The organism is Streptococcus pseudopneumoniae (assembly GCF_001074565.1).
In the GTDB taxonomy this organism is placed as follows: Bacteria; Bacillota; Bacilli; order Lactobacillales; family Streptococcaceae; genus Streptococcus; species Streptococcus pseudopneumoniae_J.
Genome location: NZ_JUQX01000051.1, coordinates 1 through 57,671, shown reverse-complemented (window position 1 = coordinate 57,671; position 57,671 = coordinate 1). Strand labels below are relative to the sequence as shown.

Below are 57,671 nucleotides of genomic sequence, written 5' to 3'. Positions count from 1 at the left end.
ATACATTTATAACTTTGCAAACGAAAAAAGATTGCCCATTCGGACAACCTCTTTTCTACTATTTAATACAAATCTAGATAATTATCAACTTCCCATTGCGACACAAAGGTTGCATAGCTAGCCCACTCGATACGTTTGGCTTCAAGGAAGCTCGTATAGATGTGCTCACCTAGGGCAGCCTTGACTACTTCGTCCTCAGTCAAAGCTTTCAAGGCGTTATGAAGCGTTGATGGAAGGTCTGTGATTCCAGCTTCCTTACGCTCTTCTGCTGTCATGATGTAGATATTTTCTTCGATAGGAGCTGGTGCTTCGATTTTATTTTCAATACCGTGCAAACCAACTTCCAAAAGAACCGCCATCGCGATGTATGGGTTTGCCATTGGGTCCACCGAACGCAACTCAAGACGAGTTCCCATACCGCGTGAAGCCGGTACGCGCACAAGTGGTGAACGGTTACGACCAGCCCAAGCAATATAAACAGGTGCTTCATAACCTGGAACCAAACGTTTGTAGGAGTTAACTGTTGGGTTCATGATAGCAGTATAGTTGTAAGCATGCTTGATCAAACCACCAAGGAAATGGTAGGCCGTTTCAGACAACTGCATTCCTTTTGGATCATTTGGATCAAAGAAGGCATTATTTCCTTCTGCATCAAACAAGGACATATTACAGTGCATACCTGATCCAGCGATACCAAATTTTGGTTTCGCCATAAAGGTTGCGTAAAGACCGTGTTTGCGAGCAATGGTTTTAACAACGAGTTTAAAGATTTGAATCTTGTCACAGGCACGGAGGACTTCATCATACTTGAAGTCAATTTCATGTTGTCCAACCGCAACCTCGTGGTGACTCGCTTCTACTTCAAATCCCATTTTGGTCAAGACATTCACGATTTCACGACGCGTATTGTCCGCAAGGTCAGTAGGCGCCAAATCAAAGTAGCCACCCTTGTCATTTACCTCAAGAGTTGGATCGCCATTTTCATCCAGCTTAAAGAGGAAGAATTCTGGCTCTGGTCCAAGGTTGAAGGATTTGAATCCTACCTCTTCCATATGGCGAAGAGCACGTTTCAAATTGCCACGAGGGTCACCTGCAAATGGTTTACCTTCTGTTGTATAGACATCACAGATCAAACCTGCAACACTTCCGTTTTCATCTCCCCAAGGGAAGACTGTCCATGTATCCAAGTCTGGGTACAAGTACATATCTGACTCATTGATACGTACAAAACCTTCGATAGAAGATCCATCAAACATAGCCTTGTTTGACAAGACTTTATCTAACTGTTCATCTGTAGCAGGAATTTCGACGTTTTTCATCGTTCCCAAAATATCTGAGAACATGAGACGAATAAAGGTAACATTTTTTTCCTTGACTTCACGACGAATATCTGCAGCTGTGATTGGCATGGTTTTTCTCCTTAATATATGACTACTTGCGGTTGCCTAACCGCGACCAAAAGGTGACCGTACTGAAGCAAAGCGACCTTGTTGGAGGAGTTCATTATGAAGTGCGCGACGCACCTCCGTCTGACTCACCACTTTCTTGGACTTCGCCTCACGTTCAGCATATTTTTTCTTAATGGCAGCGATATTGTAGCCTTCAGAGATATAATCTTTGATCTCAAGCAAACGATCCATGTCATTCAACGAATACATGCGACGGTTTCCTTCGTTTCGATCAGGTTTAATCAACTCTTGATCTTCATAATAACGAATCTGACGCGCTGATAGATCGGTCAACTTCATCACACTACCGATAGGAAAAACAGCCATATTTCGGCGAAATTCTCTTTCCTTCATTTACAATTTCCTTCTTTCTGTCTATTATAGTCTAAAAAAATACATACGTCAATCGATAATGTTATAAAATGTAACATTATTTTTCTTTTTTCTCTAAAAAGAGATGAATACGATCAATATCATAATTTACGAGAATTGCGACAAAAACTCCCATGAAAGTTTCCGATACACGCGCAAACACGTACAAAATTGTTTCACCGCTCGGTATTGAGAGGGTAATGATTAACATAGCTGCTACACCACCAATAACCCCCGATTTATTATTCATGGCCACATTTGTCATAATGGTTAACATAGTGCAGATTGGAACAACCACCAAGGTCACCCAAAAGGCTCCTTGAAATAAGGTATTTAAGAGAAAAAAGATAAGGGCGTAGAAACCACCGATACTATTTCCTAGAATACGTGAAGTCCCAAAATGAACACTCTTATCAAAACTCTCCCTCAGACTAAAAACCGCTGTCAGAGCGCCGATTTGAAGACCTTTCCAGCCAAAAAAGTCAAAAATCAAAAGAACTAGAAAAACGGCAATTCCCGTTTTAAAAGTCCGCATACCAAGTTTGAACTGTGACTTATCAAATTTATATTTTTTAAAATAACTCATAATCTCAACTTTCTACTACCATTTTAACATAAATTAGTTGATTTTATGAGCAATAGTTGAGAGGAAGCGTTTTTATTTTAAGCAAAAGAAAAGAGGAACCTTCATCCCTCTCTTCTTTGATTCATTTATGAAATCTTATTTTTCTGTGAGTGCAGCCAATCCTGGTAATACTTTACCTTCAAGGAGTTCCATTGATGCTCCACCACCAGTAGAGATCCATGAGAACTTGTCTGCGCGACCAAGGTTGATTGCTGCGGCAGCTGAGTCACCACCACCGATGATTGATTTCACACCTGGTTGTTTCACGATAGCATCCATGACACCGATTGTACCAGCTTGGAAGTCTGGGTTTTCAAACACACCCATAGGTCCGTTCCATACAACTGTTTTGGCACCAGTCAAAGCTTCGTCAAATTTAGCGATAGATTTTGGACCAATGTCCAAACCAAGGAAGCCTGGATCAACTGCTTCACCTTCAGTGTCTTTCACTTCAGTGTAGTCTGCAAATGCGTTTGCTTCTTTTGAGTCAACTGGCAAGATCAATTTGCCGTTTGCTTTTTCAAGAAGAGCTTTCGCAACATCCAATTTGTCTTCTTCTACAAGTGAGTTACCGATTTCGATACCTTGTGCTTTGTAGAATGTGTAAGTCATCCCACCACCGATAAGAACTTTATCAGCTTTTTCAAGCAAGTTTTCGATAACACCGATCTTGTCTGAAACTTTTGAACCACCAAGGATAGCCACGAATGGACGTTCTGGAGCTTCAACAGCTTCTTGGATGTAGGCAATTTCGTTTTCAAGAAGGAATCCAGCAACTGCTTTTTCAACGTTTGCTGAGATACCAACGTTAGATGCGTGTGCACGGTGAGCTGTACCGAATGCATCGTTTACGAAGATACCATCTCCAAGTGATGCCCAGTATTTACCAAGTTCAGGATCATTTTTAGATTCTTTCTTGCCGTCAACATCTTCGAAACGAGTGTTTTCAACCAAGAGAACTTGTCCATCTTCAAGAGCGTTAACAGCGGCTTCCAATTCAGCACCACGTGTAACACCTGGGATAAATTTAACTTCTTGTCCCAATTTAGCAGCCAAGTCAGCAGCTACAGGAGCAAGTGATTTACCTTCTTTGTCTGCTTCTTCTTTTACACGTCCAAGGTGAGAGAAGAGGATTGCACGTCCACCTTGTTCAAGGATATACTTGATAGTTGGAAGAGCTGCAGTGATACGGTTGTCATTGGTAATCACGCCATCTTTAACAGGTACGTTGAAGTCAACACGAACGAGAACTTTTTTCCCTTTCAAGTCAACGTCTTTAACAGTCAATTTTGCCATTAGATATGACTCCTTCTTTTTTTATACGTGTTAATTATATCACAAAATCAACAAAAGAGATAGAAAAACCCTAAACTTTTCTTGTTCTTTCTTATAATTAAAACTAGCATTTTTTAAAATCAAATCTAGAAAAAACTTATCAAATAAGTAATCAATGCGAGATAAAATAATCAAAACAAGGTTTGACTGCAGCCAAACCTTGTTTTTAGTTTTTATGAGGAAATCCAAGAATTCTAAATCGATTAGTCTTCTTTTTTCTTTCTAGCAAGCAAGCCATAGCCACTCATTGCTCCGAGAAGTCCCAGAGCTACTAGACTGGCATCTGTTTCAACACCAGTATTTGGAAGTTGATTTGTTGCTTTTTCTACTTTGACTGGTGTTTCCACCATTGAATTGTCTGTACTTGGTACTAGCTGTTCAACTTTTTCCTTGGTACCAATTTCAACAATTTCTGGGACAGCTTCCTTGAGAACTTCAGTCGAACGAAGGGTACGATTGCCTTGGGCATCTACTTCTACTAGACGACGAACTTGACCTTCCACACCTGCTTGAACTAGCTGGCGTTGTCCTTTGAGAAGAGCTGCATTTGGTCGTTCCTGATGTTCGAAGGAAACTGTTCCCTCTTCAACTTCCAGTTTCGGAGTTTCTAGAACTAAATCTTTCACACCCTCAGCCGGTTGGTTACTTGACAGAACTTTTGTTCCAACTTCTGTGATTTCTGGGATAGCTTCCTTGAGAACTTCAGTTGAACGAAGGGTGCGATTGCCTTGGGCATCTACTTCAACTAGACGACGAACTTGGCCTTCCGCTCCTGCTTGAACTAGCTGGCGTTGTCCTTTGAGAAGCTCGGCGTTTGGTCGCTCCTGACGTTCAAAGGCTGTTGTTTCAGTTTCAATAACTAGTTCAGGGAGAGCTTCAACCGTTGGAGCCACTTCATTTGGATCCATGCTTCCAACATGATGGCTTTCTTCTGCAGGTGCTAGTTTCTTATTCAACTTTTCTTTCATTTCCGCAAAAGCTTGTGGAGTTGGCATCTCTGAAGCCAACAAAGTTTCTGCTTGTTCAATCAACTCAGCTTTAGGATCTTTTTCACGGATAGATTCGAGCAAACCTTCTAATTCTTCTCTAGCTGTCTGATAACGCTGATTTCCATCCAAGTCTGTCCCTGCTTGTTTCAACTCATTCAAAGCCCGGTTGACTTCTTCTTGACTAGCATTGTGGTTTTCTGCTACAGCTTTCGCTGCATTGAGCTTCTCTACTAGTACTGCTTGTTTGTCCTCGCTAGAGAAGGTGTAGGCAAGGGTTGACTGACGGCCTTGGGCAGCAGTGATTTCTTGTTTGAGGTACTCATCGTTGACAGCTGCTTTTGGAGAAACCAAAACATCAAACTCAGCGGTGTGTCCCTTGTAATGCAAGGTCAAGGTCTGGCGTCCAGTCTTTTGAGAACCGTAGCCCGTAATTTCAACACCTTGATCAGTAAAGCTGTGAGTCTCTTCTGTCTCATCATCATAGAGAACTCCGAAGCGACCTTCAGAGAGATCCAGTTGATCCCCTACTAGATAGTCTGTTTTTGGTTTCTTCGTAATGTACAAACCTGCTACTTCCTTTGGTTTTCCTTCATCTTGACCAGTCACTTGTACCTTCAAGTCACCAGTAACTGGAAGTCCAAGGTAGCTGACTGTGAGCTTTTGTTCCCCTTTTTGATGAGCGTCGTAGCCAGATACTGTCACACCTGAGTGAGTAAGGTTGATCAGCTCATCGGCTTGCCCCCCTTCGTATTGAACACGGAGGGTTCCGCCTCTGAGGTCGAGATTTTCACCTTCTTTATAAACTGTCTTCTTAGGTCCTTTTTCAAGGCTAACTGCAGCAATTTTTCTTTCATCCTGCGGAATCGCTACTGCCAAGGTGTTACTGATTTCTTTGCCAGGTAGTTGGGTACGATAGTAGAGGAGAGTTGGTTGCTTGTCAAAGCCCAATGGTGCTGTTGCTAGGTCGCCACCATTTTCAGACCTCAAAGTTGCAATTGGTGTTTGTGAATCTGCCTTGTCGTAAATGGTGATGGTTGCGCCTGCTGGAACATCAGAGAAACCGAGTTGAACTTTATGATTTCCAAGTGAACGGGCAGCTACCTTAGCCATTGGAATATTTTGACTTTCTGTATCTAGCGTTTCGTACATCTTCCAGTTGTAGATACGAATGGCTTTCCAAGGTGTTCCGTTATCAGATGTGATAACTTTTAGACGCCAGTCTTGAGCGGTGATTGGTTTATCAAGGGTGATATCCGTCACGTGCGCTTTATTGCCACGAACTTCCTTAGCTAGCTTCCACTCACCATCTGTATCCTTGTAATAAAGATCAAAGTCCTTGGTGTTCATCAGACCATCGTTAACAGACTCACCACCAGCTCCCGCATGATCCATTACCCATCTGACAACACGACGTGGTTGAGTCAAACGAATATCGACACTACCGCTCAATTGTGCTGAAGACCACTTGTCTGACAGACTTGTAATCGTACCGTTCAACATGCCTTCGATGCCTTCCCCACCTTCAGTATTGGGGAAAGTGCTACCAATAACCGTTGCCCCTGGAACAATATTTTCAGCCAAAGGTCTTGGGAGAGTTGTATCCTGAACAGTCATGCCCCAGTTGAGGGATGCTGTCGCCGCTTCAGAACGAAGTCCATTTTTACCAACTGCAACAACTTTCAATTCCTGAGTCGTACCAGTCGCATTAGCAGAGCGGCTAACTTTCGGCAAGTAGATAGTGGAAGCAGATGATCCTGTTAACAAACGCCAGTTATCTCCATCTTTTTCGTAGACTTCATAGAAATCTGCATCTTGGTTACCCGAAAATTGAACCACTGCTTCAGCTTCTTGGGCATTCTTAAGAGATTGCTTCACCACAGAGAGACCTGTAGGCGCTTGCGGTGCTTGGTGACTGTCTGAAATTGTTAATTGTCCTAGGTTAAACTGATAATCTTTTACAGCTCCTTCATGCTCGAAGAAGAGTTTGACTGCATAGATGGTTTTACCTGCTAGTGAGCTGAGGTCAAATTCTTCATTCTTCCAGTCATCAGAGAGAGTCAGTTCTTTCCATGCAGCTGCATCCTCAAATTTGTAGTCTGGAGTCGTAGAGAAGGCCATATAAACTTTAGAGCCTTTTCCTCCCTTGTGGGCAACACGAAGTTTGGTTTTCTCTGTTACTTCTAGTTTGGTAGAATACAAATTCACATCCTGGTCCGTCTTACCAACTACATCACCTGAGAATTTAAGAGAGTTCCCACCATTATAGGCATCTGTAAAATCATATTCTGCACGAAGTTTTTCACCTGTCGAAGTCTGCCACCAGCGCCATGTTGGCAAAACACCTGAAACAGAACGGTAGTTCCACTCAGAATCCTTAGAAACTTTACCGTCAACAAACCATTTTCTACCATGACCTGTATTAAAAGAGGTGGTGAAGGTACGTCCTACTGCTGGTGTACGGTCAGCAACTAAATTGGCAATTCCATACCACTCTTTATCTGCTGGTTTTTGAGCCGTTGGATCTCCTTGGTAACCTGTAAAGAAGATGTCTTCGTTCTTGTGGTAGTCTTCGCCTGTTTTTCCTAGACTGGTAATCGTATCTGGTGCAAAGAGTCCAAGTGACAGACGCAACTTGCCTTTTTCATCTAAGAGGGCATCCCATTTTACTTTGGTCTTATATGAACCACCTTGTTGCAATTCCAAGCCTGCAAAGACATCATATTGACTACGCTCTAGCCATTTGGCCATCTCTACGGAGTGGTCATTCTTTTCCTTATTCCAGTTGAAATTGGCAAAGAATTGATCCGCAGGGACTTTGTCACCTTCTTTTTGCATGAACTGGTAGTTGTAATCACCTAGACCATCTTCGTGGTAACGACCGTATTTGTAGGTCATGGCATCGTACCAAGCATACTTGATTGGGTGGTTGACTTTGGCTGCGTATTCTTTTGTATAGAGCATGAATTGGCGCATTTTTTCACCAAGAGGTGCTACCAATTCCCCCGTTGTTTCCTGATTGATGAAATAGCCATCAAATCCGTAATACTTAGCAAGATCGACAAGTTTGCGTGCGATAGGGAAGGTGCCATCTGCGTCTTGTTTCAAGGCAGCTGCAAATTTCTCTTGGTCGGCAATGCTATTTGACCAGTTGAAAAAGAGTGTTCCATAAACGGGAACTCCGTTGCGGTGGCCTGCATCAATGACATCTGGAGTTGGAACTAGACCTTCCCAGAAGACCATTGAATCCAAGTATTGCCAGTAGTCAAAAGCATAGGCCTTGAATTCTTCTCCACCAACAGAAGCGTGGTCTTTGGCCTTTGAGTTGGTGTTTGCTAGCGCCTGAACCTTGGCTCTTCTGCTTGCTTTTTCGTTAACCAACTGGCCTCTATGGCGCTTAGCGAGTTCAACTGATGAACGGTTAATGGGATCATCCTCACGCGCACCCGGTTCCCATTTCAACAAATCCTCCCATGTATCAAATTTGATTTCTTTTGGTCGGAGACTCTTTTCTTCATTTTTAGGAACGTCTGCTAGAGTCGGTTTGTCGGCTTTCTTCTCAGCCACTTGAGGAGCTTCCTCTGGTTTGACTTCTTCTTTTTCAGTTGGTTGAGCAGGTTTTTCAGTTTTATCTGTCGGAGCTGGCTTTGCCTCTTCTTTTTCATTGAGCAAATCAGCTATTGCTGGAGTCTTTTCTGAAATTGGTTGCTCAGCTACTTTGTTTTCAGTTTCCTCTAATTGTTTTTCGATGGCTGTAGTGTCTGGACTCGCTGTTTCACTAGCGCTTGTAGCTTGAGCGCTCGTATTTGCAACTGCCTCAGGAACAGAGATCTGTTCGGCAAGGGCTGGACTCGCAAATAGAGCTGAACCAATCATCAAGGAACAAGCTCCGATGGACAGCTTACGAATACTGTAACGGCAACGTTTTTCAAAAAATAGATTTTTCATCTTATCCTCCTAATAAAATAAAAAGTAAGTGCTTTACTTTTTAGATAAAAAGCAACTGTTCTTGGTGGACACTACCAGAACAGGATTATCTTCATTTTATCTTATATGAAAGCGATGTCAATCTATTTAATATAAAAACTATAACTAGGATAATAATCAGTAAAATTTGGACACAATCCTATAAATCATCTATCTCAAAGGGAATCTATCTCTCATTTTAAAAGAAAGTTCTTGTTTCTTATGAAAATTTCAGCTAAACACTTGTGAGATTTACTTTTATCCTTTAAAATAGAATAGGAGAAATTCCGCGATTATTTTTCGGAGGAAAAAGAAATGTCCATTAATTGGCAGGAAATTTTATTTCACTTTTTAGGTGGTCTGGGACTATTTTTATATAGTATCAAGACCATGGGAGACGGTTTGCAACAAGCTGCTGGAGATCGACTTCGTTTTTACATTGACAAATATACCAGCAATCCCTTCTTGGGTGTGCTGGTTGGTATCGGTATGACGGCGCTGATTCAATCAAGTTCTGGTGTTACAGTCATTACAGTAGGACTTGTCAGTGCAGGACTTTTGACCTTGCGTCAGGCTATCGGTATTGTCATGGGTGCCAATATTGGAACCACCGTTACATCCTTTATCATCGGTTTTAAGCTAGGAGATTATGCCTTACCTATGCTCTTTATCGGAGCGGTTTGTCTCTTCTTCACCAAGAATCGCCCCATCAATAATATCGGACGGATTATCTTTGGTGTAGGAGGTATCTTCTTCGCCCTCAATCTTATGAGCGGTGCAATGGAACCCCTAAAAGACCTGCAAGTCTTTAGAGACTACATGGTTGAACTAAGTAAGAGTCCTATTCTAGGTGTCTTTGTTGGAACTGGATTGACCCTACTCATTCAGGCTTCATCCGCAACTATCGGTATCTTACAGAATCTGTACGCAAGTGGTTTGATTGACCTACAAGGTGCCCTACCGGTCTTGTTTGGTGATAATATCGGAACGACCATTACAGCCATCATTGCTTCTCTTGGAGCCAATATCGCTGCCAAACGTGTTGCTGGTGCCCACGTTGCCTTTAACGTGATTGGTACGGTTATCTGTATTGTCCTCCTTGTTCCTTTCACTGGCTTGATTCAATGGTTTGAATCGGCGCTCAATCTAGCTCCAGAAATGACCATTGCCTTTGCTCACGGAACCTTTAATATTACAAATACCATTATCCAGTTCCCATTCATCGGTGCCTTGGCTTACCTTGTAACCAAGCTCATTCCTGGTGAAGATGAAGTTGTCAAATACGAGGCTCTCTACTTGGATGAACAACTCATCAAACAGGCTCCTTCTATCGCTCTAGGAAATGCCAAAAAAGAACTTCTTCACTTGGGTAACTATGCTGCAAAAGCTTTTGACCTTTCCTACGACTACATCGTCAATCTAGATGAAAAACTAGCTGAGAAAGGCCACAAGACTGAAGAAGCTATTAACACAATTGACGAAAAACTCACTCGTTACCTGATTAGCCTTTCAAGCGAATCATTGAGTCAAAAGGAAAGTGAAGTCCTAACCAACATCCTCGACTCGTCTCGTGATTTAGAACGGATTGGAGACCACGCAGAAGGGCTAATCAACCTGACAGACTATCTCCAACGCAAGAATGTTCAGTTCTCTGAGGCCGCTTTGGAAGAGCTAGCTCAGATTTATCACGCTACCACTGAGTTCATCAAAGATGCCCTTGATAGTGTTGAAAACAACGATACTGAGAAAGCTCAAAGTCTAATTGAACGCCATAAAGAAATCAACAATATGGAACGCATTCTCAGAAAGACCCATATCAAACGCCTTAACAAGGGTGAATGTTCAACCCAAGCCGGGGTCAACTTTATCGACATTATTTCCCATTACACTCGTGTATCTGACCACGCCATGAACCTTGCTGAAAAGGTCATCGCTGAACAAATTTAATTGGTAAGAGGCCACCTTAATTTAGGTGGTTTTTTTCGTCTCTTAATCAAGAATATTTTTTCTAACGTAAAAAAATGCTTTGATTCACAATGGAATCAAAGCATTTTAAATAGCTCTCCAAACATGATAGCAGAAACTGCAGTTCCTCTGTACTTGGCTTCTTCTCTTTTGATAAAGCGAGCCAAATTGATCAATTCAGGTGCTGGGTGTTTGGGATTGGTGAGCAATTCACGGGTGACCAGTCCTGAGAGACGGACTGCTAGTAATTGCTCATTTGTAGTAGGCAGTTTTTTAGCAGTCTCTAGGAGAGCAGCAACTAAATCTTCACTCAAGCCCTGACGGGCATGATTATAGAGATCTCTTATAAGGCTTTCTAGGTTTGGTTCTGCCATCCTGACCACCTCCCTTATGTTTAATAATTTTTAATCAAATCAACCGTTGAACGATCCAATTTTTTCACCAAGGCTTGCAAGAAAGCTTGAGCTTCTAGGAAGTCATCCATCGCGTAGAGAGTTTGGTGAGAATGGATATAACGAGCGCAGACACCGATAGTTGTAGATGGGACACCACCATTTTTCAGATGAGCTGCTCCAGCGTCCGTTCCGCCTTTTCCACAGTAGTATTGATACTTGATGCCCGCTTCTTCGGCCGTTGTCAAAAGGAAATCCTTCATGCCTGGGAGAAGCAAGTGACCTGGATCGTAGAAGCGAATCAAGGTGCCATCCCCAATCTTGCCTTGGCCACCGTAGACATCACCTGCTGGTGAGCAATCCACAGCAAGGAAAACTTCTGGATCAAACTTAGTTGTAGAAGTATGAGCCCCACGAAGACCAACTTCTTCTTGGACGTTAGAACCCAGATAGAGTTCATTGCCAAGTTTTTGACCTGACAAGGCTTCTGCAAGCTCGCTTACCATGAGAACACCGTAGCGGTTGTCCCAAGCTTTAGAGATGATATTTTTTTCATTGGCTGTCAAGATAGCAGAGCTATCAGGGACAATGGTGTCACCCGGACGGATACCAAAGCTTTCTGCCTCAGCCTTGTCCGCAAACCCACCATCAAAAATGATATCCGAAATAGCTGGCATGGTTGGTCCACCTGTTCCACGTGTCAAATGTGGAGGGACAGAACCTGAAATCACAGGAATTTCACGACCGTCACGAGTAAAGAGTTTGAAACGTTGGCTGCTGACCACCATTGGATTCCAGCCACCGATTTCAACGACACGGAAGGTACCATCTGGCTTAATCTCGCTGACCATAAAACCAACTTCGTCCATATGAGAAGCGACCAAAACACGGGACGCATCGGCAGCTTCTGAATGTTTAATACCAAAAATACCACCCAAGCCATCTGTCACCACTTCATCCACATGCGGAGTCAACTTTTCACGAAGATAAGTCCGTACAGGCGCTTCATGACCTGAGATCGCAACAAGCTCTGTTACTTCTTTGATTTTTGAAAATAATGTTGTCATATCAGTTCCTTCTTTCTGTCCTCCATTTTACCACTTTTTATAGGAGAAGGGTAGTGGAAATCTTAATCTTCCAACTTCCTTTCTAGAGTAAACAAAAAGAATCAGGCTGATTCTTTTTGTTTATGATTCCGTTTGAGTGAAAAGTGGTCTGGGACGGGGTCCTTCCCTGTTTTCGACCAGGGGTGGCAACGTAAAATCCGAGCCAAGCCCATCAAAACACCCTTGAAACCATGTTTTTCAATAGCCTGAATCATGTAGTTGGAACAAGTAGGCTCAAAGCGACAAGAGGGTGGAAAGGCTGGTGAGATAAAACGTTGGTAAAAGCGTACTGGCGCTATTAAAATTCGTTTCATTATTTCTTGGTTACCGCCATAGTGTGTAGTTGGCTGATTTCTTTTTTATTGAGGCGACGGGATTCTCCCGGACGAAGGCCTGTCAAGTCTAGGTGTCCAAAACGTGTCCGAGATAACTTATCTACTTGGAGACCGACAGCTTCAAACATCTTTTTAACCTGGTGGTTACGCCCTTCATGAATGGTCAACTGTACTACAGAGCGATTTTTGACTGGGTCTACTTTAAGAATCTCATAAACAGCTGGCTTGGTTTTCTTGCCATCAATCTCAAGTCCACGGGTCAAGGGACGGAGATTGTCCTTATTGGCTACGCCTTTAACACGCGCAACGTAGACCTTATCAATCTCATTACGTGGGTGAATCATCTCGTCTGTAAAGTCCCCATCATTGGTCAAAATCAAGACACCTGATGTATCCCAGTCCAAACGTCCCACAGGGTAGATGCGCTCTTTGACATTGGGCAAGAGGTCAACAACCGTCTTGCGGCCCTTGTCATCTGTCACACTGGAAATCACTCCACGTGGTTTGTTAAGCAGATAGTAAACCTTTTCTTCGTTGTAGATAGGTTGGCCTTCAACTTCAACCTTGTCGCCAGCCTTGATAGTGGTTGCGAGTTCACGTACTACCTGTCCGTTGACGGTTACCAAGCCTTGCTTGATCAGCTCTTCTGCTTTTCTCCTACTGGCCACACCTGCGTGGGCAATATATTTATTGATTCTCATCTTCTTCTATCCTTTCACCAAATAATTGGCTTTCTTGGGCCTGAATCTCAAGCTCATCAATCACTGGCAATTCTTCCAAATGATTTATCCCCATGTAATCTAGGAAATAATCCGTAGTCACATAGAGGTTGGGACGACCCAACACTTCTTTTTTCCCGTCTTCTCGTATCAAGTCAAAGGCCTGCAACTTTGCCAAAGCCCCACTCGAATTGACCCCACGGATAGCATCAATTTCTATCCGCGTAATCGGCTGCTTGTAGGCAATGATGGACAAGGTCTCAAGGGCCGCCCGAGATAAACTCTGATTGATGGGAGCTTTGGAGTATTCCTTCAAAATCGTTGCAAATTGAGGCTTGGTCACCAATCTGTATGCTCCACCAGTCTCAATCAGGGACAAGCTCGAATCCTGGTCTTTCTCATACTTTTGGGCTAATTTTTCTAAACTCTGCTGGATGCCTGTCGGGGGAAGAGACAGGAGTTCAGCCAACTGACGAACTCGAATCCCATCTTCACCCCCTACAAACAAGAGCGCTTCTATTTCTGCTAAAGTACTCATCTTTCCTCTCTATCAAGTCTAGCTTTGGGCAACTTGACTTTCTTCCTTCTTTTCCATGAGATAGATATCTCCGAAACTCTCCTCTTGAACGAGGATCAGTTCCTGGGTTTTGATTAACTCTAAGGTCGCCAAAAAGAGGGTAATGACCTCTTGGACATTCTGGGCTTCCTTGAACAAATCCTGCAAACGCAACTGGTCTCGTCCAGTCAAGGACTCTTTTACAATGCCCATCATGTCCTCAATCTTATACTCATCCCGCAAGATGGTCGTGTGATTCTGAGCGAACTCCTCTTTTTTCTTGGCTAGGATATTTGAAAAAGCCAAAAAGAGGTCAATGGTCGTCCTATCATGCACAAGCTCCGCATCTTCGTAGATCAACTCTGTCGGCGCTTTGGAATAGTACTGGGCCCGATCTTGGTGCTTAGCCTCCAAGCGCTCACCCAAGAGCTTGAACTTGCGGTATTCTTCGATTTGAGAGAGAAGATCCTGCTCTAGGTCATCCTCTAAGTCTGTCACTTCTGCTACCTTTGGCAAGAGCTTGCGACTCTTGATCAGCATCAACTGACTGGCCATGACCATGTACTCACCCGTCACTTCCAGACGCATGGCCTGCAGGGTTGAGACATAGGCTAGATACTGTTCGATGACTTCTGTGATGGGCACATCGTAAATATCCATCTGATACTTGGAGACTAGATGCAAGAGTAAGTCCAGGGGCCCTTCAAAATCTTTTAATTTAATATCCATTATCTATATTTTTCTAAGGTCAGGACTGTTTTTAATCCTAATTTTTTTGCAATTTCGTACAAATCGACCTTGTTTTCTATTTGTCTTAGAATAAACTGTTCCCGTAAGGCTTGAGCGGATAAGGTTGGGAAACCTTTCTCCTTAACAAAGGACTCCAGCTGACGAAAGGCCCACTGACGAGAATAGGCTTTTCCTCCCCTTTCAAAGAGATAGGTCTGCCCCATCAAGGGTTCCAATTCTGAAAGCAAGGTCCTAGGAATGGCTACAATCCTCTGTTGGGAAGCCTTGTTGATTCGCAGCACCTGAAAATCCAGATTGATATCTACAACCTTAAGGGATAAAATCTCGCTTGGCAAGAGTCCCATTTCTAGGATTAAGAGCGCTAGCAAGCGTCCCTCTGGATACTCACTTTCCTGCCAAAAAGAGTCTAAATCTAGAATCTCTGGTTTTTCAGTCTTCTTTTCAGCTTGTTTGGCTAATTTCAAACGATAAAAGCTGTCCACTTCTCCTTTTCGATAGAGAAAGTAGAGAAATTGGTTACAGGCTGAAAGTTTCCGTTTCTGGGCGCTCATTTTTAGATTGGCTAGTTGGGCTTGGTAAATCTTGAGACTAGTCTCAGAGATCCGCTCCCCTACCATATCTAAAAATTGCTCCAGATCATACTTATAGGACTGCTTGGAATTGGCAGACAAGCCCTGCTTTCCCTCTAAAAAGGCTGAAATGCTATCTCTCATTTGCATCGAATCTCATATTCCTTACTAAAGTCATGCAAGAGGGCATTAACTGCCTTGAGGATGGATTTGCGCGTGATGATTCCTTGAAAAATCCCTTCATCATCTACTACTGGCAAGAAGGGTTCATCGACCAGTTTATGGAGGACCTCTGTGATGTTATAGTCTGGAGCGACGACTGCCACATCTGTCTTGGTCATATTGACGATATCTGTCGTTGCCATCTGTTCATCCGTCAAACCTTGCTCCATTTGATATGCTAAAATATCTCTCAGACCAATGGTTCCGACAAAGCGTTTGTCAAAGGTCACAACAGGGATACGAGTATAGGTGATTTGGCTCAATACCAAAATCGCATGGTCAGAGTTATGGGTATCAATCAAAGCTGCTAGATTCTCAGCAGGGGTAAGAAAAGTCTCTTCCTGCTCCAATAAAAATGCTTCAAATTCCTTGGCAATCATCGAGCAAACTCCTTGGACAAGCCTGGATAAACCTCATGATCACGTGTCAAAAAGTCTACTTTGAAATAGCTGTCATCAATCTCCACACGGGCATAGAGGCATTCTCTGATGGTTCCTCGTGGTTGGCTGATGGAGCCTGGATTTAAAAAGAGTGTTTTGCCTTCCATCCAAGCATTTGGCACATGCAAATGACCATAGAGACAGATGTCTGCCCCTTCTTCCTGAGCCCAGTAGTCCAACTTTTGAAAGTTAAAATTGATATCAAATAAATGTCCGTGAGTCTGGATAATCTTGGTCGAACCAAGTTGAGTCACCAAACGTTCTGGGTAGCCAGCATAAAAGTCCATGTTACCTTTGACGACATGGATACCCTCCCAGAGCGGAGAATCGGGACGGAGTTCTGAGTCACCATCGTGAAAAATGGCATCGACTTTCCCCAGATAGCGGTCACGGATTTCTTCCACAATCAAGCTATCTCCGTGGGAATCACTCATTACAATGATGGTTTGCTTTGCCATGATGGAAATACCTCCAAAAGTTTCTTAACGGCTAAGGCACGGTGGGATTGGCTATTTTTTTCTTCAAGGGTTAATTCAGCTGCTGACTTGCCTGTCTCTCCCACAAGGAAAAGGGGATCATAGCCAAATCCATTTTCACCCTTGGGTTCAAAGTTGATATAACCTGGCCAGTCAGCTTCAACAACCAAGCTTTCCTTGTTTGGACTGGCTACAACCAAGGTCGTGTGGAACTGGGCTGAACGGTCCTTAAGGTCAAAGACCATGGCCAATTCGTGCAGGAGTTTAGCATTGTTTTCACGATCAGTAGCCCCCACACCTGCAAAACGCGCTGACCAGACACCTGGCAAGCCACCTAGGACATCGACTTTGAGACCTGAGTCATCTGCTAGAACCATCTTACCTGTTAATTGGGAAATAGTTTCTGCCTTGAGGCGGGCATTTTCTTCAAAGGTCATGCCTGTTTCAGCTACTTCAGGTAGATCTGGATAGTCATTGAGATTTTCCACATCATAGCCTAGTTTGTCAAAGATAGCACGAAATTCCTTGGTCTTGCCCTCGTTACGAGTCGCTATGAGCAAGGTTTCTCTGACCTTGCTAGTTTCAAAAAAGGCTGCTACATCAACACCTTCTTTAGGCAATTCTACATGCAGGAGTTGCCCATTTTCAACCAAGAGCAGGGCTCCCTGACGTTGGATGACTTCCAAGTTTCGTCCTGCTTCCGCATTTAAAATCTCAACGATAAAGGAGAGCAGACGGTAGTTAGAAGACCAGCGCATCACCGTTATCGTAATTGGAAAGCCATTTTCCTCATCACGAAAAATCCGCGCCAAATCCATAAAATCAAGATCAAGCGGATCTTTGATGAGACTGTAGATGCCTCCATAGACGTCCCAGACACCGACATACCAGTCCTGGTCGTCCTTGTATTCATAAATTTTATTTGTCATAATGTTACATGCTCCACATGAATCTCTTTTTCCAGCCATTCTGCTCCAATCTGGGCAAAACTTTGGCTACTGGCTGTTGTGTAAAAACGGTGCTGAAGCGGGCGAGCGTCTCGGCTACGATTGATTTCAAAATAGTTCAGCAAAACCGAGATATCCCGTACACACTCTGCCCCACTATCAATGAGTTGAACCTTTGGTCCCATGACATTTTGGATGATAGGGCGAAGGAGTGGGTAATGGGTACACCCCAAAATCAGGCTATCCACCTTGCCGACCAAGGGGCGCAGAGTTTCATAAACCACTTTCTTGGTGACACTGGTTGACAGGGCACCAGACTCCACCAAGGGGGCAAACTTGGGACAGGCCAAACTTTCCACCTGTAAGTCTGGATCCAAATCATGGATTTTCTGACGATAGATGTCTGATTGTACCGTCATGGGAGTTCCAATCACTCCGATTTTCCCGCCTTGACTGGACTTGATGGCTGCCGAAGCTCCAGGCAAAATCACGCCTAGGACAGGAATATCTAGTTGAGCCTTGATTTCTTCCCAGACGACCGCAGTCGCAGTATTACAAGCAATGACAATCATTTTGACATCCTTGGTCAAGAGAAAGTTGACCAACTGCCAAGTATATTCACGAATTTGCTCAGCAGGACGGGGACCATAGGGCGCCCGTGCCGAATCTCCAATATAGACGATTTCTTCATGGGGAAGCTGGCGCATGAGCTCACGAACAACAGTCAAGCCCCCGACACCTGAATCCAAAAAACCAATCGGTCGATTATCCATACAGTCTTCTTTCTAGTCTTTTTTCTGATTGATAGTTCATCATAATTACTCGTCCTAAATGAACGGATAGACAGCTTGATAGAATGGAAACTGCCTCTCTCTTAATCATAATCAAATATCAATAGAATGCAAGGAAAAAGTCTTATCCTTGAGAACTATTGAACATAGTGAGAAGTCTGGAACTTTCATCCCAGACTTTTCCTATTTATTTCTTTTTATTGTTAGCAAGGGCTGCTTTTTGTTGGCGGATGATTTGGTGGTAAACTTGTTGTACCTTGGCTTCGCTTGGTTTTTGACCATTTGCGCTCAAAAGAGCACGAACTGCCTCAGCGTTTAAACGTGGGTTGTCCGCAAATTCTTTTTCGATTTGCTTGCGAACCAAGTACATACCTCCAAGAGCTCCTCCTAGAAAAGCTAGAACAATCAAGATAATTGCTAAAAGTAAATCCATTCTTTTTCTCCTGTTTCTTTTTGAGTCTTCTATATTATACCATAAAGTGACTTTCCTGACTAGTTTGTTTTACGCTTTCAAGAGGGGGTTAAGCCAATTCTAAGCTAGTCTTACAATCAGATTGAACTATGAAATTACGAATAATTCCACCCTTTCCTCTCTTTCTTCTACTATTTTAAGAAAAAGCAATATCAAATATGTTTTTCACCAAAAAACTCTTGACAAATGCTAGATGACCAGTAGAATGGGAGGTAAATAGAAACAAAAATATAGGGATTTGTCTTACAAAATGTAAACGGTTCCAAATACTAAAGGAGATTTCTATGGATAAAAGATTTTGGGAGAAATCCTGTCGCTATAGCATCCGCAAACTAACGGTTGGGACTGCTTCTGTTTTGCTGGGAGCTGTTTTTCTATCTAGTCATACAGTCTCTGCTGATGGTATTGAAGTGCAGCAAAATGACCCAAGTATTGTCGAGACTACAACTAAACCTGATAGTGGATCAGAGCAGATTGAACCGACCGAGAGCACTAAACCAGCTCTAGCTGAGAAGTCCGATGTCGAAAGCAATCCTGCTGAAACTCCACAAGCTACAAATAGCCAAACTAGTTCTGATGCCATTGTTGAAACAAACGAAAACAAGGAGAATGAAAATACCGAGCTACCCGTGACAAAGCAAGAAAACTATCAACTCAACTACAATCAACCAACACCCCCTTCCTATGATGGATGGGAAAAACAAGCTCTCCCAGTCGGAAACGGAGAAATGGGAGCCAAGGTCTTTGGTCTAATTGGTGAAGAAAGAATTCAGTACAACGAAAAGACCCTCTGGTCTGGAGGTCCCCAACCCGATAGCACCGACTATAATGGAGGGAACTACAAGGATCGCTACAAGGTCTTGGCGGAGATTCGTAAAGCTCTCGAAGCTGGTGACCGCCAAAAAGCCAAACAACTAGCTGAACAAAATCTCGTTGGCCCTAATAATGCCCAATATGGTCGTTACCTAGCCTTTGGTGATATTTTTATGGTCTTCAATAACCAGAAAAAGGGTCTAGATACAGTAACAGATTATCACCGTGGTTTGGATATCACAGAGGCTACTACGACCACTTCTTACACCCAGGATGGGACGACCTTCAAACGCGAAACCTTCTCCAGCTATCCTGATGATGTCACCGTGACCCACTTGACTAAAAAAGGAAACAAGACGCTTGACTTTACCCTTTGGAACAGCTTGACAGAGGACTTGCTTGCTAATGGCAACTACTCTTGGGAATATTCCAACTACAAGAACGGTCATGTCACTACAGATGAACATGGAATCCTTCTAAAGGGAACTGTCAAAGATAACGGCCTCAAATTTGCATCCTATCTAGGAATTAAAACGGACGGAAAAGTCACTGTTCAGGACGAGACTCTAACCGTCACAGGCGCAAGCTATGCGACCCTCTATCTCAGCGCCAAGACTAACTTTGCTCAAAATCCAAAAACCAATTATCGAAAAGACATCGACCTCGAAAAAACAGTTAAGGGTATTGTAGAAGCCGCTAAGGCCAAAGACTACGAGACACTTAAAAAGGACCATATCAAGGATTATCAAAGTCTCTTTAACCGCGTTAAACTGAACCTAGGTGGAAACAAGACTGCTCAAACAACGAAAGAGGCCCTTCAAGGCTATAACCCAGAAAAAGGGCAAAAATTGGAAGAACTCTTCTTCCAATATGGCCGATATCTACTCATCAGTTCGTCTCGTGACCGGACAGATGCCCTTCCTGCCAACTTGCAAGGAGTCTGGAATGCTGTAGACAATCCACCTTGGAATGCTGACTACCACCTCAATGTCAATTTGCAAATGAACTATTGGCCAGCCTACATGAGCAACCTTGCTGAAACTGCCAAGCCAATGATCAATTACATTGATGACATGCGCTATTATGGTCGTATCGCTGCTAAGGAATACGCAGGTATCGAATCCAAAGACGGACAAGAAAATGGTTGGCTGGTCCACACTCAAGCAACTCCATTTGGCTGGACTACTCCTGGTTGGAATTACTATTGGGGTTGGTCGCCAGCTGCTAATGCTTGGATGATGCAGAACGTCTATGACTACTATAAATTCACCAAGGATGAGACTTATCTCAAAGAAAAGATCTATCCTATGTTGAAAGAGACTGCTAAGTTCTGGAACTCCTTCTTGCACTATGACCAGGCCAGTGACCGTTGGGTGTCTTCTCCATCCTACTCACCAGAACACGGTACCATCACCATCGGAAACACCTTTGACCAGTCGCTAGTCTGGCAGCTATTCCATGACTACATGGAAGTTGCCAACCATCTGAAAGTCGACCAAGACTTAGTCACAGAGGTCAAGGCTAAATTTGACAAACTAAAACCACTTCACATCAACAATGAGGGCCGTATCAAGGAATGGTACGAAGAAGACAGCCCACAATTCACCAACGAAGGGATTGAAAATCACCACCGCCACGTTTCCCATCTAGTTGGTCTCTTCCCAGGTACGCTCTTTAGCAAGGACCAAGCTGAATACCTAGAAGCTGCACGTGCTACCCTCAACCACCGTGGAGATGGTGGTACTGGTTGGTCTAAGGCCAATAAAATCAATCTCTGGGCTCGTCTCTTGGACGGTAACCGTGCCCATCGCTTACTCGCTGAACAGCTCAAATACTCAACCCTAGAAAACCTTTGGGACACCCACGCGCCTTTCCAAATCGACGGAAACTTTGGAGCAACTAGTGGGATGGCAGAAATGCTCCTCCAATCTCATACTGGCTATATTGCACCATTGCCAGCCCTTCCAGATGCTTGGAAAGACGGTCAGGTTTCTGGTTTGATTGCCCGTGGTAACTTTGAAGTCAGCATGAAGTGGAAAGATAAAAACCTTCAAAGTTTATCCTTCCTATCAAATGTCGGCGGAGACTTGGTTGTAGACTATCCAAATATAGAAGCCAGTCAGGTTAAGGTCAATGGCAAAGCAGTCAAGGCAACTGTCCTAAAAGATGGTCGCATCCAACTGGCAACACAAAAAGGTGATGTCATTACCTTTGAACATTTCCCTGGTCGTGTAACCAGTCTGACAGCAGTTCGACAAAATGGAGTCACTGCCGAACTCACCTTCAACCAAGTAGAAGGTGCTACCCACTATGTCATCCAAAGACAAGTAAAAGACGAATCTGGCCAAACCTCTGCAACTAGAGAATTTGTAACCAATCAAACCCACTTTGTCGACCGCTCACTAGATCCTCAACTCGCCTATACCTATACCGTCAAGGCTATGCTGGGAGAAGTTCCTACCCAAGTATCTGAACAGGTCACTGTAGAAACTCCTAGTGAATTGATGGATGATCGGGACGGTCGTATCCAATACGGAGCTGCCTTTGGAAACTGGGCAGACTCAGAATTATTTGGAGGAACAGAGAAATTTGCTGACCTTTCAAAAGGTGACTACACAGACGAAGATATCACTGCTACCATTCCTTTCACTGGTGTTGGTATCGAAATCTATGGACTAAAATCCTCTGAACTAGGTCTTGCTACTGCTAAAATTGATGGCAAAGAGGTCGGCGAACTTGATTTCCACACTGCCGGGGCAACTGAAAAAGGTAGTCTCATCGGTCGCTTCACAGGATTGTCAGACGGACCTCATACATTGACTCTTTCTGTTAAACGTGAGCACAAAGGACGTGGAAGTGAACGCTCGAAAATTTCCTTAGACTACTTCAAGATCCTATCTGGAAAAGGAAGTACGATTGAAAAAATGGATGACCGCGATTCGCGCATCCAGTATGGTTCCCAGTTTAAGGACTGGTCTGACCCTGAACTCTACGGAGGTACGGAAAAATACGCTGATATCAACAACAGCGACTCTAGTGCAGCTTCAGAAGCTCAGGCAACTATTTCCTTTACTGGTACAGGTATTCGTATCTATGGCTTGAAAACTACCGAGTTAGGTAAAGCGCTTGTGACACTGGATGGAAAAGAAATGCCTGCTTTGGATTTCTATACGTCAGGCGCAACTGAAAAAAGAGCCTTTATTGGCGAATTTACAAATCTCACTGACGGTCCGCACACCCTGACATTACGTGTTGACCCAGATTCACCAGAAGGTCGCAAGAAAATTTCTCTGGACTCTTTTGACATCATCAAAGCCCCAGCTGTTGGTATAGATAGTCCAAGTATCGCTCCTCTCAAGGAAAACGACAAAGAAATTTCCTTAACCCTACCGTCTGGAGACTGGGAAGCCATCGCTGTAACCTTCCCAGGTGTCAAAGATCCTCTAGTATTGCGCAAAGTGGACCAAACGCATCTGGTTACAAGTGGGGATCAGACCGTGCTATCAATCCAAGACAATCAAGTTCAAATCCCAATCCCTGAGGCTACTGATCGACAAACTGGAAAAGCGATTGAAGCTTATGCCATTCAAGGAACTACCACAAGTAGTCCTGTCGTAGCTGTCTTTACTAAAAAAGATGAGAAGAAGGTTGATGAGAAGAAGCCAACTACAAGCAAGGGAGACGAACCAGCTCCTACTGTTGAAATTCCGGAATATACTGATCCTATCGGAACGGCAGGGCAAGAGGAACCGCCTACAGTTGAAAAACCTGAATATACTGATCCTATCGGAACTCCGGGAGAACAAGAAGCTCCAACAGTAGAAATTCCTGAATACACCAACCCTATCGGGACTGCAGGGCAAGAGGAACCGCCTACAGTGACAATTCCTGAATACACCGAGCCTATCGGAACGGCAGGGCAAGAGGAAGCTCCTACTGTTGAAAAACCTGAGTACACCGAGCCTATCGGAACGGCAGGGCAAGAGGAAGCTCCTACTGTTGAAAAAACTGAGTACACTGACCCTATCGGAACTAGTGGGGATCAGGCTGCTCCAACCCTTACCCTTCCTGATTATCCAGTTCGAGTCTTAAAAGATAAAGAAACTGGAGTGGAAATTATTGGTGGAGTCACTGACTTAGAAAGAATTTCTCATATCTCTAGCCGACGTGTCCTAGCTCAGGAACTCTTTGGCAAGACCTATGATGCTTACGACCTACAACTGAAAAATCCAACCGATCATAGCTTGCAGTCAAAAGGCTCTGTCTTGGTTCGCTTGCCTATTTCAGCTAGCGTAGAAAAGGTCTATTATATTACTCCGTCCAAGGAGTTGCAAGCCCTTGATTTCAACGTTCGAGAAGGAAAGGCAGAATTCATAACTAGTCATTTCAGTACCTATGCTGTCGTCTATCAAGCTGCTGGAACAACCCCTAGTACAGATGAAAAACCAAGTGCTTCAGATACAGAAACCTTGGCACACGAGGCTGAACAACTTTCAGCTAGTCCAAGTCTTGCTAAAGCTGGAAATCATTCTCCTAAAGAAGAACTTCCAGCAACAGGAGAAACATCTAACCCACTCCTCTTCTTAGCAGGCCTTAGCCTAGCCCTTACAGCCACTTTTATGTTAAATGGAAGAAAGGATGAATCCAACTAACTTTTAACATCACAAAAACAGGATGAAGAACAACTTCATCCTGTTTTTATTTTTGAATCAAAGATTATTATTACAGCAGGTATAAAAAGGCTAGGGTCAAGAGACTGGCTAGAAGTCCAACTCCCCAAAAGAAGAAGTCAACCTTCCACTCGCTCCAAGGATTGCCCTTGCCTGAGAATCCTCCAAGTTCAAAATGGTGATGGACAGGCGTCATACGGAAAATACGCTTCCCACCACTAAATTTGAAGTAGGTAACCTGCATCATAACAGAGCTTGTCTCAAAGACATAGATAATCCCAATCAGCAAAAGGGTCCATTCTTGGTGGAGGGCCATAGAGATTGCTGCCAGCATCCCACCTAAAGCCAAACTACCCACATCTCCCATGAAAACCTTAGCAGGCTTGTGGTTAAAGACGAAGAAGCCTAGCAAACCACCAATCATAGCGAGAATCACAAGAAGGATATCCAGTTGATTTTGCATATAAGCAATCACACCGTAGGCCGATAAGCTAATCACCACGGAAATACTTGCTAAGCCGTCGATCCCGTCCGTCAGATTCACCGCATTTGAAAAGCCAACTAGCCAGAAAAGGGCAAAGAAAATATAGAAAATTCCCAGATGAACTTGGTAGCCAAAGACTGAAAGCATGTCGCCACCACGCTCATAAAAGAGGTAGAAAATCACTCCTCCAAGGAGCTGGAGAGCAAGTTTTTGCTTGGGATTTAAGCCTTCGTTGATCTTTCGAAAGACCTTGAGGAAATCATCCAAAAAACCTACCAAACCATACAAAACCAAGATAAACAAAATCATGCCAACATTGTTGGTCAATTGTTGGGTAAAGAGAGCGACAAGGAAGCTCACTACAACTGCAACGATCAGGAAGACAATACCTCCCATGGTTGGAGTCCCAGCTTTAGCTTGGTGTTGCTTGACATCCTCGTGCATCTGCTGACCCGTAATCTGTGCTTTTTGATAAAATCGGATAAAGGCTGGAATGCCAATCAAGGTCAATAGAAAGGCTAGAACTCCAGCACTAATGGAACTAATCATCTTAATCTCCTAAAGTTATTTTCATTTTTTTAAGGTCTTTGAGGGCTGTATTGGCACGGACACTTTGTTTCTTGACCGTTTTGCCACTACCTTCCCACTCGACTTCTATATTTAGCCATTTGGCAAATGTTTGCACATTTTCATCTGTCCAGCCATACATATCAGGCATTTCTTCGACCTTATCAGACAGGATCAAAATCTGCTGATTGGCTTCCAAATTATCTCCTTCAGAAACCGAGAGATCCTTGATCTTGATTCCTGTTCCGATAACGATTGGTTGGACAAGGTTACGACGCAATTCCTCTGCTAGGTCACCTGGGGTAAAGTCTTTGGTAGCTGGCATAGCATAGCTTGTTGTCTTGCTGACCTGATCCAAGCTCTTGGCAGTTGACTGAAGATTGAGGGATTCTTTCATGGCAGAAGCTCGCTCAAGGATTGGATTGGCAAACTCCCCAAGCTGAATACCTGAATAATGCTCTGGCTGTTGCACCGTCACATAGAGGATAAAGTCAGGATTTTCTGCAGGATGCATCGACACAACAGAGAAAATATAGTTGGTTTCACCTGTCAGGTAACCTCCATTTTTCTCATCGGCAATCTGAGCAGTCCCTGATTTCAGGGCGACATTCTGACCTGGAACATTGACAGTTGCTTTTCCTGTGCTATGGTTGTACATGATACCGTAGACAGGATCTGTTCCAACCATGACCATGTGGTCTCGAGTAGAGGATGCTGCCGCTTTTGACACAGGATTTCCGACGATTTCCTTTTGAGACTTACGGACAGACTGGTCATTTGGATCATATAGGGAACTGATAAATTTCGGCTCCAACATAACCCCATCATTGGCAATGGCTGTAAAAGCACGAAGCATCTGGGTCTGGGTAACAGAGATCCCTTGTCCAAATGAGCTCATGGCAATATCGACAATGTTATCAGCAGGTAATTGACCTGTGTACTCATCTGTCAAACCAAAACGGGTCGGTACCCCAAACTTAAAACGGTTGAGGTAGTCCAGCCAAGTTGCATCTCCCATCTTTTGCTCAAGCAAGGTCATTCCGATATTAGTTGAGTGGGCAAAACCTTGGGAGAAGGTCATGGTGCCACCACTAGTCAACCCTGCATTGACGTCCCAGTCTCGAATGGTCGCATCAGCTATTTTCAATTCACTACTGTTAAAGTATTCGCCACCAGGGAAGGTATTGTTATCAATGGCTGAGGCCAACATCATCACCTTCATGGTCGATCCTGGCTCATAGTTACTTTGATAGAGGATATCACGCCAGACAAAGTCTTTTGTGATGCCATCCTTGGTATCGGCATTGAAGGTTGGCCGTTGAGTTGTAGCCAGGATTTCCCCTGTCTTAGCGCTGACCAAGGTAGCCGTCATATACTTGCCTTTTACCTTTTCCTGAAAGACATCCATCTGGGTTTCCATAAAGGATTGTAAGGGACTAGAAAGGGTTGTGTAGACATCCTTTCCATCTACCGTTTGTTGAGAAGCTTGATCTGTACCCGGAACAATATTTCCCAGACGATCCTTCTCATAGGTAATGATCCCATCTGTACCTGCGAGAATGTTATTTAAAGAACTCTCCAATCCAGATGTCCCAATCAAACGTTTGGTGCCATCCTCATTTTCATGGAGTTGCGCTAAACCGATAAAGGAAGAAGCAAACTGTCCATTGGGATAACTGCGGTTAGGGCTAGTTGTAAAGTCAACTCCCTCAACACCAGCAGTTTTGAGGTCATTTTTAATAGCCATCATATTGGCATAGGTGATCCCATTTCCCTTGGTACCAAAAGATACCTGTTTCAGATCTGGTTGAGAAAGTTGTTCTTTGACATAGGACTCTTCCATATCCAGATACTTATGGAAAATTTCAGCTACCTTATTAAATTGAGAATCCTCTACATAGAGAATTTTGCCTGTTGCTGACTTGTAGGTCTTGTCAATAACGGCATAGATATTATACGAAGTCGCATCCTCAGCAATAGGCGTTCCATTACGATCGTAGATGGTTCCCCGTTTTGCAGGAATCGTCTTGGTTGTTTGATGGACCTTGTTTGCTTCTTGAACCAAGTCCTTACCAAATTTTTTACCCGTTCCGATAATGACCGCAAAGTTGACCAAAAAGACAGCGAAGAGTATGACAGCCAATAAACTCAGGCTTTTCCCTACTCTTCGACGATTTTCTTCTGGAGACTTACGGTTACGAACGGCATAACGGATGATTTTTTCTTTCCACTGTTTCATATCTTACTCCGCCGCTCGGATATTTTCATTATTCAGCTGCAAATCCTTGGAGTTTGCAATTTCTTTCAAACGTTCTGAACGAATCAATTCATTGACCTCTTGCTTGGCATCGTCGAGCTCTGTTTTCTTTTCCTCGATTTGAGCATTGACCTTAGTTAATTCATTCTGAACTTGTAATAGCTTGGTTTGCATAAACACAACGCTAATTGCCAGGATAATCATTGTTGCAGCAATCGAAACATAGAAGGCCTTTTCCACACGTGAAAAACCCTTAAACTTCGATTGCAATAACTGGCTTGTTTTTTCGATTCTTTCTGCCATGTTTTTCCTCTTACTTGTGAATTTTTCTAGCCACGCGCAACTTGGCTGAATGCGAACGGTTGTTGGCTTCTAGCTCTTCAGCACTTGGCAAGATTGGCTTACGGGATACCAATTCCATCTTAGGCTTAAGATCGTCTGGAATGAAGGGCAAGCCTTTGGGAACTTCCACTGTTGACGCTTCCTTAAACAACTGTTTGGTCAAGCGGTCTTCCAGCGAATGGAAGGTAATGACCGATATTCTACCATCCAGAGCCAGCATGTCCATGGCCTGCTGGATAGACTCATCAGCCGCCCCAAGCTCGTCATTGACTTCGATTCGGATAGCCTGGAAAATCTGCTTGGCAGGGTGCCCCTTTTTCTTGAGTTCCTTGGCAGGCTTGGCAGACTTGATAATCTCTGCCAACTCCGTCGTTGTCTCGATTGGTTTCACCTCACGCGCTTGCTCAATCTTACGGGCAATCTGTTTAGAAAACTTATCCTCACCATACTTGAAAAAGATACGGACCAAGTCATGATAGTCATAATGATTGACCACCTCATAGGCCGTCAGACTAGCATCCTGATTCATGCGCATATCCAGTGGGGCATCTTTTTTATAAGAAAAACCACGCTCACGCTGATCCAGCTGAGGACTGGACACTCCCAAGTCATAACAAATTCCATCAATTTCCTGGACACCAGCCTCCTGCAAACGTGCCTGCAAATGACGGAAGTTATCCTTGATAAAGGTTACCATCCCCTTTTCGATATAGGGTGCCAACCGTTTTTGCGCATTGTCAATGGCATTCTGGTCCTGGTCAAAGGCATAGAGATGCCCTTTTTCGCTCAATTTACTTAATAAATATTCGCTATGGCCTGCTCCACCCAAAGTCGCATCAACGTAGATACCGTCAGGTTTTACGTCAAGCATATCAATCGTTTCATGAAGCAAGACCGTTACATGATGAAATTCTTTTGTCATATCCTATCTATTTTACCACAAATCTGACCAGCTTGCACTTGTCAGACAAGGCTAAGTTTCTTCGAAAATAATTCTCAAAAATATGTCATATATACTTGATATCTTATCCCCAAAAGAATATAATGTAGTCAAATATATACGACATATCAGAAAGGAGACCCTATGAATCGTGTGAAAGAATTCCGTAAGGAACTGGGCATTTCCCAGCTCGAGCTCGCCAAAGATATCGGTGTCTCGAGACAGACCATCAACATGATTGAAAATGACAAGTACAATCCAACTCTGGAGCTCTGCCTCAATCTCGCCCGTAGCCTCCAAACTGATCTCAACAGTCTCTTTTGGGAAGACGATTTTTAGAAAAGGAGCAAACAAATGAAAAAAGAAACTCTCACTGAAAAACTGATCAAACGCACATACGGCATTTCTGGTCCCCTTGACGAACACAAACGTCGCGAGGCCGATCGTATCGGGAATCAAGTCTTTATCGTTCTCTTTTATCTGATGATATTTGGCAACCTCATCCCCTTTGTCCTTGCTTATAAATACCCGCAAATTGTCGCTATCGGTTATCCTCTCGTAGTGTTTGGTATTTCGATGATAGCTGCCCTCTATGTGGTCTCTCAAACCAAGAAAACGGGCATCACAGCTATTGACCCCGAAATGCTGAGCCATAAAGAAAGCAAACAGCTACATTTTCCGGGTCTAAAAGCGGGCCTGATCTATGGGCTAGGTATGTTCTTTGGAATACCATTTCTTAATACTCTCACAGATGATAGCAAGGATTATCTTGGTTCTCTTTTAAATACAGGGCATTTTGTATCAACTATCCTAGCTACCCTTTTCTTCGGATTTACCATACAAATTATCGTCTCTCTTCGCATTCGAAAAGCCAAGAAAGACCAAGAAGACGACTAGGAGGTGCCTTATGAAATCACTAGCTAGACTACTGATCAGTCATGTTTTTATCAGTATTTTCCTTTCCTTCGCCCTTGTTTCAGGAGCTATATCTCATACAGTTTTAATACTCTTACTCCTCTTTCTTCCTGCGCTCAATAAAGGACTGAAAAAAATCCAATCAAAACGGATACCTAGCCTCAACGCCGCCCTCTTCTTTCTCCTCATATCCTTGCCACAGCTTTTAACCAACCCCACCCAATGGAAATTACCAATATTCCTAGCCGTAACCATCATTTCAAGTTTGGTCTACTTCTATAACTTTTATCAAGTAGTGAAAGAAGTACATCAAAATCAGTTGATTTAGGAGATTACTCCCATGAAAAAAGAAGATTTCACCACTCGCTTACTCAAACTATTCTTTCACATACAAGGCCCCTTTGATGAATGCCGCCAAGAGATAATCTACAGGGCAGGTGCCCGTGCCTTGATCCAAATCGTTTACTCCTCTCTCCTACTCTTCCTGTTCTATCTCCTATTTGGACGCTTCATAGAGTTGGTGCGAGATGCCATGCCCTACCTCTATTTTGGACTTATCTTCGTCCTCTCATCTAGGGCGAGACTAGCAGTTCGCGACTTACATTTGGACAAGGATGACCCGTCCGAAATCCATCATAAAAGCTACAGCAAAAGCCAAATCAACCTTCGTAGTTGGGGTGTATTTTTCGGTATTCTAATTGGTTTATTTACTTTGCTATGTTTCCATAAACTCTATGTCCAACAAATTCCTCTTTCTATTTTTTTAGAAAAACTTTTTCAAACAGATATCCTCATCCCTTTACTGGTATTTGGTTTGAGTATTGCTGCTATCTTCGGAACTATGGTTAATGCATTTCTACCACTACAGGAGGAAAAAACTCCTAACAATCGCAATCCTAAGGAGAAAATAAATCAATGACCTCATTATACGATTTCTCAGTCTTGAACCAAGATGATCAAGAAACATCACTTAAAAGCTACCGAGGGAAGGTTCTCTTGATTGTCAACACTGCTACTGGATGTGGTTTAACGCCCCAGTACCAGGGACTTCAAGAACTCTATGAACGCTATCAAGATCAGGGCTTTGAAATCCTAGATTTCCCTTGCAATCAATTTATGGGACAAGCACCCGGCAGCGCAGAGGAAATCAATAGCTTCTGCAGCCTACACTATCAGACAACTTTTCCTCGTTTTGCCAAGATCAAGGTCAACGGCAAGGAGGCAGATCCTCTTTATGTTTGGCTAAAAGACCAGAAGTCTGGCCCGCTAGGAAAACGAATCGAATGGAATTTTGCTAAGTTTCTCATTGGCCGAGATGGGCAAGTCCTTGAGCGCTTCTCTTCCAAAACAGACCCCAAAACCATCCAAGAGTTTATTCAAAAATTACTCTGATTTCTTTTTAAAACGCATCCTTTCATTTAGTTTGAGCCTTGAAAGGATGCGTTTTTTCTTTAAAAAGTAACTGATTTTCTTTAATTTATATTTATTTTTTTGCTTTTTGCTATTGCAATTCTTTCATTAATTTAGTATATTTGTTATATTAAAAACTTTTAGTCATTTTAAGGGAGAAATGGCCTTTTAAATTTTTTTATCTTAAAATGAAAGCGCTTTATAATTAGGGAGGTAAGAGGCTTACAAATTATCAGAGAATTGATCTATCGTAAAATAAAGATGCAACCAAGTCAAGCTTGGGCTCGGGCAGTAGCTGACTGCCTTTCTAAAAACTAGGAGTATATTATGAATCGATACCTTTTTGAAAAAGGGCAAACATTTAGCATTCGGAAGTTGACTGTAGGTGTGGCCTCTGTCATCGTCGGACTGGCGTTTTTTGCTTCTGGAACCGTACGTGCAGACGAAACGTCTCCTACCGCAACATCCAATTTAGATCAGCAAATTGAACAAGTCGCAGATATAGAAGAAGCTAAGACTGAACCAGTCAAAGAAGAAGGCCGAGTAGAGACTGAAAAACAAGAAACACCTGTTGCAGATACTAACAGTGCTGATTTGCTCCCTGAAGAAATTCAGGACCGTGCCTATCCAGACACACCTGTCAAAGAACTCGACACGACAACTATCGTTGACAAGAAAGCTAGTCCAAAAGTAGAAACTAAGAGCATTCTAAAGGATAAGGAAGAAGCTCCAAAAGAAACTGAGAACGGAAACCGTGCTATTATAAAAGGTGGAGAAGACCTCAAACATATCAACTACGAGGGGCAACCTGCTACTGCTGCCACTATGGTTTACAGCACCTACAATGCAGGAGAGCAACGCTACCTCGTTTCAGGATCTGGTATCTTTGTTGCACCTAATTTGATTCTTACCGTTGCACATAACTTCCTAGAAGCCAATAAAGAAACTGGCGAAGGTCACATTCGTGGTGGAAAATCTGCCCAATTTTACTATAACGTTGGTTCAAACAGCGAAAAGAAAAACTCACTTCCATCTTCTGGAACTACGGTTTTATTTAGAGAAAAGGACATCCATTTCTGGAACAAGAAGGAGTTTGGAAAAGGCTATAAAAACGATCTTGCTCTTGTAGAAGCTCCTATTCCTCTTCCAATTGCTAGTCCAAACAAAGCAGCAACCTTTGCGCCTTTAGCGGATCACAAGACGCATCAGCCAGGAGAAGCCATCAGTACGATTGGCTACCCAACAGACTCGAGCTCAAAAGAGCTGAAACAGCCTATCCTAGCTGGCCAACTTTACAAGGCTGACGGGACTATCCGATCTGTTGAGTCCTATGATGATAAGGGAACGACCGGTATCACCTACCAAACCACTTCTGTATCTGGTTTGTCTGGTGGTGGGATTGTAGATAGCCAAGGAAAAGTTCTCGGTGTTCACCAACACGGAACCGTTGACAATGGTGTTCCCGAAAAGGATCGCTTTGGTGGCGGACTCGTCCTTTCACCTGAACAACTGAAATGGGTTAAGGACATGATTGCCAAATATGGTGTGAAAGGCTGGTACCAAGGAGATAACGGAAATCGTTACTATTTTACTGATGAGGGGCGTATGCTTCGGAACGAAACAACTGTTATTGGAAGCAACGAATATTCCTTCAACCAAGATGGGATTGCTAGCTTGATCAAGGGAGTTGAATACGGTCGTGTTGTTATCCAACACGAAGACGAAGAAGGAAATCCTGTCAAAGATAATGATACCTTCATCGAACAGACAGCTGTTGATTCGCCATTTGACTATAATTTCAAAAAAGAAATCGAGAAAACGGACTTCTATCAGAAAAATAAAGATAAATACGAAATTGTATCCATTGATGGTGTAGCGGTCAATAAACAACTAAAAGATACTTGGGATGAAGATCACAATGTTGTCAGCAAAGCGCCTGCCGGTACACGTGTCATCAAAGTGGTCTATAAAGTCAACAAAGGCTCTTTCAAAGTTTACTACCGCCAAAAAGGAACCACTACTGAACTAGCTGAGGCGACAGTTGATAACAATGAAGGGCAAGAGTACGACGTTTCCTTTGTCAACACCTTCCATGCAAAAGACATTGCTGGCTACCGTCCAGTAAAAGCTAGCTTGGAAGCAAGGATCCAGCAAAAAGGGGTGAATGAGGTCGTCTTTGAATACGAGCCAGTCGCTGATACAGCTAATCCAATGACTCCTACACCACCAGTAGCTCATCCAGAAGATAAGGAAACTGAGATTGGCAACCATGGACCTCTTCCAAGCAAGGCCCAACTCGATTACCACAAGGAGGAATTGGCAGCCTTCATCCACTACGGAATGAACACTTATACCAATTCTGAATGGGGAAATGGGAAAGAAGACCCTCGATACTTCAATCCAACCAACTTGGATACTGACCAGTGGATTCGCACTCTGAAGGAAACGGGCTTCAAACGAACCATTATGGTTGTTAAACACCACGACGGATTCGTTGCTTACCCATCTAAGTACACCAACCATACCGTAGCTGCTAGTCCATGGAAAGATGGAAAGGGTGACCTTCTCGAAGAAGTTTCCAAGTCTGCTAGCAAGTATGACATGAACATGGGTGTTTACTTGTCACCATGGGATGCCAATCATCCAAAATACCATGTCGCAACCGAAAAGGAATACAACCAATACTATCTCAACCAACTGAAAGAAATCCTTGGAAATCCAAAATACGGAAATAAAGGGAAATTTATCGAGGTTTGGATGGACGGTGCGCGTGGTAGCGGTGCCCAAAAAGTGACCTATACCTTTGATGAATGGTTCAAATACATCAAAGAAGCTGAAGGAGATATCGCCATCTTCTCTGCTCAACCGACAAGCGTTCGCTGGATCGGAAATGAACGTGGTATCGCAGGTGACCCTGTCTGGCATAAAGTCAAGAGAGCCAACATCACAGATGATGTAAAAAATGAATACCTCAACCACGGCGACCCTGACGGTGATATGTATTCTGTAGGGGAAGCCGACGTTTCGATCCGTTCTGGTTGGTTCTACCATGACAATCAACAGCCGAAATCACTCAAAGAGTTGATGGATATCTACTTCAAATCTGTTGGTCGTGGAACCCCACTCCTTCTCAACATTCCACCAAATAAAGAAGGAAAATTCGCCGATGCGGATGTGGCTCGCCTGAAGGAGTTCAAAGCAACCCTAGACCAAATGTATGCGACTGACTTTGCCAAAGGTGCTACTGTAACAGCAAGTTCTACTCGTCAGAACCACCTCTACAAAGAAAGTCACCTGACTGACGGTAAAGATGATACTAGTTGGGCGCTCTCAAATGATGCCACAACCGGTAGCTTTACAGTCGATTTAGGACAAAAGAGACGCTTTGACGTTGTCGAACTCAAAGAAGACATTGCTAAAGGTCAACGTATCTCTGGTTTCAAAATTGAAGTCGAAATCAACGGACGTTGGGTGACTTACGGTGAAGGTTCAACTGTTGGTTACCGTCGCTTGGTTCAAGGCAAGCCTGTAGAAGCACAAAAAATCCGTGTGACCATCACTGGTGCTCAAGCAACCCCAATCTTGACCAACTTCTCAGTTTACAAGACACCAAGCAGCATTGAAAAGACAGATGGCTACCCTCTTGGACTTGAATACCACTCAAATACAACAGCGGATACAGCCGGAACAACTTGGTACAATGAATCTGAAGGTGTGCGTGGCACTTCTATGTGGACCAATCAAAAAGATGCCAAAGTCAGCTATACCTTCACAGGAACCAAGGCCTATGTCGTCTCTACAGTCGACCCAGGTCATGGAGAAATGTCCGTCTACGTTGATGGCCAAAAAGTTGCGGATGTGCAAACTAAGAACACTAGCCGTAAACGCAGCCAAAAAGTCTTTGAGACAGGTGATTTAGCACCAGGCCAACACACTATTACCCTTGTTAATAAAACAGGCGAACCAATTGCTACAGAAGGGATCTACACCCTAAACAATGATAGCAAGGGAATGTTTGAACTCGAATCTACCAACTACGAAGTCGAAAAAGGAAAACCAGTCACTGTTAAGATTAAACGTGTTGGTGGAAGCAAGGGGGCTGCTACTGTTCGCTTTATCACAGAACCTGGAACTGGGGTTCACGGTAAAGTTTACCAAGATACAACTCAAGATGTGACTTTTGAAGATGGAGAAACAGAAAAGACTGTGACCATCCCAACGATTGACTTTACAGAACAAGCCGACTCTATCTTTGACTTTAAAGCCAAGCTCACTTCTGTTTCTGATGGTGCCTTGCTCGGTTTTGCTACCGATGCAACCATCCAAGTGATGAAAGCCGAATTGCTGATCAAGGATCAAACAAGCTATGATGACCAAGCTAGTCAGTTGGATTACAGTCCTGGCTGGCACCATGAAACCAATTCGGCAGACAAATACCAAAAGACGGAGTCTTGGGCTTCCTTTGGTCGCTTAACTGATGAACAAAAGAAAAAGACAACTGTAACAGCTTACTTCTACGGTACTGGTCTTGATATCAAGGGCTATGTCGATCCAAATCATGGTATCTACAAAGTCTTTCTAGATGGCAAAGAAGTTCCTTACCAAGAGGGGATGGGAAATGCTTCGACTATTGATGGTAAGAAATACTTTAGCGGTCACGCTGCCCAACGCCAAGGCAATCAAACTCTGGTTAGCCTAAAAGGTCTGGACGAAAACTTGCACGCAGTCACCCTTCAACTCGATCCTGATCGAAACGATTTGTCTCGAAATATCGGTATCCAGGTAGACCAATTCATCACTCGTGGCGAAGGTAGTGAACTCTACAGCAAGGCAGATATCATCCAGTCTATCTCTAAATGGAAAGATGATCTGTCAAACTTTGATCCAGCAGGTTTGAAAAATACGGCTACTGCACGTCAAGCTTTCCAAGCAAATCTAGAAAAATTGAGAAACCAACTCAGTACCGAAGCTGTGGATGTTCAAGAAGTCATGTTGACTGTCAGCGCCTTACAAGATATCCTGTCCAAGGACGAGAACTATCAAAGAGGGCAAGAGGAACCTAGTCCAGATCAACCTGAACAGCCTGAAGAACCTGAGAAACCTGACCAGCCTGAGCAACCTGCTGAACCAAAACAACCGGAAATTGAGTACGATAAGGCTATGGACAGCTTGACGAAAGCTATCGAGAAAAAAGTCGCTGAGCTTGGTTCTAACAATGAAGCCAAGAAGAAATTAGTTGAAATTGCAGATCAAGCCATTGCTGCGATCCAAGAAGCTAAGACTCAGGAAGCAGTCAACAAAGCACTGGAAACTGCTCTCGAACAAATCAGCAAGCTCGAAGCAACCGAACCTGAAAAACCAGCGCAACCGGAAAAACCGGCGCAACCAGAAACTCCTGTTCAACCGGAAAAACCTGCTCAACCGGAAAAACCTGCTCAGCCTGAGAAACCAGTTCAGCCTGAGAAACCTGCTCAACCAGAAACTCCAGCGCAACCGGAAACTCCAGCTCAGCCTGAACAACCAGCTCAACCGGAAACTCCAGCTCAGCCTGAACAACCAGCTCAACCGGAAAAACCAGCTCAGCCTGAACAACCAGCTCAACCGGAAACTCCGACTCAACCGGAAACTCCAGCGCAACCGGAAACTCCGACTCAACCGGAAAAACCAGCGCAACCTGAGAAACCTGCTCAGCCTGAAAAACCTGCTCAGCCTGAAAATCCAACTCAACCGGAAAAACCTGCTGAGCCCGAAAAACCTGCTCAGCCTGAAAAACCTGCTCAGCCTGAAAATCCAGTTCAACCGGAAACGCCAGCTCAACCAGAAAAACCAATTACTTCTTCAAGTCCTGAGGAAGGAGTCAAGGATCTTGTCTTTACACTTCCAAGCTTGGAAATCGTCAATAAGGTCGTACCATTCAAGACTATCCGTCGCGAAAATGCCCAATTAGACAAAGGAAAAGAGCAAGTTCTATCAGAAGGTAAGGACGGTCTCCTAGTCGAGTATGTTGAAGTAGACGGTGACAATCGCAAGGTTCTCCAAACGGAAACAACTCCAGCTCAAGATCGAGTGATTGAGGTGGGTAGCAAACAAAGCTCAGTTGGAACAGAGGCGCCACCAGTTGTGACTCTTCCTGAGTATGTTGTCCCAAGAGAGACTGAAAAACCTGCTCCAGTCGTAACAGACAATTCACCAGCAAAAGATGAAAAAGCTCCTGTTGCAACTACAGTCAAAGAAGACAAGGAAAAACAACTCCCAGCAACTGGGGAACAAGAAGCAACTGCCTTCCTATTCTTGGCAGCTATTACTTCTATCTTGTCTCTCCTTATCTTCCAAAAGAATTTCAAAGACTAATAAAAATCTTTGATTGATTCTTTTCCATTATTTCAGTTCCCCCGTTGAGAAGACCAAATGGTCTTCTCTTTTTCTATCTATAAAATAAAAAAACATCCATAAATTTATATGGATGTTTTAGTATAAAATTCTAAAATAAGGTTATCATTGAGGATAGGTATTTTCAAAGTCAACTACGATTTCAAGCAAACGGTCATCTAAAAAAGTCAAAGCTTCTTGTCTAATGTCTTCAGGAATGCCATAGTAAGCTTCAGCGATCCCTCCACAGATAGCAGCGATAGTATCGCTATCTCCTCCGATGGAAATCGCATTTCGGATAGCATCCTCGAAATTTTCAGACTCAAAGAAGGCCTCTAAGGCCTGGGGAACAGAGCCCTGACAAGTCACATCAAAAGTGTAATCCTCTCTGATGTCGTTCAGAGTAAAGTCCATAGGATAGTAATTCTTATCAATATGGTCCCTGATTTCATCCATACTAGCACCATTTCGTGCCAAGAAAATTGCTACAGCCGTCGCTTCAGCTCCCTTTATACCCTCAGGATGATTATGAGTCACTGCTGTAACCGCTTGTGACAAAGACTTGGCTTGCTCTATACTTTCTGCCGCAAAACCGACAGCACTAATGCGCATAGCGGCGCCATTACCATAACTACCATAGGATTGAGGATCATCAGAAAAAATCCAATAGAAAAAGTGACCTCCATATCCACAATCGGGATAATGACGGCCGACTTCCTGCATGTACTGGACAGCATTTTTTGACAATTGGCTCCAGTCTTCCTGACTAGCCAACAGTGCCTTAGCAACTGCTAAACTCATTACACTATCGTCAGTCGGTGAACAATCCGAGGTAAACAAGTCAAAATTTTTACTTTTATGATTGTTCCACTCGAATCGAGAACCAACAATATCTCCAATAACCGCTCCTAGCATGATTTACCTCCTGCAACATTCTCTACTCTTATGAAAATAGAGCCCATTAAATCCTTTTGAAATTTACTTTATTATAGCATACTTAGACATTTTTCAGGGACTTGGACAGGCTCTATGCTTGTAGTCCCATATAGGCATAGGTTCGATTTCTAGGAGACCCTTTTTCCGTCACCACCCTAAAATAAAAGCGATGCTCCCGCCCATCCTTGGCATTTTCCTTGTTTAAGACGAAGTAGTTCTTCTGATTGATGGCCATGGTTCGTAGGATATCATCGATCAAAAAAGTCAAGGGAACATTCATGGCAGAATATTTTTGGAAATCCTCTTCAAAGCGGATATAACTATCTGAAAAATAATCCATCTGTAGTTTGTTTTCATACAGCTCTTTTCTAGTCATAAACTTCCTCCTCCCACAGTCGAATTTCGAGGATATCTACAATCTCTACCAGCCTATATCCCTCATTTGTCCTAATAGATAGAGTTTGAGGTGATAATTCGCTCACCTCACCGATGATCGTCATTTTTTGCTTTCTTTCCTTGACAACAAAACATCCCTTCAATTGACCAGCATAAAGCTGAGAAAGCAAGAGTAGCTTCTCAACTAAATTCAAATTCGTCGAAAAATCAACACGATTTTTTTCTTCACCAAGCGAGCTGGTATGCTCTGAGAGGAAAAAGCCCATCCACTTCTGCATGCCTGGATCTTGATAGTCTCGCGCAGATTGAAAAGGTAAATAAGAACGATCAATCATTGTAATCCGTCTAATCCTCCAGCAGAATGCCCACCAATCAGCTTGCTTCTAGCAAGACTCCTAGAGGCTTCTTCCAGTGCATTGGCCTTTAAGAGAGAAGTGAAACCAAATTGTTGCCGAATGGAGTCAATAGCTGTCTGGAGCCTTTCTTCTTTTTCTAACTTGTCAACATCATCAAAGAGGGAGATCAAACCAAAGGACTCGTCTACAAATCCTGAATAGTTGACTCCGACACTTCTGACCGCCCCAGAAGTGTATTTGTTATGAAATAAGTTCAAAACATAATCCGTTAAGATCGCTGTATTATTGGTCGGTTCGACCTTCATTTGTGTGTGAATAGATGGTCTAACCTCCTGTTTAGAGAAACCGACATAGATAGAGACAAGGGTTGTTTTCTTGCCCGCCCTTCTCAGTCTAATAGCCACCTGCTCTGCCATTTCTCGGAGAATAATTTCAATATCCCGTAACTTCACGTAGTCTCTCGGCAAGATTTGAGAATTTCCCAAGCCTTGGGACTTGGCTTTATAGGGCTTATGAACATTACTCTCATCAATCCCGTTAGCATGAAACCACAAACGCAGGCCAGCCTGACCGAGAGCTTTCTTTAGCTGATCTGGATTGCTGGTTGCCAATTCCTTGATAGAAAAAATCCCCAGAGCATGCAAGCGTTTCTCCATCCGCCTGCCAATCCCCCAAAAGTCCGTCATCTTGGGAATGGCCCAAACCTTCTCTTCCACGTCTTGGTAAGACCAGTTAGCCCTCATGGTCGGGGTGTGCTTGGCCTCATTATCCAGAGCCAACTTGGCCAGTAAGGGATTGGCATTGGACATGCCCACTGTAGAGTAGATCCCTGTCTGCCTCCAAATATCCCTCTGAATACGAGCAGAAAGCATATCCAGCTTGTCTTTGCGAGAGAGATGCTTGTCTGGTATGAAATAGTTGAGCGAACTAGTCAGGTCAATAAAGCCCTCATCGATAGAGTAAGGATAAATATCCTCTGGACTACCATAGTTTTGAAAGATTCGCTGGATTTCCATATTGACTGCTATGTATTCATCCATCCTAGGTGGTACAATCAAAGTCACTTGAGCCCAATCTTCGATGTAGCGAACATAGTCTGAGTCAGTTGGCAAGCCTTGCTTTCGAGCATTGTAATAGGAAAATTTGCGCGTTTTGATATCAAAGGGCAGATCATAGGCCCGGCCAACATTTGACTTGCCAAAAATCCTCTTAAACATGGGAGAGGAGGCTAGGATAAGACCAGTTGAATTATCCGCGCGACTCATGACACAAAGCGAGGTCTTCAGTGGATGTAAGCCCCTTTTCACACACTCGACACTAGCATAAAAAGATTTCATATCAACAAAGGCAATGTCACTTTTGGGCTCTCTGGAATAATCAAAGTAGCCCATAGGCTAGCCCTCCATTGGCACAAAATTCCCAACGATAATCCCTACAATCCGAGGATCTTCCTCATAGGAGATGAAAATATCCTTGTATTTAGGATTGATAGAGACCAGACGCAAGCCATCTTCCTCCCGATAAACCCGTTTGATATAGGTCTGGTTGTTGCAAACCACTGCATAAACCGCCCCGTCATAGTCAAATCCTGTTTCCCGAATCAGAGCCACTGAACCATTTTGATATTTAGGTTCCATAGAGTCCCCAGACACCCAGGACGCAAAATCATGGGCCAACTCCTCGTTAAAGTAAACCGTATCAAAATTCTGGTCATCGTAGACCGAAGCCCCAATCCCTGCTGACATGCGTTCATAGACATGATACTCGTAGAGGCGCTCTGGCATGGTCATCACTTTCTGAGCTTGTTCCTCTTGAGCCAAATTGCGAGCATAAAGAACAACCTTTTCCTTCCCTTGCTTGGAAAGGCTGTTATAGAGACGAACAATCTCGATCTGAGTGAAATAACCTTTTGCGACTTTTAGAATCTTCTCTAGCTGAGCAACCTTCTCCTTAGATGGTTCCTTAACCCCACGTTCCCAAGCGGAGTACGCCTGAAAACTAATCCCCAGTTGCTCTGCAATTTCTTTTTGTGTCAGTTTTAGCTCTTTTCTCCGAGCCTTGAGTTTTTCTGGTTGGTACATGATTCACCTCCTAGTGTGATGCTTTAATGGACATTATCTCCCTTAGAAAGACACATCGATGGTTGAGCTTACATTTCAAAACTCAACCATTTTGGTTTAGTTTTATTATATAAAAAAAGTGGACGATTGTCTACTGGGAAAAACAAGTTTAAACAGCACCACTTATCTATTCTGAACAAAAAAGACATCCAAGAAAATATTCTTGAATGTCTGGAAAGATTAGAACTCCCAGATAATTAATGTTTAGAGAACTGGCTAGCTTTACGAGCTTTCTTAAGATCTGGTTGGAAACACTTCATTTAAAGTAATTTTAGAATAACTTTGTAGCATTATTCCACCGTTTTTTACTTTTTCTATCAAAGAATAGAATCAAATTATATCAATTCTTCATACCACGTATTTTATTTATACTTCATCACTCTCCAATAATATGTTTTTTATATTTTTTAGCCCTACATTTGATATTTCAGAATCTGAAAATAGTTCAAATTTATATTTTATAAACATAGCACTACCATCATTATGTGTGGACATAATAATTTGATAGTCTGATAATGAATGTCTTATTAAATCAATTAAAGCATATACATTCATAGAATCCATATCTTGAATCGGATCATCAATTGATAAAAATTTGAACTCTTTGGAAATCTTAAATGTAGTATTTAGTGCCAAAGTGAAAGCAAATGAAATAACAGCTACTTGTCCAGAACTCAATTGATACATCACATCCTGCTCACTATTGCTATTTGCTATAAACCTGATATTAGAATTATTTTGAGTAGTTAGTAGAACTCCCATTCCTTGTTGGTAATTTTGTAAAATTTTAGCAGTATACATATAGAAGGGAAGCTTCAACTTTCGAATCATCTGTTCTTGGTAAAATTTTATATTATCATTTAATTTCCTAACACGATCCTGAAGATAGGTAATCGTTTGTTCAATTATTTGAAGACGTTTCTCAATTTGGTTAAACATCGTCAAACTTTGTAATTCAAACTGGTTAATAATATACTCCCTTTTTTGGTTGATTCTTTCTATAGTACACTCCTCAAAAGTTTTTTCCTTAGATGCAAAGTATTTATCAAATAGATGTTGTGAATCTAAACTTTTAGAATAATCAAATACTATTTGAGATCTAAGATCCCCTAAAAATACTAGCAACTTTTCTTTGTTCTCTTCAAATTTATTCAAGGAAATGGGTAAAAGGTCAAAAGAAATTTCATATTCCCTTATTGATTCTCCAGCTAAAATAGAATATTTTTCTAAAAGATTTTCAAAATTTACACTCTTCTTTACAACTCTAAGGAAAGTACTATAAACTTCCTTTGGAATCAATAGTTTTTCTTGCAATGAACTTATTAACTCTGTTTTCAAATTCTCAAACTCTTGTAACGAAGCACTCTCATCAACAAGCAAAGGCCTAATCTCTGAGTTCATTACAACTAAGTTGCTAAAAGACTCAGGAAAGTCATAATTACTTATGGATCGTATCACTGACAAAAAATCATCAGGAATAACAAAAAGTTTCTCTTGCTCCATTTGAATCTGGTTTTGCAACTCCATTTTTAATTGATTTAATTCCTCAACCAAATTTGAAACTTCTATTTCAAAATTAGTCAAATTTTTACGTAGTTGATTCGTTGTTTCGTCATAGGCTATCAGTAAATTCTTGCTCTCTCCCCAATCATAGCCACAAAACACACATTCTGAATTTTTTTCATCACTATGTTCTTTTAGACGACTTCTTATCTCGAGTAACTTGTTAATCGAATTTGTACCATCATCCAGTTGCTCTTTTTTAATCTTGTAAGTTGATAACTTGGAATCAAACGTTTCAAGCCATACTTGACCAAATTCCAAATTTGGAAAACCGTTTAAAGAATTCTTAATTTTCTCTATATTAAGTTTATCAATTTCGACATCAAGCAGACTCTCTAGAATTCTTCCACGTTTAAACACTCTACTGTCATTTTCCAATGACTCTAGTTGTCCGATATAATTTTTAAGTAAAAAATAGGAATAATTTTTATCATTTGAAATTAAAGTATGATTTTGTTCAATATACTCTATATATTCCTGATTTTCAAGTATTTCTCTAACTATTAAGTAAATAGTAAAATCTTTATCATCCAGCACCTCTCGCTCAAACTGCTCACTTTGTTTTCTGAGGAAGTAATCCTTTGGAGAAAATGAATTTCGAAATTCTTGTAATTTATCAATTTCTGATAGATATATATTTAAACTTTCATTTGATAATTCATCATCAAAAACAATCGATTTATTGTTAAAAGCAAAGTCAGTATCTGCTCTAAGAGATAATTTAGAATATGGAGTGTTATTCTTAATTGGGGAATTTTTTAGCTTATCCTTTTTTGCTTTTAGTTCCTTTTCACTTGAGGATAAAACACTTTTTAAACGCTCTAGTCGATTTTTTCTATTAACATAGTTTCCAATATTTAATAGAAAATTCAATTGTTCCTTTCTATCTTTCTCCTTTTGCTTCAAATAATAAGCTGTTTCATCCTGTTGAATGTAATGAAACAAATCAAAAGTATCACCTAAGCTGTAATTTTCTGATTCATATCCTAAAAACTGACTAATGACCTTTTGTATCTCTCTCTCACTTAAACTATCAAAGTCTTCAATAGGTTGAAATGAAATTCCTAGTCCAACTCGAACTGTTCTTTTAAATTTAAAAAATGAAAACTTTGGGACATTGCTTCCCTCAGTATTCAAACTACTCTTATAGAGACTAGATACTATCAAAGAACTACCGTCATCATTTGTCAACATTAGCTCAATGAATGTATCTGCCTCAGGATTATTTTGAAAATAAGGAGTGCTAAAACTACTTCTACCATCGCTATAATCGGACTCTTCAATTCGACGGATTCTCCCAGTTAATGATAACTCAATTGCATCAAAAATTGTAGTTTTTCCAAATCCATTTGGTCCAACAAACAAAGTTACATTCTCTTGAAAATCAATAATTCTAGTTCCCTTTATATTCTTAAAGTTCTTTATTAAAATTTTGTTGATTTTCATGGTAGTAATTCTCCTATTTGTAGTAAATCAGAAATATTATCATCATCGGTAGAAATATCTTTTAGTGATTCTGATAAAATCTCATCAGTGACCTTAGTATAAAAATCCAATAATCTATTATCTAATTCATCATTATCATCCTGATACTGATTTTCTATACTTTGATAAATATCATTTCTTTTAGGGAGTGTGAAAAACGGTAGTTTTACTCCAATTTCCATGGCTATAAAATACGACTCACTAAAAAACATATCCTTTTCAAAAAGATCAATATTAGAATCTAAGTAAGTATAGAGCATTTCATTAGTCTCTTTATCTCGTAAATCCAATAACCCATCTCGAGTGTATAATATTATAAGCTTTCTAAAATAATAATAGTCCTCTTCAATCAATAAAATTGTTCGTTGAACTTTCTCGTCTTCAAATACTGCCTTCAAGTCATCAACTTCTACCAAAATAAATAGAGAGGTATTTTTCTTAATATTCTCGTGTTCTGATTTCACAGATAGTCTTTCAAACTCTTTTATAACTTGTGAAGTCTTATCATCATCGAAAAAATTATGCAGCTCATTAGGACTATACTGACTAAGAATAAAGTACTCTGAGTTTTGTGGGTTAGTATAGAAATCCAATTCTGTATCCAACTGGTTAAAATGGTTATTTTGTAAAAATTTTATAACGATGTCTCTCATATTATTCCTCCGGCACAGTCAAATTCTTTGCTTTTGCTTTCTTAATACCAATGAATTCCATATTCGGTTTAAAAATATTATGTTGTACTCCTGTATTCCATTCATCCTTATATCTAATATCTGACAAACTGTCAAATTCACCTATTCTTATTCCAATTGGAAGATCATCTATATCCCTATTAATAAGGTAATCATGATTAAAAGTAGCTTTTAAAAATTCTGAGTTATCAATAATATTTTTAATTACTGTTGCAATACGACCAGGGGATTCTTCAATATCAATTAAGGAGAGTCTATAACTTTTTTTAACTTCATCTAAGAAACTATAATGTTTAAAAGAGAATTTTCGAACATCTTTTATCAACGAATAGAATATTCGTTCTAAGAGAGTTATATTAAATATTTTTGAAAAATCTTCATCCGATTTTTCATGAGGCAAAACCATCCTTACAAACTCATAAAACTCTTCTTTAGACATAGACAGTAATTTATTGATTATTTTATCCATCAGTTTAAAATCCTCTTCGGAAATGTCACTTGAATAATCGCGATGATATTTTTCCCAGCTATAAGTCAAAGTATTCTTCATTTCATATACTTCATCTTTAGGCATTTCTTCTTCAAGAATAGCAATTATCTCTCCAAAGGATATTTCTGGGAAATCAGATTCACTGTGTGCTTTTCCGATACTATGATCCAATAACGATCCAATATATCTATGATATACTTGTTCAAGATGAGAACTATTCTCTTCTAAAGGATTTTTTTCTATCTTTAAAATTTCTTTAATTTCAGCTATACAATAGTCTTTAATAGTATCATTATTATCATCTTGAGAAAGTGGGCAATAAAATAGATTTGCAGATTGATTATACTCATAAAGTTTGATACAAGAATCATTATCTGTATATTTTGTTCGCCCAGTATATTTTTTCAAATAATCATCCTTTGATAGTTTAAAATCTGGCACATCTACAATCACATGTAAAAATCTGCCGTCACAAGGAACCACCTCTCGTACTGTATTTCCTTTACCATCAAATTCATGAATCTGAAATCCCTTTTTGTCTATTTTTTCCTTTTCATCTTCAAACTTCCTCTTTTGTATATTAAATAAATCCGAGTAATCTTCTCTCTCATTTCCATTAATATACGCTTTCACTTGATGCCTTGATATTACACTCCTCCCTTTATCAACAATGTCAAAATCCTCAGCATTCTCATATCTTATAGCATAATCCTCAAGATTTTCTATATTATTTTCAATGCACTCTCGTAATTGCCTTAATGCTACTAGAAAGCCAACTTTCCCTTGATGAATATAGCCGCTCCAACTTGGTGTTGCATTCCTATTTTGGTCAACGTTTGAACTCGCCATTTAACCTCCTTATGTATACACATTTAAATAACATTAATACCCGAAATCACATAGTTAACATTATTATATAATTTATCAAACAACCCGTCAACTCAATATCCACACACTATAACACTTACCAAGTATGTACTCTTCATCAAAAAAAATTTTCCCCTTGATACATTCTTCTTGTATCATTTATTCCAGAATTTTATTCATCACATATTATTCGATGTATGATAATTATCAATAGTAGTATTGATATTCTTGTAGCATCATACTAACTAACTTGAAGAATATTAGAACCTACAAAAAATAGTCAAATAAACTGCTAAATCTGAACACTCTTCAAATAGAATAATTTCATCATTTATCTCAGTAGTAAATCTAAATGATAAACTTGCTAATTGATATTTATCGGCTTCTATCAATAGAATAACTAGTAAATCATACAAATAAAGCATTAATTGAAGACGCTCTTAAAAACTCCATTTTTATATAAAATATTCTATAAAACTCAGCACTGATTTTAAATTTACAAAAATTTCTCTAAAAAATAAGGTTAACTTTTTCAAAAAACATAAAAAAGCACCCACGAGGTAAACTCTTGAGTGCTTTGAAACGTTGATATAATCGTGTTGATTAACGTTTTGAGAATTGTGATGCTTTACGAGCTTTCTTAAGACCTGGTTGGAAACACTTTTATTTGAATAAGTTTCAATATCCGCTTAAAATCAATGTTTTCCCACGTTTTCAGAAAGAACGATTTTATCTAATTTGAATAACTTTCAGTTGAATGGTGTGAATTTTACCCTAAAAATACACAAATTGAGCTAGATTTTACCAAAAAGTTCACACCATTTAAATTGTTATTGTTTTGTACACTTTTAATAGATAAATTCTAAAATATAGTACAACAATAAACTCATGAGACCTAAAATAGTGAAAACTGTAAGTAAGTACACTGACAAAAAAACCATGAGATTCTATATGCTACTATCATCTTAGCAAAGTAACAGATTAAGATAGATACCTATGTGGAATTAGGGAGAAATTTTTTTCAAATTGCAACTAAGATTGGTAGCCATCGTTTTATTATCAGTAGAATGGTGAAATGTTGTTCAAGACAGTATTTAGCTAAAAGAGATTAAAAATCTTATGAAGGTTTAGCTAAGAAAAGCATCTTGAATGCCGAAACTAAAAGAGAAATAGGGACTACTCTAAAAGCTTAATAGTCTCCAAAAGCAGATACAAGATTTTTTTAAATTAAATAATAGACAGACAGTGACTTTTAAAACAATTTACAATTGGATTTATAGTGGTATGATTCAGATTGAATTATCAACATTAAGATGATAAGGGATAAGCAGGCAAGTTCAAGAAGCTAGAATGCTATCAAACATTAATTGGAATATTATAATGCCCCATCATGTTATCTTTTGTATATTATAAATTGATCTTTATAAATTTTTGTTTCATCCATCTGTATAACCGATACTCTATCAAAACTTGATCTATCTAATGTTAAGAATGAAGTCCCTACGATTTTTTGTGTATTTAAAGGATTTGTTGTCATAAAAAGATTAACCTCTTTATAGGCGTTAACTATTTTTTGCGTTTCTTCTCGAACTGTACTAACTAATTTAGGATTGTTATATCTGTTACCACTATACTTTCGTTGTGATGAAATTTTTACTGTTGTATTTTCCAAATAGTCAGCTGCTAACTTTTCTAAAGGAATATCATATGTATCACACACTAATAAATTGACAACCTTATTCTTTTTGTTTTCAATTGGATACTCAACAATAATTTCTCCTTTAAATTTGTCGTATTGCACAACAGATGATTCGGAGATAAACTCTGAAAAAACTCCATTAATAATAAGTTCAAACTGCATTGGTATTGAGACACCTATAAGTTGTAACTTTCGATAACCTAATATATTTGCTGCGATCCACAGTCTTTTATAACAGTTATGAAGATATACAGAATGACCATCATTAAATATTCGTTCCGCATTATTTTTTCTGAAAATCATCAATAATGAAGTAAAGATTAACAAATAAAGAATTGTATAAGTAGCGATAGAATTATCAGGAATTATTTCAAAAATAGCTCTTGTAAAAAGATTGGTATTTGATATTTTTTCAACTTCAACTAGGGTCAAACTCTTCCCAATCAGATCGCAAATCAGAATTGGAAATATAAAAATTAATACTAATGGTAAATAAAATTTTTGAGACCAAAAAAAACATTTCTTAAATAATTTATTTTTTCTATTCATACGTATCTATACATCCTTAAAATAGATTAGAGTTGATTGCCACTTATTTGATTCCCTAAAGTAGAATCTACCAGCCCGAAGTCCAACTATCAAAAAGAATAATCTGTCATCATTATCTGAGATAACTTTTTCCCATGAGTTAATGTCGACACAAGATGCAGTAGGTATATCTTCAGGATGGGTATGCCATTCTCCAATTAAACTTATAAAACCTGAACTTTTACCAAAATAATCATCTGCAAATTTCTGATGGTTTGGAGAAGTTTTTGAAAATTTAAATCTACTTCTTAAATCATTATCCTGTGGTTCTGAAAAATTTATAATAAGTATCGAATTATTTAAAAGTCTCTTACCAACAAAAATACCACCTGCTTCAGGTTCAAAACCCAGTTGTCTAAACTCTAGTAATGAATTTAAAATATCAGATGGTATTACAATTTGATATTTATTGTTCAGATTTACATATATCAACTTTATACTCTCCGTTACACTCTGGACAAGATGTATTTGTTCTTAAAGCAACATTTAATAAATCACTGTTTTTTAAACAATTGTAGTATCGAACACTATATGTAAACCCTTCTTTTCCAAACTGTTTATCTGAACCAATTTCTGATACTAATCTGTTTTCAGAAGAAAATTCTCCATACAAGTACTGTAAATATACTTCTATAGCTTTATTTGCCAAAGAACTAGGCGCAATAACATTATAAGGAATAAATGAAGAATAACAGCTAGCTAGACGCTTTTCAAATATTTGATTTTTCTCTGCAAAAGAAGCTCTATTATTAACAAGATGCCCATCTTCATAATTCATACACATATAGCATCCATTATTTTGTGGAGAAACTAGTAGGTTATGATACCCAACTCCATATGGATCTAACCAGCAATACAATACCGTTTTTCCAATCTTTCTGAAAAAATGATTAATTTCAAAATTTGTTTTGGTATCTCCGACACAAGAAAAAACAAAATCATATTCATGAAATAAATTTGGATTCTTTCGAACTATTTCTTGAAATCGGATACCCTCACATTCAATTACTAAATCTGGATTTTCTTTTTTCAATTTATCTTCTAGAGCGTCTACTTTTTGAATATAGTCTATTACACTATCCATACCTAAGTAGTGCCTTGAAATGTTATCCACCGTTAAAAAATCAGGATCTATTAAAAGAAGTTTCGCTATACCCATTTTAGATAAATTGTTTGCAACAAATGATCCTACAGATCCAAGTCCAATAATGACTACTTTTTTATTCAGAAAATCATATTCTTGGGATGTCCTACTCACTCTATACTCCTTGTCGAATCTTGTAACATATACTGGAGTAATCTTGAAACTCCCATTTTTTGACTTCTTAGCCTTAGAACCAATTCTTTTTCTATCTTTATTTTTTTGTGGTACCTTATTATCAATTTTAAATGGATATTTGGAAGTTTCAGACTCAAAACTCGCACCAAACAAAACATAATCATTATCAGATATAGGAAGTGATAAAATTAATATGAATGACTTTTGTTTCATTTTACACCACTTTTGGAAGCGGCGTCTAACCCCCGAAGATAGATTTCCTGTAATCAATTTCTTAAATGTTGCTTCTGTTAGTTCATTCAGGGGATTAGGAGGAAGCACAGAATTCGAATCTTTAAGTGGCAGTATATAAACATCTCTGCTATTTTTAGATTGTGGTGCAACACTCTCTTTGAGTTGTGAATCATAATTAAAAAGATGGAATTTCTGATTCGACAGGACTAATTCATGTTCCTCAAATGTACTGACCTTGGATAAATAACTTCGAATAGCTATGTATTTTGTTTTTGACTTCAAACAACTGATATGCCAATATGACAAAAACTCTTTCCTGAGCTCTTCGGTCATTTTGGGTGTATCCCAACTATCCAGTAATTCCTTTACTTTTTCACAGCAATCTTTCAATAATCTACGCGAATTGTTAAAGTCCCAAATTAAATTATCTTCTGAAATGTAACACAACTTCCCTTCGGAACCGACATGACTATACCATTTATTAAAATCCATATAATTTGAAAGATAGAATTCAGGAAGTGAATGGGGAAAGTCATTAAAAATGATAATTTTTAAGATAAATTTTTTATATTGATAAAAGTAACATTCCTTATCTTCGAACTCCAAGTTCTCTAAAGGTAATTCGTCAAAGTACATCTGAAATATTTCTTTTTTTTCTAACATACGTGCCTCTAAGCACTCGGATAATCACTGATTATAGCTCGAGTTCCAAAGTTTTCTGCTGTCTCTTTTTGTTCAATAACAGGAAAATCATCACCAAACTGTTTACTCAATATTTTTGTAGACTCACTTAAATCAGCAGAATCTATTGCTTCGTCTAGTGAATCTCTCAATTTTTCTAATTTATTCTTAAAGGCTTCCATTTGTATATTTGATACCCTTTCATATACATCCGTATATGGCTTAACCGGTAAGAAAACCTCTAATCTCGGATAAAATAAGTTTCTATCAACATCATATGTATTCGAAAATGAATTAATCATAGTGTTTACTAAATTTCTTAAAGCTGAAATATCATCATAAGTAGTGTTCCCAGATAAATAGTCTACTTTTTTGCTTACAGAAAAATTATTGACAGCAAAAACTGAAATCCCAATGCCTGTCGGTCTATTATCTTGATTTTTAAATTTGAGATCTTTCCATCTTTTTAAGTAACGAATTACTCTCCGAAATTGGTTTCTGTCTTCGGAGTTCTCCATAGCATTATTAATTTTTTTCGTTAATTCTACAGGATCCGCTTCCTCCCATTTAATGTTTTCATCAGTACTATTCAGTTTTCCCCTGGCTAAAAAATAGTTATCATTTTCAGTACAATACACCGCTATATCAATATGAACACTATCTTCAGGAAATGATACTGTCACACATGGATTTTTTACTTTAACTCTATTTTCACCAAATTCGGAGACTAACGCATCAAAAATAAAATTCTTTACCTCTTTAGGAGAATACGAATATCTATCAACATCGATTTTTAAACCTCTATCTAAGTCATAATCCCCTTCATCAATTGGCAAAATACCCGTGTGAGTTGAGTAACTTCCTTGATTGAAAAAGCTTTTTCCAAATTCTGAAACACCTTTATTTATTGCTTCTTCAACCTCTTTACGTTTGTCAATTAATACCTTTTTGTCGTCAGCGTCTAGCTTAATGGTATCGTGAAATTTAATAAACTGTGACTGTATAGTTGGCATGAGTCCCTCCTTAAATTAAATTGTTATATCTAACTTTTATTATATCACTTTATACGATTATTTCTTGAGTTTCCAATTAATTATCTTACCTAAATATGATTTTAGAAAATACCACTATTACCGTTCTTCCATCACAAATCTCTCAACCGTTCCTGTCCCATCTTCAACATCTCTTCCTCCACCTTACTCCATTTTCCAAAGAGGCATTCGTGTAGAACTTCTGCTGCTGAGGTTTCATCTACTTGCGAATCATAGACGCACGATTGATCTCTTTGAAAAATTTGAATTTGATTAAAAATATTGTCATTTTCTAACTCTCGTAAGTTATCAACTAAATGTTCTACAATTCCATCATGGTGCTCTTTGGGAGTCGCTCTTGCTTGACTAGGATCTATGGCGTAGAGCTCCTCATAACGTATCAAGGTACTGAGATAAGACAATTCTGGCTTGGTCGCAATCAGTGCAAGTGAGACTTGATATCCTCTAGTTGCCAATAATTGGGCCGTTTTTCGGGGAACTTCTGTTGTCCTCAAGGTACCCTCGATTAACAAATGATAACCTTTTTTACTCAACTCATCTACAAGATATTCAACCATTTGTCCCGCGAATACTTTGGTATAATCCACACTATCTTTGCCATACTTTTTCTGTAGGCCAAGGTAGTTCGGATGAAAAGAGCGATAACTATCTCCATCAATGATAATGATATTACCTTGAAATTCACTTTGTTTAATACGATGAATCGTTGTTTTCCCAGCACCACTCTGTCCACCAAGTAAAATAGCCTTAGGCTGAGATGAGGTTGTTTTTCCACGAGTTAAAGAACGAACGAGTCGTTTGGAGGCTCGATCAAAATTATCTTGACTAAATTCTTCTAGTTTCATTAAGCCACCACCAGATGAGTAGCTTGTTCTAGCATACGTTCAATGCCATCCAAATAGCCATTATATCGCTCTACATCCTCAAAAGCTGAAACAAGATAAATCTTCGTGTTAATCAAATCAGAAAGATCATCGCTCATTAGAACCCAAGGATTATTAGCATCATCAAATGAAATTTCTAGTTCATCTTGTAAACGATAAAGTTGCGCTAAGATATTCGCCCCTCGTTCTTTAATCACTTCAATTTTCAGAGTTAACTGATAATCTTCTACTGGTGTGAGCATTTTTTCCTCCCCTACGATATCGATATAAGAAACATTAAATTTCTTGCAGATACGATCTATTAATTCTGTCGAAACTCGACTTGTCCCATTTTCATAACGACTCAGACTATTTCTAGAGATACCAACAATCTTTGCAAACTCAGGCTGGGTTAATTTATGTGTTTTACGTAACGTTTTTATATTTTCTCCAATCATGTAACTCCTCCTTTTATTTATTTCTATTATAGCACAAAAAAGACAAATGCACCATTTTTGGTGCGTTGTTGCCGATAGACAGAATTCCACATATTTAGTTATTGAAGAAAAAGTACTATGAAGCTGTTCAAAAAGTCTTTGAGAATATAAAAAAGTAAGAAAACTACAATCGAAAACATATTGGAGATATGAATCTATGGTATACTAGTGATAATAAATAGTTATCGGTAGGAGAAATTATGAGATTAGTAGTCATTTTAAATGTCAATCCAGATTCATCCATTCAAACAAAAATTATCGAAAACAGAGAATACACTCGCAATGAATTGAGAGATATTCTCTATAATAGTTTTTCTAAATTTATTGATGGAATCATATTTTACGATAATTTTGAGAGATTTAAAAAAAGTGTTTTTAATCACCTAGACGATTTTGTGTTAAATTTTGATTTTGGCTATAACAGTCGAATTAGAAACATGAGTGTCCCAGCATTTTGTGAAAATTATAAAATTAAATATTTCAATCCAGACCCATATGTACAAGTTTTATGTCAAGATAAATTTATGACAGAGAGATTTGCAGAAAATTTTGGTATAAAAGTCCCAAAAAGTTTGTTAGTATTTGATCATTCATACACTAAAGAAATTTTAGCGAACTTTGAATATCCAATTATTATTAAACCGAACTATGAATCAGAATCAATAGGAATTACACAAAACTCTATTGTTGAAAATATGGAACAGGCAGATATGGCACTCAAGCAATTAATGAAGGACTTTGATGGTATTCTAGTAGAGGAATACATTGAAGGGAGAGAAGTAGCTATTACTATTTTGGAAAATGAAGGAGAGTTATTCTTTGAAGAAGTTGAACTTATTTTTCCAGAATCTAATGAATTCAAGTATCAGGCTTATACTTCAGAAATTAAACAAAAAATCGGTATAGAAATCGAAAAAAGTTGCTATTTAAGCGATAAAGATATTATCAACTTAAAGCAACTTTATAAGAACTTGTCTCCAAATAAATTGATACGAGTAGATGGTCGAATAAAAAATGCAGAATTTTATCTAATAGAGATCAATGCTAATCCTGGGTTGTATCCAAAATCTGTTGTACCTAAAACATTCAACATAAATGGCTATACGTACGATGAAATGATACAAACACTCTTTACTCATCATTTAAATTAAGGGGTAGTTTCCACGAAGTTTCATACATTAACTTCATTTCATAATCATTCTTAATAGTATCTTCCTCTATTTTATTTTTGTATTCTTCCATTTTTTCGAGGTTATACATTTTTTGATAATAATGATAGAGATTGTAGTAAATCTTATCCAAAAAACGCTTAAAAGATGTCTTTGAGATGAGTTCCTCCAATTCAACAACAATTGACTGACATTCAAGATTACCTACTCTATCCTTTAAGAGATAATAAACAACTAAATTATTGTAAATGGCAAATCGGTCATATTCATCATATGCGGTGATTTTTGCGCTATTAAGTAACTCCGGTATTGCTTCATCAATATCTCCACTATAAAATTTTATTGTAGCCTCGTTATGAAGAATCATATGATTATATACAAGTGATTCACCGAAATAGTCTCGAGCGGTTATTAAAGATTGTTCGGCACGAGAAACATCTCTTTCTACAGCATATAAGTAAGCTAGATAGATAGCATGAAGTCCTGAAAATTCAGAATCTTGTTCTTTAAAAATTCTCTCCGTAATTGACTGAACAATTTTTATACGGTCAGAAAATTGGCTATAAAAAACATTAGATAATCTGATTAAGTAGGGATATAGTGGATGAGTGTGTTGCGTACTTAATTCCTCGAAAATACGTTTTGCTTCTTCTCGTCTTTCAAGTTGTACTAAGTTCATTATTAAAACTAAGGAAAGCTGGAAGTATTGTGATGAGTTTTTATCTAGCTTAACTATATTTTTTTCAATATAGTTAATAGAAGCATCAAATTTTTCACATCGATTTAGTAATAATGCTTTGCTAAAAACAACCTTATCAATATTGTGAGAGATAAAATTAATGAAAGATAGGGATTGTTGATACAAATTAGCATCATAGGCAATTTTTACAAGTGTCAGTATAAAATCTTCATCAATTGTTTTTACATCATGCTGTATCAGATTGAATTTTTCAAAATAGGCTACACGCCCTTCTTGTGAATCAATTCTTATCAATCTCTCTCGAATTTTAGGGAAAATAGATTTGAGTTGTAAAAATTGGCGGTGAAGTAAATAATGGTCAACTAAAATATCAAGATATTCAGCATTATTGGTTTCATATAACTTTTGGTTAATATATTTAACTAAAAGAGAGCTTAGAGCTAGTCTTAACTTAGGGGAAAATGTTGTAGGGCTAACAACCATATCTATAAAATTAGGGATTGATAAGGAAGAGTGATTTCGTTCTAGTAAATCTTTATTTACTAGAAAATCAATATTTTCCGAATCAAACTCCCCGTATAGTTGGGATAAAATTTCCATCAAATCAACTTGAGCTAACCTATTCTTTGTTAAGGAAAGTAAGATTAAAAGGGCTGTTTGTTTGTCTGATAATTCTTCAACAATTTGTTTAATCGTCTGTAATTTTACTGTCCGATCCAACCGTACTCTATCATCAAAATCCTTTAAAATTGTGGAGATTTCTGCTAAATCTCCTTTTTCAACACTATCATGTAAAATTGTAAAATCAATTTGCTCATAATGCAATTCTAACTCTTCAGTTAATTGTTGGATGTAATGAAGAATATGTTCATTAGAAAGTCGATTTAAGTGATAGGTTTTAAGAAAAAATTTACTACTATTTTTCAAATACTGCTCCACTCTGTTATCGTCACACTCAAAAATAAACAGGCATTGTTGAGAAGTAACTATTAATTTATTAAATAAATCCAAAGAAGAACGATCAATCTGAGAGGCTTGTGGATACAAAATAGATAATTTTCTCTGTTTTAGAACATAATTAGCATATTCAAAGAGATTTTCCACTTGAGCTTTTAGCACAAATGTCTCATATTGAGTAGGTTCTTCTATCAATGAAGGTAAGTCAATCTCTGACACTTCTAGTCCAATATTATTATCTTTAAAAAATGTTCCAATAAATGCTTTACCAAATATTGCTGAAATTTTCAGCAATATTTTAATAGCTTTATCACTAGTCATTTTTTTGGTGTAAAATTCTTTAAAATCATCATAACCATACTCGCTACTGATTTTATCCAATTCTATAACAAATCTTTTAAATGTTGAAAAATCATTGCTATCATCTAATGGAAGAACTTCTATAAAAGATAAGTTTAGTTTCTTAGATATTTCTTTAATAAATTCGGATTTCCCTACGCCTGAATCAGCTTTAATGATATAAACTTGATTCAATCCACGATTCAAATTATTAGTGTAATCTTTTTGTAAATTACGGAGCTCTTCTTTACGATTGATAAACTTCATGACATTCTCCTACCGATAACTATTTATTATCACTATACAAAGCATTCAAATAAGTTTATAATAGCATGATTATTGATAAAGGAGTTATTCATGGATTATAAACATATTTCTACTTTCTTAGACTACTGCAAAACCCATAGACGCTTGAGTTCACATACGATTCGAGCTTACAAAAATGATCTTTTGCAATTTTACAATTCAAATTACAGCAGTGTGGAAACCTATGTTGAACATTTGACGAAATCCAATATTAAATCTAATACATTACGTCGCAAAATCGCTAGTTTGAAGGTGTTTTACAGCTACTTAAAATATCATAATTTAGTTGATGAGAATCCTTTTAATCAATTACGTTTTCAATTTAGAACGGAAAAAATATTACCTAAAACAATTCCTTATGACATTTTGAAAAGTATTTTTTCACATTTAGAAGAGAAAGTTACCTATTCAAAATCTAAATATCAAAAACAAAAAGCTGAAAGAAATTTGCTAATCATTTCCCTATTGATTTCAACTGGTATTAGGGTTTCCGAACTTTGTCATATTCATCTCAAAAATATTAATCTTTCAAATAGGACTGTCCATATTATGGGAAAAGGTAAGAAAGAACGTATCCTATTTTTAGGAGATCAAATAACATTTAGCTTACTAGAAACATATATAAATAACTACTGTTTTCAATCCAGTGACTACCTATTCCCTGGAAAATATTCTATCAAACCATTGTCAGAGCAAAGTGTACGTTTAATTCTAAATACCCTTGTTAAACAACATAACTTAACTACACCTATTACTCCCCATATGTTTAGACATAGTTTCGCAACAATGCTTCTAGATAGTGATGTAGATATTCGATATATTCAACAAATTCTTGGACATAGTTCTATCTCAGTCACACAAATCTATACTCATGTATCTCAGTCAAAGCAAAAAGAAATTCTAACTCTGTGTAATCCCATAGCTTCGATTCATTCACAGTCAAAAAAATAGGGCTACCTTCATGGAGGTAGCCCTATCCTGAATAATTAAGTCCAGTATCATCACGGGCTTCGCCGTTATAGGCAAAGGGTTTGCCTGTTGTATCTGTACTTGTCTTGCTTGCCCCATAGAGGTTATAGCTGCTTGATGCAACGGCTTGTCCATCCTTGGTCGCTCGGTCCTTAGCCACTTTCTGGTGGTAGGCTGTCGACACATCGTCAAAG

The 57,671-nt window shown here is 39.7% G+C and carries 47 protein-coding genes; 10 read left to right on the top strand and 37 right to left on the bottom strand.

The genetic code is table 11. The annotated features are described in order from the left end of the window. Nucleotides 1-62: 62 nt before the first annotated feature. The 5 genes from glnA to ADI74_RS07945 all read right to left on the bottom strand — a co-directional run bounded on the left by glnA (nt 63) and on the right by ADI74_RS07945 (nt 8,714). The gene (gene glnA / locus ADI74_RS07970) at nt 63-1,409 is read right to left on the bottom strand and encodes a type I glutamate--ammonia ligase (RefSeq protein ID WP_001122897.1); all 1,347 of its coding nucleotides are present in this window, start codon (nt 1,407-1,409) and stop codon (nt 63-65) included. A 36-nt stretch (nt 1,410-1,445) separates the two neighbouring features. Further along, nucleotides 1,446-1,802 (bottom strand): transcriptional repressor GlnR, encoded by a 357-nt coding sequence (gene glnR / locus ADI74_RS07965; RefSeq protein WP_000664336.1) that lies wholly within the window; start codon nt 1,800-1,802, stop codon nt 1,446-1,448. 76 nt (nt 1,803-1,878) lie between these two features. After that, nucleotides 1,879-2,406, bottom strand: a complete 528-nt coding sequence (locus ADI74_RS07960) for an FUSC family protein (RefSeq protein ID WP_000119890.1) — start codon at nt 2,404-2,406, stop codon at nt 1,879-1,881. Between the two features lie 135 nt (nt 2,407-2,541). Further along, the gene (locus ADI74_RS07955) at nt 2,542-3,741 is read right to left on the bottom strand and encodes a phosphoglycerate kinase (RefSeq protein ID WP_001096770.1); all 1,200 of its coding nucleotides are present in this window, start codon (nt 3,739-3,741) and stop codon (nt 2,542-2,544) included. A gap of 242 nt (nt 3,742-3,983) precedes the next feature. Beyond that, a complete protein-coding gene (locus ADI74_RS07945) occupies nt 3,984-8,714 on the bottom strand; it encodes an endo-beta-N-acetylglucosaminidase (RefSeq protein WP_049538175.1) in 4,731 nt (1,576 codons plus the stop codon). Nucleotides 8,715-9,047: 333 nt separating this feature from the next. Here ADI74_RS07945 and ADI74_RS07940 point away from each other — a divergent pair, with 333 nt between their 5' ends. Continuing rightward, the gene (locus ADI74_RS07940) at nt 9,048-10,679 is read left to right on the top strand and encodes a Na/Pi cotransporter family protein (RefSeq protein WP_049538174.1); all 1,632 of its coding nucleotides are present in this window, start codon (nt 9,048-9,050) and stop codon (nt 10,677-10,679) included. Nucleotides 10,680-10,774: 95 nt separating this feature from the next. On the opposite strand, the gene ADI74_RS07935 is transcribed toward ADI74_RS07940, so the two are convergent. From ADI74_RS07935 to ADI74_RS07880, 12 genes are all read right to left on the bottom strand, one after another. After that, on the bottom strand, nt 10,775-11,071 hold the full coding sequence (locus tag ADI74_RS07935) for a bacteriocin immunity protein (RefSeq protein ID WP_000840148.1): 297 nt from the start codon (nt 11,069-11,071) through the stop codon (nt 10,775-10,777). Between the two features lie 20 nt (nt 11,072-11,091). Next, the gene (gene pepA, locus ADI74_RS07930) at nt 11,092-12,156 is read right to left on the bottom strand and encodes a glutamyl aminopeptidase (protein ID WP_049538173.1); all 1,065 of its coding nucleotides are present in this window, start codon (nt 12,154-12,156) and stop codon (nt 11,092-11,094) included. Between the two features lie 101 nt (nt 12,157-12,257). Next, nucleotides 12,258-12,509: a membrane protein insertion efficiency factor YidD gene (gene yidD, locus ADI74_RS07925; RefSeq protein WP_000821623.1), complete on the bottom strand. Its 252-nt coding sequence runs from the start codon at nt 12,507-12,509 to the stop codon at nt 12,258-12,260. Beyond that, nucleotides 12,509-13,231, bottom strand: a complete 723-nt coding sequence (locus ADI74_RS07920; RefSeq protein WP_001222211.1) for a pseudouridine synthase — start codon at nt 13,229-13,231, stop codon at nt 12,509-12,511. Before ADI74_RS07920 ends, yidD begins: the two co-directional genes overlap by 1 nt. Then, nucleotides 13,218-13,787: an SMC-Scp complex subunit ScpB gene (gene scpB / locus ADI74_RS07915; RefSeq protein WP_049538170.1), complete on the bottom strand. Its 570-nt coding sequence runs from the start codon at nt 13,785-13,787 to the stop codon at nt 13,218-13,220. The genes ADI74_RS07920 and scpB overlap by 14 nt, the downstream gene beginning before the upstream one ends. A gap of 18 nt (nt 13,788-13,805) precedes the next feature. Next, entirely contained in the window at nt 13,806-14,534 is a 729-nt protein-coding gene (locus tag ADI74_RS07910) for a segregation/condensation protein A (RefSeq protein WP_049538168.1), read from the bottom strand. Then, nucleotides 14,534-15,268, bottom strand: a complete 735-nt coding sequence (xerD, locus tag ADI74_RS07905) for a site-specific tyrosine recombinase XerD (protein ID WP_342585620.1) — start codon at nt 15,266-15,268, stop codon at nt 14,534-14,536. Before xerD ends, ADI74_RS07910 begins: the two co-directional genes overlap by 1 nt. Continuing rightward, nucleotides 15,265-15,726, bottom strand: a complete 462-nt coding sequence (gene cbpB / locus ADI74_RS07900; protein ID WP_049538165.1) for a cyclic-di-AMP-binding protein CbpB — start codon at nt 15,724-15,726, stop codon at nt 15,265-15,267. Before cbpB ends, xerD begins: the two co-directional genes overlap by 4 nt. Continuing rightward, nucleotides 15,723-16,244: a metallophosphoesterase gene (locus ADI74_RS07895; protein ID WP_049538163.1), complete on the bottom strand. Its 522-nt coding sequence runs from the start codon at nt 16,242-16,244 to the stop codon at nt 15,723-15,725. Before ADI74_RS07895 ends, cbpB begins: the two co-directional genes overlap by 4 nt. Continuing rightward, the gene (locus ADI74_RS07890; protein WP_049538161.1) at nt 16,220-17,191 is read right to left on the bottom strand and encodes a nucleoside-triphosphate diphosphatase; all 972 of its coding nucleotides are present in this window, start codon (nt 17,189-17,191) and stop codon (nt 16,220-16,222) included. Before ADI74_RS07890 ends, ADI74_RS07895 begins: the two co-directional genes overlap by 25 nt. Further along, nucleotides 17,188-17,982, bottom strand: coding sequence for a glutamate racemase (gene racE / locus ADI74_RS07885; protein ID WP_049538159.1), 795 nt, complete (start codon nt 17,980-17,982; stop codon nt 17,188-17,190). The genes ADI74_RS07890 and racE overlap by 4 nt, the downstream gene beginning before the upstream one ends. A gap of 205 nt (nt 17,983-18,187) precedes the next feature. Then, nucleotides 18,188-18,433, bottom strand: coding sequence for a YneF family protein (locus ADI74_RS07880; protein ID WP_000364980.1), 246 nt, complete (start codon nt 18,431-18,433; stop codon nt 18,188-18,190). Nucleotides 18,434-18,756: 323 nt separating this feature from the next. Here ADI74_RS07880 and ADI74_RS10945 point away from each other — a divergent pair, with 323 nt between their 5' ends. Beyond that, nucleotides 18,757-23,937, top strand: coding sequence for an SIALI-17 repeat-containing surface protein (locus ADI74_RS10945; RefSeq protein WP_080980386.1), 5,181 nt, complete (start codon nt 18,757-18,759; stop codon nt 23,935-23,937). 70 nt (nt 23,938-24,007) lie between these two features. Here ADI74_RS10945 and mraY read toward each other — a convergent pair whose 3' ends face one another. Genes mraY through rsmH form a run of 4 tightly spaced genes read right to left on the bottom strand, consistent with a single transcriptional unit; the run spans nt 24,008 to nt 28,527 of the window. After that, nucleotides 24,008-24,988, bottom strand: a complete 981-nt coding sequence (gene mraY / locus ADI74_RS07870; RefSeq protein WP_049538157.1) for a phospho-N-acetylmuramoyl-pentapeptide-transferase — start codon at nt 24,986-24,988, stop codon at nt 24,008-24,010. A gap of 1 nt (nt 24,989) precedes the next feature. Further along, on the bottom strand, nt 24,990-27,245 hold the full coding sequence (gene pbp2X / locus ADI74_RS07865) for a penicillin-binding protein PBP2X (RefSeq protein ID WP_049538155.1): 2,256 nt from the start codon (nt 27,243-27,245) through the stop codon (nt 24,990-24,992). Between the two features lie 3 nt (nt 27,246-27,248). Then, the gene (gene ftsL / locus ADI74_RS07860; RefSeq protein ID WP_049538152.1) at nt 27,249-27,566 is read right to left on the bottom strand and encodes a cell division protein FtsL; all 318 of its coding nucleotides are present in this window, start codon (nt 27,564-27,566) and stop codon (nt 27,249-27,251) included. A gap of 10 nt (nt 27,567-27,576) precedes the next feature. Then, on the bottom strand, nt 27,577-28,527 hold the full coding sequence (rsmH, locus tag ADI74_RS07855; RefSeq protein ID WP_049538151.1) for a 16S rRNA (cytosine(1402)-N(4))-methyltransferase RsmH: 951 nt from the start codon (nt 28,525-28,527) through the stop codon (nt 27,577-27,579). 162 nt (nt 28,528-28,689) lie between these two features. Here rsmH and ADI74_RS07850 point away from each other — a divergent pair, with 162 nt between their 5' ends. The 6 genes from ADI74_RS07850 to ADI74_RS07825 all read left to right on the top strand — a co-directional run bounded on the left by ADI74_RS07850 (nt 28,690) and on the right by ADI74_RS07825 (nt 37,221). Beyond that, nucleotides 28,690-28,884 carry a helix-turn-helix transcriptional regulator gene (locus ADI74_RS07850; protein ID WP_001082470.1) on the top strand — a complete coding sequence of 65 codons (195 nt, stop codon included), beginning with the start codon at nt 28,690-28,692 and terminating at the stop codon, nt 28,882-28,884. Nucleotides 28,885-28,899: 15 nt separating this feature from the next. After that, nucleotides 28,900-29,442: a DUF3278 domain-containing protein gene (locus tag ADI74_RS07845; RefSeq protein ID WP_049538149.1), complete on the top strand. Its 543-nt coding sequence runs from the start codon at nt 28,900-28,902 to the stop codon at nt 29,440-29,442. Between the two features lie 10 nt (nt 29,443-29,452). After that, nucleotides 29,453-29,788: a hypothetical protein gene (locus ADI74_RS07840; protein WP_049538147.1), complete on the top strand. Its 336-nt coding sequence runs from the start codon at nt 29,453-29,455 to the stop codon at nt 29,786-29,788. A gap of 12 nt (nt 29,789-29,800) precedes the next feature. After that, the gene (locus tag ADI74_RS07835; RefSeq protein WP_049538146.1) at nt 29,801-30,379 is read left to right on the top strand and encodes a DUF3278 domain-containing protein; all 579 of its coding nucleotides are present in this window, start codon (nt 29,801-29,803) and stop codon (nt 30,377-30,379) included. Then, a complete protein-coding gene (locus tag ADI74_RS07830) occupies nt 30,376-30,852 on the top strand; it encodes a glutathione peroxidase (RefSeq protein ID WP_049538145.1) in 477 nt (158 codons plus the stop codon). The genes ADI74_RS07835 and ADI74_RS07830 overlap by 4 nt, the downstream gene beginning before the upstream one ends. A gap of 345 nt (nt 30,853-31,197) precedes the next feature. Further along, nucleotides 31,198-37,221 carry an alpha-L-fucosidase gene (locus tag ADI74_RS07825; protein ID WP_049538143.1) on the top strand — a complete coding sequence of 2,008 codons (6,024 nt, stop codon included), beginning with the start codon at nt 31,198-31,200 and terminating at the stop codon, nt 37,219-37,221. A 144-nt stretch (nt 37,222-37,365) separates the two neighbouring features. Here ADI74_RS07825 and ADI74_RS07820 read toward each other — a convergent pair whose 3' ends face one another. The 14 genes from ADI74_RS07820 to pezA all read right to left on the bottom strand — a co-directional run bounded on the left by ADI74_RS07820 (nt 37,366) and on the right by pezA (nt 52,998). Further along, entirely contained in the window at nt 37,366-38,154 is a 789-nt protein-coding gene (locus ADI74_RS07820) for an ADP-ribosylglycohydrolase family protein (RefSeq protein WP_049538141.1), read from the bottom strand. A gap of 112 nt (nt 38,155-38,266) precedes the next feature. Further along, a complete protein-coding gene (locus tag ADI74_RS07815; protein WP_049538139.1) occupies nt 38,267-38,551 on the bottom strand; it encodes a DUF5960 family protein in 285 nt (94 codons plus the stop codon). Beyond that, nucleotides 38,544-38,906 (bottom strand): hypothetical protein, encoded by a 363-nt coding sequence (locus ADI74_RS07810; RefSeq protein WP_049538137.1) that lies wholly within the window; start codon nt 38,904-38,906, stop codon nt 38,544-38,546. The genes ADI74_RS07815 and ADI74_RS07810 overlap by 8 nt, the downstream gene beginning before the upstream one ends. Next, nucleotides 38,903-40,318, bottom strand: coding sequence for a Y-family DNA polymerase (locus ADI74_RS07805; RefSeq protein WP_049538135.1), 1,416 nt, complete (start codon nt 40,316-40,318; stop codon nt 38,903-38,905). Before ADI74_RS07805 ends, ADI74_RS07810 begins: the two co-directional genes overlap by 4 nt. 3 nt (nt 40,319-40,321) lie before the next feature. After that, the gene (locus tag ADI74_RS07800; RefSeq protein ID WP_049538134.1) at nt 40,322-41,008 is read right to left on the bottom strand and encodes an XRE family transcriptional regulator; all 687 of its coding nucleotides are present in this window, start codon (nt 41,006-41,008) and stop codon (nt 40,322-40,324) included. 405 nt (nt 41,009-41,413) lie between these two features. Continuing rightward, the gene (locus tag ADI74_RS07795; protein WP_049538131.1) at nt 41,414-44,056 is read right to left on the bottom strand and encodes an AAA family ATPase; all 2,643 of its coding nucleotides are present in this window, start codon (nt 44,054-44,056) and stop codon (nt 41,414-41,416) included. Beyond that, nucleotides 44,053-44,748 (bottom strand): ABC-three component system middle component 1, encoded by a 696-nt coding sequence (locus ADI74_RS07790; RefSeq protein WP_049538130.1) that lies wholly within the window; start codon nt 44,746-44,748, stop codon nt 44,053-44,055. Before ADI74_RS07790 ends, ADI74_RS07795 begins: the two co-directional genes overlap by 4 nt. Before the next feature lies 1 nt (nt 44,749). Beyond that, nucleotides 44,750-46,126, bottom strand: a complete 1,377-nt coding sequence (locus tag ADI74_RS07785; RefSeq protein WP_049538127.1) for an ABC-three component system protein — start codon at nt 46,124-46,126, stop codon at nt 44,750-44,752. A gap of 1,411 nt (nt 46,127-47,537) precedes the next feature. Continuing rightward, nucleotides 47,538-48,392, bottom strand: a complete 855-nt coding sequence (locus tag ADI74_RS07780; RefSeq protein ID WP_049538126.1) for a hypothetical protein — start codon at nt 48,390-48,392, stop codon at nt 47,538-47,540. A gap of 6 nt (nt 48,393-48,398) precedes the next feature. Then, a complete protein-coding gene (locus tag ADI74_RS07775) occupies nt 48,399-48,863 on the bottom strand; it encodes a Mov34/MPN/PAD-1 family protein (protein WP_049538125.1) in 465 nt (154 codons plus the stop codon). Then, nucleotides 48,838-50,607 carry a ThiF family adenylyltransferase gene (locus ADI74_RS07770; protein ID WP_049538124.1) on the bottom strand — a complete coding sequence of 590 codons (1,770 nt, stop codon included), beginning with the start codon at nt 50,605-50,607 and terminating at the stop codon, nt 48,838-48,840. The genes ADI74_RS07775 and ADI74_RS07770 overlap by 26 nt, the downstream gene beginning before the upstream one ends. An 8-nt stretch (nt 50,608-50,615) precedes the next feature. Continuing rightward, nucleotides 50,616-51,638, bottom strand: coding sequence for a nucleotidyltransferase domain-containing protein (locus ADI74_RS07765; protein WP_049538123.1), 1,023 nt, complete (start codon nt 51,636-51,638; stop codon nt 50,616-50,618). A gap of 131 nt (nt 51,639-51,769) precedes the next feature. Beyond that, the gene (gene pezT / locus ADI74_RS07760; protein ID WP_049538122.1) at nt 51,770-52,522 is read right to left on the bottom strand and encodes a type II toxin-antitoxin system toxin PezT; all 753 of its coding nucleotides are present in this window, start codon (nt 52,520-52,522) and stop codon (nt 51,770-51,772) included. Beyond that, nucleotides 52,522-52,998 carry a type II toxin-antitoxin system antitoxin PezA gene (pezA, locus tag ADI74_RS07755; protein WP_049538120.1) on the bottom strand — a complete coding sequence of 159 codons (477 nt, stop codon included), beginning with the start codon at nt 52,996-52,998 and terminating at the stop codon, nt 52,522-52,524. The genes pezT and pezA overlap by 1 nt, the downstream gene beginning before the upstream one ends. Nucleotides 52,999-53,237: 239 nt before the next feature. On the opposite strand from pezA, the gene ADI74_RS07750 reads away from it, so the two are divergent. Continuing rightward, on the top strand, nt 53,238-54,188 hold the full coding sequence (locus ADI74_RS07750) for an ATP-grasp domain-containing protein (protein WP_049538119.1): 951 nt from the start codon (nt 53,238-53,240) through the stop codon (nt 54,186-54,188). On the opposite strand, the gene ADI74_RS11250 is transcribed toward ADI74_RS07750, so the two are convergent. Then, nucleotides 54,169-56,469, bottom strand: a complete 2,301-nt coding sequence (locus tag ADI74_RS11250; protein WP_049538118.1) for a hypothetical protein — start codon at nt 56,467-56,469, stop codon at nt 54,169-54,171. The two genes, ADI74_RS07750 and ADI74_RS11250, sit on opposite strands and share 20 nt — an antisense overlap. Nucleotides 56,470-56,559: 90 nt before the next feature. Here ADI74_RS11250 and ADI74_RS07740 point away from each other — a divergent pair, with 90 nt between their 5' ends. Beyond that, on the top strand, nt 56,560-57,459 hold the full coding sequence (locus ADI74_RS07740; RefSeq protein WP_049538117.1) for a tyrosine-type recombinase/integrase: 900 nt from the start codon (nt 56,560-56,562) through the stop codon (nt 57,457-57,459). Nucleotides 57,460-57,481: 22 nt separating this feature from the next. Here ADI74_RS07740 and ADI74_RS11185 read toward each other — a convergent pair. After that, nucleotides 57,482-57,671 (bottom strand): hypothetical protein (locus ADI74_RS11185; RefSeq protein WP_049538115.1); only part of this gene is annotated, 190 nt, incomplete at its 5' end.

Excerpts from the sequence above, each read along its gene's own strand:
- glnA (WP_001122897.1), bottom strand. The coding sequence starts at position 1,409 with ATGCCAATCACAGCTGCAGATATTCGTCGTGAAGTCAAGGAAAAAAAT.
- glnR (WP_000664336.1), bottom strand. The coding sequence starts at position 1,802 with ATGAAGGAAAGAGAATTTCGCCGAAATATGGCTGTTTTTCCTATCGGT.
- ADI74_RS07960 (WP_000119890.1), bottom strand. The coding sequence starts at position 2,406 with ATGAGTTATTTTAAAAAATATAAATTTGATAAGTCACAGTTCAAACTT.
- ADI74_RS07955 (WP_001096770.1), bottom strand. The coding sequence starts at position 3,741 with ATGGCAAAATTGACTGTTAAAGACGTTGACTTGAAAGGGAAAAAAGTT.
- ADI74_RS07945 (WP_049538175.1), bottom strand. The coding sequence starts at position 8,714 with ATGAAAAATCTATTTTTTGAAAAACGTTGCCGTTACAGTATTCGTAAG.
- ADI74_RS07940 (WP_049538174.1), top strand. The coding sequence starts at position 9,048 with ATGTCCATTAATTGGCAGGAAATTTTATTTCACTTTTTAGGTGGTCTG.
- ADI74_RS07935 (WP_000840148.1), bottom strand. The coding sequence starts at position 11,071 with ATGGCAGAACCAAACCTAGAAAGCCTTATAAGAGATCTCTATAATCAT.
- pepA (WP_049538173.1), bottom strand. The coding sequence starts at position 12,156 with ATGACAACATTATTTTCAAAAATCAAAGAAGTAACAGAGCTTGTTGCG.
- yidD (WP_000821623.1), bottom strand. The coding sequence starts at position 12,509 with ATGAAACGAATTTTAATAGCGCCAGTACGCTTTTACCAACGTTTTATC.
- ADI74_RS07920 (WP_001222211.1), bottom strand. The coding sequence starts at position 13,231 with ATGAGAATCAATAAATATATTGCCCACGCAGGTGTGGCCAGTAGGAGA.
- scpB (WP_049538170.1), bottom strand. The coding sequence starts at position 13,787 with ATGAGTACTTTAGCAGAAATAGAAGCGCTCTTGTTTGTAGGGGGTGAA.
- ADI74_RS07910 (WP_049538168.1), bottom strand. The coding sequence starts at position 14,534 with ATGGATATTAAATTAAAAGATTTTGAAGGGCCCCTGGACTTACTCTTG.
- xerD (WP_342585620.1), bottom strand. The coding sequence starts at position 15,268 with ATGAGAGATAGCATTTCAGCCTTTTTAGAGGGAAAGCAGGGCTTGTCT.
- cbpB (WP_049538165.1), bottom strand. The coding sequence starts at position 15,726 with ATGATTGCCAAGGAATTTGAAGCATTTTTATTGGAGCAGGAAGAGACT.
- ADI74_RS07895 (WP_049538163.1), bottom strand. The coding sequence starts at position 16,244 with ATGGCAAAGCAAACCATCATTGTAATGAGTGATTCCCACGGAGATAGC.
- ADI74_RS07890 (WP_049538161.1), bottom strand. The coding sequence starts at position 17,191 with ATGACAAATAAAATTTATGAATACAAGGACGACCAGGACTGGTATGTC.
- racE (WP_049538159.1), bottom strand. The coding sequence starts at position 17,982 with ATGGATAATCGACCGATTGGTTTTTTGGATTCAGGTGTCGGGGGCTTG.
- ADI74_RS07880 (WP_000364980.1), bottom strand. The coding sequence starts at position 18,433 with ATGGATTTACTTTTAGCAATTATCTTGATTGTTCTAGCTTTTCTAGGA.
- ADI74_RS10945 (WP_080980386.1), top strand. The coding sequence starts at position 18,757 with ATGGATAAAAGATTTTGGGAGAAATCCTGTCGCTATAGCATCCGCAAA.
- mraY (WP_049538157.1), bottom strand. The coding sequence starts at position 24,988 with ATGATTAGTTCCATTAGTGCTGGAGTTCTAGCCTTTCTATTGACCTTG.
- pbp2X (WP_049538155.1), bottom strand. The coding sequence starts at position 27,245 with ATGAAACAGTGGAAAGAAAAAATCATCCGTTATGCCGTTCGTAACCGT.
- ftsL (WP_049538152.1), bottom strand. The coding sequence starts at position 27,566 with ATGGCAGAAAGAATCGAAAAAACAAGCCAGTTATTGCAATCGAAGTTT.
- rsmH (WP_049538151.1), bottom strand. The coding sequence starts at position 28,527 with ATGACAAAAGAATTTCATCATGTAACGGTCTTGCTTCATGAAACGATT.
- ADI74_RS07850 (WP_001082470.1), top strand. The coding sequence starts at position 28,690 with ATGAATCGTGTGAAAGAATTCCGTAAGGAACTGGGCATTTCCCAGCTC.
- ADI74_RS07845 (WP_049538149.1), top strand. The coding sequence starts at position 28,900 with ATGAAAAAAGAAACTCTCACTGAAAAACTGATCAAACGCACATACGGC.
- ADI74_RS07840 (WP_049538147.1), top strand. The coding sequence starts at position 29,453 with ATGAAATCACTAGCTAGACTACTGATCAGTCATGTTTTTATCAGTATT.
- ADI74_RS07835 (WP_049538146.1), top strand. The coding sequence starts at position 29,801 with ATGAAAAAAGAAGATTTCACCACTCGCTTACTCAAACTATTCTTTCAC.
- ADI74_RS07830 (WP_049538145.1), top strand. The coding sequence starts at position 30,376 with ATGACCTCATTATACGATTTCTCAGTCTTGAACCAAGATGATCAAGAA.
- ADI74_RS07825 (WP_049538143.1), top strand. The coding sequence starts at position 31,198 with ATGAATCGATACCTTTTTGAAAAAGGGCAAACATTTAGCATTCGGAAG.
- ADI74_RS07820 (WP_049538141.1), bottom strand. The coding sequence starts at position 38,154 with ATGCTAGGAGCGGTTATTGGAGATATTGTTGGTTCTCGATTCGAGTGG.
- ADI74_RS07815 (WP_049538139.1), bottom strand. The coding sequence starts at position 38,551 with ATGACTAGAAAAGAGCTGTATGAAAACAAACTACAGATGGATTATTTT.
- ADI74_RS07810 (WP_049538137.1), bottom strand. The coding sequence starts at position 38,906 with ATGATTGATCGTTCTTATTTACCTTTTCAATCTGCGCGAGACTATCAA.
- ADI74_RS07805 (WP_049538135.1), bottom strand. The coding sequence starts at position 40,318 with ATGGGCTACTTTGATTATTCCAGAGAGCCCAAAAGTGACATTGCCTTT.
- ADI74_RS07800 (WP_049538134.1), bottom strand. The coding sequence starts at position 41,008 with ATGTACCAACCAGAAAAACTCAAGGCTCGGAGAAAAGAGCTAAAACTG.
- ADI74_RS07795 (WP_049538131.1), bottom strand. The coding sequence starts at position 44,056 with ATGAAAATCAACAAAATTTTAATAAAGAACTTTAAGAATATAAAGGGA.
- ADI74_RS07790 (WP_049538130.1), bottom strand. The coding sequence starts at position 44,748 with ATGAGAGACATCGTTATAAAATTTTTACAAAATAACCATTTTAACCAG.
- ADI74_RS07785 (WP_049538127.1), bottom strand. The coding sequence starts at position 46,126 with ATGGCGAGTTCAAACGTTGACCAAAATAGGAATGCAACACCAAGTTGG.
- ADI74_RS07780 (WP_049538126.1), bottom strand. The coding sequence starts at position 48,392 with ATGAATAGAAAAAATAAATTATTTAAGAAATGTTTTTTTTGGTCTCAA.
- ADI74_RS07770 (WP_049538124.1), bottom strand. The coding sequence starts at position 50,607 with ATGTTAGAAAAAAAAGAAATATTTCAGATGTACTTTGACGAATTACCT.
- ADI74_RS07765 (WP_049538123.1), bottom strand. The coding sequence starts at position 51,638 with ATGCCAACTATACAGTCACAGTTTATTAAATTTCACGATACCATTAAG.
- pezT (WP_049538122.1), bottom strand. The coding sequence starts at position 52,522 with ATGAAACTAGAAGAATTTAGTCAAGATAATTTTGATCGAGCCTCCAAA.
- pezA (WP_049538120.1), bottom strand. The coding sequence starts at position 52,998 with ATGATTGGAGAAAATATAAAAACGTTACGTAAAACACATAAATTAACC.
- ADI74_RS07750 (WP_049538119.1), top strand. The coding sequence starts at position 53,238 with ATGAGATTAGTAGTCATTTTAAATGTCAATCCAGATTCATCCATTCAA.
- ADI74_RS11250 (WP_049538118.1), bottom strand. The coding sequence starts at position 56,469 with ATGAAGTTTATCAATCGTAAAGAAGAGCTCCGTAATTTACAAAAAGAT.
- ADI74_RS07740 (WP_049538117.1), top strand. The coding sequence starts at position 56,560 with ATGGATTATAAACATATTTCTACTTTCTTAGACTACTGCAAAACCCAT.